This window comes from Roseofilum capinflatum BLCC-M114 (assembly GCF_030068505.1).
GTDB lineage: Bacteria > Cyanobacteriota > Cyanobacteriia > Cyanobacteriales > Desertifilaceae > Roseofilum > Roseofilum capinflatum.
Genome location: NZ_JAQOSO010000029.1, coordinates 1 through 46376, shown reverse-complemented (window position 1 = coordinate 46376; position 46376 = coordinate 1). Strand labels below are relative to the sequence as shown.

Annotated in this window: 46 protein-coding genes and 2 tRNA genes; 21 read left to right on the top strand and 27 right to left on the bottom strand. The window is 48.0% G+C overall.

All coding sequences use genetic code 11. The features are described from left to right. Positions 1–101: 101 nt before the first annotated feature. The 11 genes from PMG25_RS06725 to PMG25_RS06675 form a co-directional block, all read right to left on the bottom strand. Complete coding sequence (locus PMG25_RS06725) at positions 102–1112, bottom strand: coiled-coil domain-containing protein (protein WP_283766133.1); 1011 nt, start codon at positions 1110–1112, stop codon at positions 102–104. A gap of 184 nt (positions 1113–1296) precedes the next feature. Continuing rightward, positions 1297–1548, bottom strand: a complete 252-nt coding sequence (locus tag PMG25_RS06720) for a DUF433 domain-containing protein (protein ID WP_283766132.1) — start codon at positions 1546–1548, stop codon at positions 1297–1299. A gap of 24 nt (positions 1549–1572) precedes the next feature. Next, positions 1573–1809: a hypothetical protein gene (locus tag PMG25_RS06715; RefSeq protein WP_283766131.1), complete on the bottom strand. Its 237-nt coding sequence runs from the start codon at positions 1807–1809 to the stop codon at positions 1573–1575. Between the two features lie 102 nt (positions 1810–1911). Further along, entirely contained in the window at positions 1912–2256 is a 345-nt protein-coding gene (locus tag PMG25_RS06710) for a hypothetical protein (protein WP_283766130.1), read from the bottom strand. Positions 2257–2889: 633 nt separating this feature from the next. After that, positions 2890–4320, bottom strand: a complete 1431-nt coding sequence (locus tag PMG25_RS06705) for a vWA domain-containing protein (protein WP_347178761.1) — start codon at positions 4318–4320, stop codon at positions 2890–2892. Positions 4321–4709: 389 nt separating this feature from the next. After that, positions 4710–4781: transfer RNA gene (locus PMG25_RS06700), tRNA-Leu, on the bottom strand. A 220-nt stretch (positions 4782–5001) separates the two neighbouring features. Continuing rightward, positions 5002–5073: transfer RNA gene (locus PMG25_RS06695), tRNA-Asn, on the bottom strand. A gap of 191 nt (positions 5074–5264) precedes the next feature. Then, complete coding sequence (locus tag PMG25_RS06690; RefSeq protein ID WP_283766128.1) at positions 5265–5501, bottom strand: hypothetical protein; 237 nt, start codon at positions 5499–5501, stop codon at positions 5265–5267. A gap of 235 nt (positions 5502–5736) precedes the next feature. Beyond that, the gene (locus PMG25_RS06685; protein WP_283754352.1) at positions 5737–5937 is read right to left on the bottom strand and encodes a hypothetical protein; all 201 of its coding nucleotides are present in this window, start codon (positions 5935–5937) and stop codon (positions 5737–5739) included. Positions 5938–5972: 35 nt separating this feature from the next. After that, positions 5973–6128 (bottom strand): hypothetical protein, encoded by a 156-nt coding sequence (locus PMG25_RS06680; protein WP_283766127.1) that lies wholly within the window; start codon positions 6126–6128, stop codon positions 5973–5975. 353 nt (positions 6129–6481) lie between these two features. Next, on the bottom strand, positions 6482–12988 hold the full coding sequence (locus tag PMG25_RS06675; RefSeq protein ID WP_283766126.1) for an Ig-like domain-containing protein: 6507 nt from the start codon (positions 12986–12988) through the stop codon (positions 6482–6484). Between the two features lie 131 nt (positions 12989–13119). Between PMG25_RS06675 and PMG25_RS06670 the strand changes: the two genes are divergently transcribed. Next, entirely contained in the window at positions 13120–15855 is a 2736-nt protein-coding gene (locus PMG25_RS06670; protein ID WP_283766125.1) for a CBS domain-containing protein, read from the top strand. Here PMG25_RS06670 and PMG25_RS06665 read toward each other — a convergent pair. The 5 genes from PMG25_RS06665 to PMG25_RS06645 form a co-directional block, all read right to left on the bottom strand. After that, on the bottom strand, positions 15832–17259 hold the full coding sequence (locus PMG25_RS06665) for a sensor histidine kinase (protein WP_283766124.1): 1428 nt from the start codon (positions 17257–17259) through the stop codon (positions 15832–15834). The two genes, PMG25_RS06670 and PMG25_RS06665, sit on opposite strands and share 24 nt — an antisense overlap. A 112-nt stretch (positions 17260–17371) precedes the next feature. Beyond that, positions 17372–17566: a hypothetical protein gene (locus PMG25_RS06660; RefSeq protein WP_283766123.1), complete on the bottom strand. Its 195-nt coding sequence runs from the start codon at positions 17564–17566 to the stop codon at positions 17372–17374. Positions 17567–17671: 105 nt separating this feature from the next. Beyond that, positions 17672–18379, bottom strand: coding sequence for a ribonuclease III (gene rnc, locus PMG25_RS06655; RefSeq protein WP_283766122.1), 708 nt, complete (start codon positions 18377–18379; stop codon positions 17672–17674). Positions 18380–18470: 91 nt separating this feature from the next. Beyond that, positions 18471–18755, bottom strand: coding sequence for a hypothetical protein (locus tag PMG25_RS06650; protein WP_283766121.1), 285 nt, complete (start codon positions 18753–18755; stop codon positions 18471–18473). A gap of 98 nt (positions 18756–18853) precedes the next feature. Continuing rightward, entirely contained in the window at positions 18854–20056 is a 1203-nt protein-coding gene (locus PMG25_RS06645; protein ID WP_283766120.1) for an HhoA/HhoB/HtrA family serine endopeptidase, read from the bottom strand. A 202-nt stretch (positions 20057–20258) separates the two neighbouring features. Here PMG25_RS06645 and gpmI point away from each other — a divergent pair, with 202 nt between their 5' ends. The 3 genes from gpmI to PMG25_RS06630 are packed head-to-tail and all read left to right on the top strand — an operon-like array spanning position 20259 to position 23096. Beyond that, positions 20259–21857, top strand: coding sequence for a 2,3-bisphosphoglycerate-independent phosphoglycerate mutase (gpmI, locus tag PMG25_RS06640; RefSeq protein ID WP_283766119.1), 1599 nt, complete (start codon positions 20259–20261; stop codon positions 21855–21857). A 47-nt stretch (positions 21858–21904) separates the two neighbouring features. Next, entirely contained in the window at positions 21905–22144 is a 240-nt protein-coding gene (secG, locus tag PMG25_RS06635) for a preprotein translocase subunit SecG (RefSeq protein ID WP_283766118.1), read from the top strand. Between the two features lie 4 nt (positions 22145–22148). Continuing rightward, the gene (locus tag PMG25_RS06630) at positions 22149–23096 is read left to right on the top strand and encodes a hypothetical protein (protein ID WP_283766117.1); all 948 of its coding nucleotides are present in this window, start codon (positions 22149–22151) and stop codon (positions 23094–23096) included. Here the strand turns inward: PMG25_RS06630 and PMG25_RS06625 are convergent. Further along, on the bottom strand, positions 23093–23527 hold the full coding sequence (locus PMG25_RS06625) for an NINE protein (RefSeq protein WP_347178758.1): 435 nt from the start codon (positions 23525–23527) through the stop codon (positions 23093–23095). The two genes, PMG25_RS06630 and PMG25_RS06625, sit on opposite strands and share 4 nt — an antisense overlap. A gap of 190 nt (positions 23528–23717) precedes the next feature. On the opposite strand from PMG25_RS06625, the gene PMG25_RS06620 reads away from it, so the two are divergent. Next, positions 23718–24041, top strand: coding sequence for a DUF1825 family protein (locus PMG25_RS06620; protein WP_283762184.1), 324 nt, complete (start codon positions 23718–23720; stop codon positions 24039–24041). 14 nt (positions 24042–24055) lie between these two features. Here the strand turns inward: PMG25_RS06620 and PMG25_RS06615 are convergent, their stop codons facing one another. After that, a complete protein-coding gene (locus tag PMG25_RS06615) occupies positions 24056–25984 on the bottom strand; it encodes a transglycosylase domain-containing protein (protein ID WP_283766115.1) in 1929 nt (642 codons plus the stop codon). A 172-nt stretch (positions 25985–26156) separates the two neighbouring features. Here PMG25_RS06615 and tyrS point away from each other — a divergent pair, with 172 nt between their 5' ends. The 3 genes from tyrS to PMG25_RS06600 are packed head-to-tail and all read left to right on the top strand — an operon-like array spanning position 26157 to position 28592. Further along, the gene (tyrS, locus tag PMG25_RS06610) at positions 26157–27359 is read left to right on the top strand and encodes a tyrosine--tRNA ligase (RefSeq protein WP_283766114.1); all 1203 of its coding nucleotides are present in this window, start codon (positions 26157–26159) and stop codon (positions 27357–27359) included. Positions 27360–27372: 13 nt separating this feature from the next. Continuing rightward, positions 27373–28086: an orotidine-5'-phosphate decarboxylase gene (pyrF, locus tag PMG25_RS06605; protein ID WP_283766113.1), complete on the top strand. Its 714-nt coding sequence runs from the start codon at positions 27373–27375 to the stop codon at positions 28084–28086. Positions 28087–28091: 5 nt separating this feature from the next. Continuing rightward, positions 28092–28592, top strand: a complete 501-nt coding sequence (locus PMG25_RS06600) for a hypothetical protein (protein ID WP_283766112.1) — start codon at positions 28092–28094, stop codon at positions 28590–28592. A 135-nt stretch (positions 28593–28727) separates the two neighbouring features. On the opposite strand, the gene PMG25_RS06595 is transcribed toward PMG25_RS06600, so the two are convergent. From PMG25_RS06595 to PMG25_RS06585, 3 genes are all read right to left on the bottom strand, one after another. Next, the gene (locus PMG25_RS06595) at positions 28728–29108 is read right to left on the bottom strand and encodes a hypothetical protein (RefSeq protein WP_283766111.1); all 381 of its coding nucleotides are present in this window, start codon (positions 29106–29108) and stop codon (positions 28728–28730) included. Between the two features lie 53 nt (positions 29109–29161). Further along, complete coding sequence (locus tag PMG25_RS06590) at positions 29162–29587, bottom strand: thiol-disulfide oxidoreductase DCC family protein (protein WP_283766110.1); 426 nt, start codon at positions 29585–29587, stop codon at positions 29162–29164. Between the two features lie 110 nt (positions 29588–29697). Then, positions 29698–30414 carry a Crp/Fnr family transcriptional regulator gene (locus PMG25_RS06585; protein WP_283766109.1) on the bottom strand — a complete coding sequence of 239 codons (717 nt, stop codon included), beginning with the start codon at positions 30412–30414 and terminating at the stop codon, positions 29698–29700. A gap of 192 nt (positions 30415–30606) precedes the next feature. Here PMG25_RS06585 and PMG25_RS06580 point away from each other — a divergent pair, with 192 nt between their 5' ends. Beyond that, complete coding sequence (locus PMG25_RS06580; protein WP_347178757.1) at positions 30607–31323, top strand: NnrU family protein; 717 nt, start codon at positions 30607–30609, stop codon at positions 31321–31323. 161 nt (positions 31324–31484) lie between these two features. Continuing rightward, positions 31485–31856, top strand: coding sequence for a thioredoxin family protein (locus tag PMG25_RS06575; protein WP_283766107.1), 372 nt, complete (start codon positions 31485–31487; stop codon positions 31854–31856). Between the two features lie 106 nt (positions 31857–31962). On the opposite strand, the gene PMG25_RS06570 is transcribed toward PMG25_RS06575, so the two are convergent. Continuing rightward, complete coding sequence (locus PMG25_RS06570; protein WP_283766106.1) at positions 31963–32373, bottom strand: hypothetical protein; 411 nt, start codon at positions 32371–32373, stop codon at positions 31963–31965. A 253-nt stretch (positions 32374–32626) separates the two neighbouring features. Here PMG25_RS06570 and PMG25_RS06565 point away from each other — a divergent pair, with 253 nt between their 5' ends. The 6 genes from PMG25_RS06565 to proC all read left to right on the top strand — a co-directional run bounded on the left by PMG25_RS06565 (position 32627) and on the right by proC (position 36645). Further along, positions 32627–33517, top strand: coding sequence for an energy-coupling factor transporter transmembrane component T family protein (locus PMG25_RS06565; RefSeq protein ID WP_283766105.1), 891 nt, complete (start codon positions 32627–32629; stop codon positions 33515–33517). A gap of 334 nt (positions 33518–33851) precedes the next feature. Next, a complete protein-coding gene (gene pipX, locus PMG25_RS06560) occupies positions 33852–34121 on the top strand; it encodes a transcriptional coactivator PipX (protein ID WP_283766104.1) in 270 nt (89 codons plus the stop codon). Then, entirely contained in the window at positions 34118–34798 is a 681-nt protein-coding gene (locus PMG25_RS06555) for a YggS family pyridoxal phosphate-dependent enzyme (protein ID WP_283766103.1), read from the top strand. The genes pipX and PMG25_RS06555 overlap by 4 nt, the downstream gene beginning before the upstream one ends. 134 nt (positions 34799–34932) lie before the next feature. Next, entirely contained in the window at positions 34933–35103 is a 171-nt protein-coding gene (locus tag PMG25_RS06550; RefSeq protein ID WP_283766102.1) for a hypothetical protein, read from the top strand. Positions 35104–35119: 16 nt separating this feature from the next. Further along, positions 35120–35710, top strand: coding sequence for a cell division protein SepF (locus PMG25_RS06545; protein ID WP_283766101.1), 591 nt, complete (start codon positions 35120–35122; stop codon positions 35708–35710). A 134-nt stretch (positions 35711–35844) separates the two neighbouring features. After that, positions 35845–36645, top strand: coding sequence for a pyrroline-5-carboxylate reductase (proC, locus tag PMG25_RS06540; protein WP_347178760.1), 801 nt, complete (start codon positions 35845–35847; stop codon positions 36643–36645). A 77-nt stretch (positions 36646–36722) separates the two neighbouring features. On the opposite strand, the gene PMG25_RS06535 is transcribed toward proC, so the two are convergent. Continuing rightward, positions 36723–37472 carry an ABC transporter permease gene (locus tag PMG25_RS06535; RefSeq protein WP_347178759.1) on the bottom strand — a complete coding sequence of 250 codons (750 nt, stop codon included), beginning with the start codon at positions 37470–37472 and terminating at the stop codon, positions 36723–36725. Between the two features lie 207 nt (positions 37473–37679). Here PMG25_RS06535 and PMG25_RS06530 point away from each other — a divergent pair, with 207 nt between their 5' ends. The 4 genes from PMG25_RS06530 (at position 37680) to xdhA (ending at position 41232) form a co-directional block, all read left to right on the top strand. Beyond that, complete coding sequence (locus PMG25_RS06530; protein ID WP_283766098.1) at positions 37680–38327, top strand: class I SAM-dependent methyltransferase; 648 nt, start codon at positions 37680–37682, stop codon at positions 38325–38327. Positions 38328–38445: 118 nt separating this feature from the next. Beyond that, positions 38446–39630, top strand: a complete 1185-nt coding sequence (locus tag PMG25_RS06525) for an AAA family ATPase (RefSeq protein WP_283766097.1) — start codon at positions 38446–38448, stop codon at positions 39628–39630. Then, on the top strand, positions 39630–39845 hold the full coding sequence (locus PMG25_RS06520; protein ID WP_283766096.1) for a hypothetical protein: 216 nt from the start codon (positions 39630–39632) through the stop codon (positions 39843–39845). Before PMG25_RS06525 ends, PMG25_RS06520 begins: the two co-directional genes overlap by 1 nt. Then, positions 39820–41232, top strand: coding sequence for a xanthine dehydrogenase small subunit (gene xdhA / locus PMG25_RS06515; protein ID WP_283766095.1), 1413 nt, complete (start codon positions 39820–39822; stop codon positions 41230–41232). The genes PMG25_RS06520 and xdhA overlap by 26 nt, the downstream gene beginning before the upstream one ends. A gap of 198 nt (positions 41233–41430) precedes the next feature. On the opposite strand, the gene PMG25_RS06510 is transcribed toward xdhA, so the two are convergent. Then, on the bottom strand, positions 41431–42159 hold the full coding sequence (locus PMG25_RS06510) for a class I SAM-dependent DNA methyltransferase (protein ID WP_283766094.1): 729 nt from the start codon (positions 42157–42159) through the stop codon (positions 41431–41433). Between the two features lie 84 nt (positions 42160–42243). On the opposite strand from PMG25_RS06510, the gene xdhB reads away from it, so the two are divergent. Beyond that, a complete protein-coding gene (xdhB, locus tag PMG25_RS06505; protein WP_283766093.1) occupies positions 42244–44559 on the top strand; it encodes a xanthine dehydrogenase molybdopterin binding subunit in 2316 nt (771 codons plus the stop codon). On the opposite strand, the gene PMG25_RS06500 is transcribed toward xdhB, so the two are convergent. The 3 genes from PMG25_RS06500 to PMG25_RS06490 form a co-directional block, all read right to left on the bottom strand. Then, positions 44523–44852, bottom strand: coding sequence for a XisI protein (locus PMG25_RS06500; RefSeq protein ID WP_283766092.1), 330 nt, complete (start codon positions 44850–44852; stop codon positions 44523–44525). The two genes, xdhB and PMG25_RS06500, sit on opposite strands and share 37 nt — an antisense overlap. Further along, a complete protein-coding gene (locus tag PMG25_RS06495; RefSeq protein WP_283766091.1) occupies positions 44840–45256 on the bottom strand; it encodes a XisH family protein in 417 nt (138 codons plus the stop codon). Before PMG25_RS06495 ends, PMG25_RS06500 begins: the two co-directional genes overlap by 13 nt. Before the next feature lie 119 nt (positions 45257–45375). Further along, positions 45376–46212, bottom strand: a complete 837-nt coding sequence (locus tag PMG25_RS06490; RefSeq protein WP_283766090.1) for a DsbA family protein — start codon at positions 46210–46212, stop codon at positions 45376–45378. Positions 46213–46376 lie beyond the last annotated feature (164 nt).

Below are 46376 nucleotides of genomic sequence, written 5' to 3'. Positions count from 1 at the left end.
GATGAGGGCGTTTTCCCCTCTCCCTAAATCCCTCTCCCACGGGAGAGGGACTTTTGCTCCCCTTCTCCCACGGGAGAAGGGGGTAGGGGGATGAGGGCGCATCACAATAACTCTTGATTGCGCTGTAAGGCTCGTTTTAAGTAATCTAAAGCTTCCTCTAATTTCTTGATTTTCTCCTCGTTATCCTGCTTGTTGTACATTAATTCATCCCGTTCATCTTCTAAGGCGCGAATACCTTGCCGTTGCTCTTTGATGATTTCTTGGGCTAATCGGATATCTTTTTGCACAAAAATTAGCTCTTTCATCACCACTTCTAGCTTGGCGGCTTGGTTAATGGCAGTGGTGGGAGATTGGGCTAATAATGACCCCATTCCTACCCCTGTACCTGCGCCCAAAATGGCTCCACCCCCAGCGATAACGGCAGCACCGCCTGCCATTCCTAAGCCTCCTGCGGCGATCGCCCCTCCACCCAAAAACGCCAATACCGAGGTTACTGCCGCCGCTCCTGACAAACCAGGGGCGACGATCGGGGCAAGAATACCCGCAATAATGGGCGTTCCCAATGCAGCAACCGCCGCTAAAGCCACCGCGCCTATTGCCCCGGTGATCCAGGGATTAAACCCTCCCTTAATTCCGCTCACCGCGTCTTTGTAGTGAGATTGAAACCGTTTAATACATTCGGAATCGAGCTTGAGCAGTCGAGCAAAAGATTTGAGTTTTTCTTCAATTAGGTTTTGATCCGCAAACTTTAACCCCTTAAACTGATTATCTCTAGCATCTCCAAAGATAGGATAATAGGGGGTAAATAGAGTTGATTCTAATAAAATTAAATAGAAGGAAAATTTATGCTCAACTTCTTGAGCTTGTTCTCTGGCTTTGACCTTCAATTCGTCAAAATTAGTGATTAATCCCAAGGTAATATCCATAGATGGATTCACCTGTTTATGATTTTGCAAGATCAGATTCATCGAATCTCGCCATTTTTCCAACCAAGTAATTTTTAACCGCTTTTTGTCTTTGTTCTCCTCTAGTTTAATGTCCGTGAGTACCAAATTGTACTCTAGGCTATACATCAGTTGGGTTTGGGGTAGGGTTAATCCAAATTCTTCCATAATTGTAACTCGGACTGTAGTGTATTCCTCAGTTACTACTGTATCATAGTGATTTAACGAACAAGCCTTAAATGTTACAAAAGATCACAATACTTTGTTTTTGCGATCGCCTAGATATCTTCACTGTAGGCACTTAGAAACAAACGAACCACTTGCATTGACATCGAGCAAAAAATTCATGATTTTATGATGCAATCGATCGCTCAATTATTTCTTCACTATCGATGAGACGATAGGCATAGAACAGAGCGGCATAAATATCAGCGATTTCCAGGTCAGGATAATCCTCTAAAATCTCTGGCATTGATGCTCCTTTGGCCAACAATTCTAAAATCATGGCAACGGAAATTCTCATCCCTCGAATAATTGGCTTGCCAGCAAAGATCTGGCGATCGAACGTAATTCTTGACAATAATGAATCATTCAGATCGGACATTAACTTTTACCTACTTATTTATGCTTACTCAGCAGTAATTTTTGCATTAAGCAACGTGAAAATTCGGTCGAGTTCCAAAATTCCAGTCAGTTCTACTGCTTCATCGGGTGATAACTGTGACTCTCGCTGTTTTTCGTTCAGGCTCTCCAGTCGCTCTTGCAGATCTTCACTAAATTTGAATAAGAATAACCCTCGAACTGGCTTAATTTGAATACCAGCATCAATAAAAGAGGAGGGTTGGATCATCAATTGTGCATTCATGGTTTACCTCAGAGTCTATGTTATGCTGTGTTAGTGGCGATCGCCAAAAGCAACACCTAATTTTCTAGAAGTTTACGTTCTGTAATGCTGTGGGAATATAACTCATGTGCTTGTAGTGAGATGGGATAAATGACCCGCTTTGAGCATTACAATCAGATGTTCGATACGTTCGTATTCGTCTAATTCTGCTTGTTCTTCTGGAGTGAGGGTTTCAGCTTTACTGCGCTGGAGAAGGATTTGCAGGCGATCGCACATTTCTGGAGTCGGCCGGAAAGTGGCAATTTCTTCAGGAGTCGGACGATTGGCAAGGAAGTCGAGGATGTAGTGATAGACGTGGTTAGGGAGTGGGGCTTGTAAGCATTGTTGTAGTACAGTGGGAAGGCGATCGCCTAAAGCATTAAGATGGGGAATGAGTTCGTCGGGAACTTCTAAGGTGATGGTTGCCATAAGCTCTCAAAACAATCGGTCTGGGTTTTATTGTAATATTAAGTCCGAATAATCAGTTACACTATGTGATTGCGTTTCGGCTGTCGCCGACATGAAAGCGAAGCTTGCGCGTTTCCGCTTCGCGGACATGAAAAGCGAAGCTTGCGTGTTAGCGAAGCTTGCGTGAAACGCGAAACGCGAAGCGCGAATGGAACGCAGTGGAATGAAGCAATCTCGACAATCTCCATAATTGTAGCGATTGCTTCCCTAATAGCATGTATAATATGATCATTAGTGTGTAGACCTAGTGTAGGTTCGCGTATGGATTTACTCCAACTTCTCGACTATTTACCTCCTTTAAATAAAACAGTATCACCCAATCGGGCTTTGGTGATTGGTCTTTTGACCGGTTGCATAGGTTTACCCATCTATTTCGGATCGCGGATAGATTTTTTCATCCTAATTTTAGTTCAGATTTTGATCGTAGCTTTAGCAGGGACATTTACACTGCTTGGAGCCATAGCTATTTGCATCTCCTATCAAGCTCTTTATGGATATTTGAGAGCAGTACACTCAAATAGGCGACGGAATTAAATGTTACAAAAAATTATAACGACACAGAAAAACCTCCCCAGTGAATAGGGAGGTTTTTAGTTAGTCTTGCCTTACGGGTAGAGGAGTTTCAAGGATTTCCATCAACAGCTCTAACCGAGAGGGACGGGACAACAGAGGCACTAAGTTGGGCAGAGAGTAGTAGTCCCCCTTAAACGTAAAGGTTTCTACGGGCATCTTATTTTTCTTTAACTGCCCTTCTACCCAGTTATAGCTAGAGTTCACCCGCACAATGATTACATTGGGCAGAACCTGCATGGCTTGACGATAGTAGTCTAAAGCATCCACAAAGTAGGGAGAGCTGTTTTCGCCTTCGTCAGTCACCAGGATGATTTGTTCTACCCGTTGACGGTTGCGCCGCATGGCTTCTACGCCACAGCCGATACTGGTTCCACCCCCAGCGTTAATGTGCTTAAAGGCTTTTTCCCAGTCTGTGAGTTCCTTGCCTTGGGCTTTGACTTCATAGGGCATGGTATCAAAAGCCCAGACAAACAAATCCGCCGTGGTAATGCCGGAAATCAAGGCAGCAAGCTGCTTACCGACTTCGATCGCCGAATGCATAGAACCAGATTTATCCACCAGCAAAGCCGTCGGTTTAACAATGTTGCCCCGCTTTTTCACTTGGGTGTTGGCGATCGCCTCTAGCTTGGCGATCGTTTCCGTATCCAGTTCCGTCGCATTCGATGCCACTTGCGCCTTCAGTGCCGAAACCCGATTTGCCTTTTGAGCCGCTTCGAGCTTCTCATCAATCAGCACCTTTACCTCCGGGTGATCCATGGCTCCCCGTTGTTTCAGAGAGTTCAGGTTATTAATCACCTCTTGAGGGGACATGGCATGAATCAGTGCCACCAACACCGTCGGCGTAACTTGTTTAACCGCACCAATCGCAATAGTATAGGGAATACCGTGCTTCACAATCAGTTGCGCTTGCTCTGCGGGAGTTGCCGCCTTTGCTACTTGCTTGAGCGCAAACGCCAAACTATCCTCTGGCGGATTATCCTTAAACAACACCGCATTCGCCCGTTCATTCGGCTTAATGTGCAATGTAGCATACAGATGTTTCATCGCCTTGCGACCCCGCAAAGCCGCCCGGTCAAATTGTTTCGGGTTGCCTTCCCGCTTCCGCAGATAGCGAGTCACTGCCGTCCGCGCACACCGAGGCACTTTATTTTGAAATTGCTTCATAAAGTCCACCACCCGCGCCACTTGGTAAGGGGGGAACTGTTGCAACATCACAAACCCAGCGCTACGGTGTTCGGGAAGTTGGCTGGTGAGCAAAGAACCCACAAACACTTCCTTATGGTCGCGCACATCCCCATTGTGCTGATACCATACGGCCAAGTGACCGTAAAAAAGCGGGTCAAGTTGTACCAAAAGGTCATGGAGTTCAGCCACTTCTTGCAATTTCCGGTGGGGAGTGGTGAGCAAGGAGTTAAGCATCTCCAAACGCAGATCTTGTTCTGCATTTTTCATGTTTACCATGGTTCATCTCCTAGGGATATAAGACAAACTTTTATAGAAAATTCGTATAAAGCCCTCTTCCCCCAACCCCTTCTCCCACAGGAGAAGGGGAGAGAAGTCCCTCTCCCGTGGGAGAGGGATTTAGGGAGAGGGCAAGATTACCGCGCAAGTGGCGATCGCCGTTTGTGCCTGCTAATATCGGCTCAGGCTCGCAGCGTACAACTCCAAGTACGCACCGATTCAGTTGGTGGAGAAGTATGTAGGCGATCGGGGTTAGGGCGCGGTTTTAATGAACAATTAACAATTAACAATTAACAACGATTTACCTATTACCTATTACCTATTCCCTAGCGCAAAGCGCTATAAAAAAAGGTCATTTCGCGCAAGTTCAACAAGCTGTTTGGTCATACACGGGATTTGAACCCGCATGTGCTTGAGCCTAAATCAAGTGCCTTTTCCATTTGGCTAGTATGTAAGCTTGATGAGTTAGGGCGCGAAATGACTGTAATTACAGAACCCAGAAAGATTAATTCAATCGGTCAGAAACGCTAGATTGAAAGATTGATCGATGAGAGAAGTATTGGGTAGGGTGGGCAGTGCCCACCCTACGGCTTAAAGGTTGTATTTTGTAACTCTGTCAAAGGGGAAGGAATAAAGGTCACACCGCGCAAGTTAAAAAAGCATTGTGTTTGCACACATATACAGGATTTGAACCTGTTACCAGTCGATTAACAGTCGAATGCTCTACCAATGAGCTAATATGTAAGCTTTTTCAGTTAGGGCGCGGTGTGAATTTATTCCTTAAGGCTGTACCGTACAAGTCAATTCAGCAAGATTTGTTGCTCTACCATTGAGCCACATCCGCCAAGATGAAGGGCGGATGGTAGGAATCGAACCTACACTGTCTGTTTAAGAGACATTATGTATGCTGAACCCGTTAGGGTACGGTACAAAAGTTAAGGGGTGCTTAGTGCGTCCAGTTGGGGCGCGGCTTGTTCGGGGGTTTTTCTTTCTTGAACCAAGACGGTGACAAGAATCGCCATTACCATCAAAATCAGTAATCCTAATGGGGGTTGATTCGATTTCATTTTGTTCAAAAAACGCTCTTGGCCGCACTTGAGGCAAATGTAATGGTCTAGGTCTTGGGTATTGCGAACCCAAGGACAAATTTCGCTACAGTTTGGTGCTTTCATGGTTCACCTCTGTGGTTATTTTTGGGAGTAGATTGTCCTCAAGTGGAGTGCGAGCATCTTGCTCGCTACCTTTCTCTCTTGCTCGCCACCTTTCTCTCTTGCTCGCTACCTTTCTCTCTTGCTCGCTACCTTTCTCTCTTGCTCGCTACTTTTCTGTACCGAGCGAGACGTTTGTCCTGCGGACAGGCTACGCACTCCGCAGAGCAGTAGGAGAGGGATTTAGGGAGAGGGAAATTTACCCATAAACCGCTTCAGGACGGATAATAATGTCACCACTAGGGCGGCGATCGATAACATAATCATTTAAGCGATAAACTCCAACATCAAGATGACGGGCAATTCGATCTTTGAGGACGGTATCATTCATGCTGGCGTTAATTTCTAGTTGGGTTTCAGTTATATCGTAGGAGCGTCCTTCAAATCGAATATGTACCATCTTGACACCTCCTTTGGGGGATTAAATTTGGAAAATTACAACAGAAAGCGACGTTCTAAAAAATAAATGGATGTAAGTTGAGTTTGGGTTGGCAAGCGTTTGGTTACCTTGCTTTCTCGATCCTGAGCATTTGACTCATTGGGTGGATCGGTCTTGACTGTTTTCAACAGTCGCTGATATAATAGAACCACTGTTTTTGACTCCTAAACAGTCATTAACAAACCCTTAAAGAAACGTTCTGATTATTCAGTTTTCTAGGTTCAACTGTAAGGGTGAAGGTGAGACTCGTCTGACTTCCTTGCCCTCTACATTTACTATACTACAAACGTAATACACAATTGTCAAGGGTTATGGCAGAAAATTTTTGTCTGTCATATTTCATTTGGCTGAAAGCATGATGCACAAAGGCTTTCAGGAGTCATACAGCGCCTTGCTTGGTTTATGAGGGACGCGACCTGTCTATTTACCGATAGGACAGGCCTTATAAATCAAGACTTTTAAGAGAACCTATTACCCATTCAGAATACCTTCGCCCCATCTCTTCCTAAACAATACTCACAAAACGGCTCTCTTCCAGAGTCGTAGAAGTTACTCCTTCCAGAATAGCTAAAACCTGGTTATTGGCTGAAATCACCGTATTTTGGCTGTTTTGCGATAGGGTAAGCTGAGTATAAGTTAAGCCACCGGATAAGCCAATGCGATCGCCCACTCCAAAATCCATGATCCGATCCGTTCCTTCTCCCATCCCCAGCACAAAGATATCATTACCCCGATCTCCAAATAATACATCCTCTCCGACTCCACCCATCAGGATGTCATTGCCTTGACCGCCCCAGATGCTGTCATTACCGGCATTTCCCCAGAGTTTATCTTCTCCTTGATTTCCGAATATCCAATCGTCACCTAAGTTACCAGCAATGCAATCATTACCGCGATCGCCACATAACGTATCATTTCCCTCACCCCCGCGCACCCCATCATCATCTTGTCCAGCATGGACGAAATCATCCCCTAAACCGCCATCGAGAAAATCTCGTCCCTGATTGCCAAAGAGCCAATCATCACCATTATTACCTTCTACGATATCATTGTCGCGATCGCCAAACACCACATCATTTCCTTCACCCCCGCGCACCCCATCATTACCCTGTCCCCCATGAATCCAATCATTCCCCAAACCGCCATCAACCCAATCCGTACCTTGATTGGCACTTAACCAATCATTGCCACTTTCGCCATCAATATTATCATCACCTTGCAGAGCAATAACCCAATCATCACCCCCTCGCGCCAAGAACGTTTCCCCCTGAGTATTTCCGAATAAAATATCGGCAAAACTCGTTCCTTCTCTCGTCATTTCCGTCAGATTCAGCGCCGGAAAAACAGGAGGAGAATTGAGCAATGGACAACTTAAAGACACTGGAGCATTAGCAGGAGGAGAGGGAGGAACTACCGGAGAAGGCGGAGTTATTGGAGACGGAGAAGGAACCGGAGACGGAGTTACAGCAACATCATTATCTGTAATAGTTCCCACCCCCTGTGCATCGCTAATCGTCGCATTATTGGCGCTCGATAAGTCAACGGTAAACGTTTCATTGGTTTCATCTAAACTATCATCCGTGATAGTAACCGTAATTTCTTGACTCGTTTCTCCGGCTGCAAACGTTAACGTACCATTGATACTCGTGTAGTCACTTCCGGCTGTAGCCGTGCCATCTGCCGTGGCATAATCTACCGTAATCTCCTGAGCGCTCGCTGCATCCAGAGAAACCGTAAACGCTAAAGTTCCTGCATCTTCATTGACCGTAACATCATTAATAGATAAGTTAGGTTCAGCATCATTATCAGCAATATTTAACGTTGTCGTACTTTGAGCGCCAATCGTGGCATTATTCTGAGCAGTAACCTCAAACGATATCGTCTCATCGGGTTCATCAACCGTATCATCAATAATCGGAAGCGCAACCGTTTTGCTATCTTCTCCCTCATTAAACACAACCGTCAAAGGAAAACCACTATCCGTATAATCGGCATTTCCCGTTGCCTCTCCCCCCGTCACGCTCACTTGAACCTCAGAAATCCCAAGGGTTGTATTCCGGGTAAGCGTAATCAGATTCGTTGTTCCATCCCCTTCATTGGCAGCATAACTCGCTTCAGAAAACTGGATTTCTGGAGTCGCAACAACCAACTCATTACTACTGCTATCATTACCCCCATTACCCGCACTATCCGTCGCTGAAACCGCAACCTCATACGTGCCAGCACTCAGAGCCGGACTAATCGTATTATCAGCCAGCGTCCAAGTTCCATCCCCATTATTCGTTCCCGTGTAAGAATTTCCATTAACCGTAACCTGAATCGAAGCACTATTATCATCCACCGTTCCCGTCAAAGCCGGAGTCGTATCCAACGTAGACAGAGAATTCACCGTAACTGTCGGTGCAGTCGTATCTACAGTAATGCCGAGAGCAGCAGAAGCCGCACCAGTATTGCCAGCAGCATCACTAACCGTAGCCGTAATATCATGATTGCCTGCGCTTAACGTACTGGCGGTGATACTCCAATTCCCAGAACCATCAGCAGTGGCAGTGCCAATCGTGCCATCAACACTACTCGCAAGCGTTACCGTACTATTCGCCTCAGCCGTTCCCGTAAACGTGGGAGTGGTGTTGCTGGTGATGTTATCGCTGTTGGAGGTTCCCGTATCCGAAGCAGCCGTCATATCCGCAGTTAAAGGTGCAGCCGGTGCTATAGTATCAACCGTTATGGCAAAGGCGCTGGAGGCTGAACCCACATTTCCCGCGCTATCTGTGGCCACCGCCGTCAGGTTATAATTCCCGTCAGCTAGAGTCGTTCCCGTATGGTCAAAACTCCAGCTTCCAGAACCATTAGCAGGAGTTGTGCCAATGGAGCTGCCATCAATAAACACCTCTATCGTGCTATTAGCTTCCCCTGTTCCCGCGAACACTAACGTACTATCGCTCGTCACTCCGTCACTGCTGCTCGTCCCCGTATCTGTGGTGATGCTGCTGGTAGTTGGCGTACTTGGAGCCGTATTATCCACCGTATAGACTTCATCCGTCCCTGGTTCTGCCGTCGGTAGCGCATTTGCGGACAAATCAGTAATATTTTGTCCCGCATCAACATCTAATCCTACGGTTCCATTCAGACCGGCTAAATCCCCTCCCGACACCGTGATATCGTAAACAGAGGCACTCACGGCATTTACTCCGGTGATGGTCGCCGTTGTTCCCGTTACCGAAAAGTCACTCGCGTCTACATTCTGCACATCTTCATTAAATGTGGCTCGGAAAACCAGAGTATCGGCATTGGTGGGGGTAATACTCGGAGTTTGGCGAGTGATGCTGGTTAGCGTTGGTGCTATCGGGTCATTATTAAACGTAACTGTATTATCGGTGCTAGTGCTGGCCGTGTTGGCATTTCCGGCGATGTCGGTGGCGACTCCTGCGGCAAGACTGGCAAGAACCGTTCCTGATGCACTCATGCCGCTAACAGCAATATTATAAGTTGTGCCGCTACCGGTGACGGCATCGGTGGTTGCTCCCGCCGTGCCGCCGATGGTGACATCTCCAGTGGCAAAACCCGTTACAGTTTCGCTGAAAGTAGCCGTATAGTTGATGGGTGAAGTGTTAGTTGGGTCAACTTGAGCCGCCGCTTGGTTAACCGTAACTGTGGGTGCGGTAGTATCCAAGGTAACGCCGAGAGCAGCAGAAGCACTACTGGCATTTCCAGCAGCATCAGTAGCGGTAGCGGTAATATTGTGACTTCCTTCTGTTAACGTGCTGGCGGTGATGCTCCAGTTTCCTGCACCATCGGCGGTTACTGTGCCGACTGTGCCATCAACGCTGCTGATGAGGGTAATGGTGCTGTTAGCTTCGGCTGTGCCGGTGAAGGTGGGGGTGGTGTTGCTGGTGATGTTGTCGGTGTTGGAGCTGCCGGTGTCGGTAGCTGCTGTCATGTCTGGAGTTGAGGGTGCTGCTGGTGCGGTGGTGTCGATGGTGATGCCGAGAGCAGTGGAGGCGGCGCTGGTATTTCCGGCTGTATCTGTGGCAGTGGCGGTAATATTGTGATTTCCTGCACTTAAGGTGCTGGCGGTGATGCTCCAGTTGCCGGAACCATCAGCAGTAACTGTGCCGACTGTGCCATCCACGCTGCTGGTGAGGGTGACGGTGCTGTTGGCTTCGGCTGTGCCGGTGAAGGTGGGAGTGGTGTCGCTGGTGATGTTGTCGGTGTTTGAGCTTCCCGTATCGGTAGCTGCCGTCATGTCGGGAGTCGAGGGTGCAGCCGGTGCGGTGGTGTCGATGACTAGGGCTTTGTTATCGGCAAGGGACTGTCCTGCGGGAATGGTGAGGGTAACGTTGTTTAGGGTGGCATCTTGTAGGGTTGCGCCACCGGCTAGGGTTAGTCCGGTTGAGTTTAAGTCTGTGCTGTTTTCTCCTGCGCCAACGGTGTAGGTGGCTGATGCACTGTTGGCGTTGGTAAAGGGAGTAATAGTGACTGTGCCGCCAGTATCTAAATTTAAGGTAAGGTTGCCACTAGCAAGGGTGACGTTTTCCGAGAAGTTGACGGTGACGTTGACAGTGCCTCCGACTCCAAATGTACCATCGCTGGTGGTAGAAGTGATGGAGGTAATGGTGGGGAGTGCGTCGAAGGTTTGCACTCCGGCAGCAGTGGGGGTTCCGGTTTTGCTGGCGGAGGTGAAGGTGATGTCGCTGAGGTTGGGGGCGGCAATATTGATGGTATTGCCCGCAGTGGCTCCGGTGGCGATGTCGGCGACTAGGAATAATGTGCCAGTGTTGCCGTTGTTGATGGTTTGGGAAAGTCCAGTAAAAGCGAGGGTGTTGCCGGAGGTGACAACGGCTTGGGTTCCCAGGGAGGTATCGCCAGCATCGAAGACTGTATCGGTGGAGTAGAAGAGTTCAAAGCTGTTAGGGACGATATCGGCAGCAGCGTAAGTGCCTGCGGTGGTGAAGGTTGCGCCGGTTAATTGGGCGTTGGCGGTGGTTACGGCTAGGTCGAGTTGATAGAGGGGATGGTTGGTTGTGCCTTGCGCGACGCTGGCGGCGGCAATGGTTCCGGAGGAGAGGGTGACGGCAGAGAGCATGCCACCAGGGGAGCCGATATCACTGCCACTGTTTCCACCAGCATTAGCACTGAGATAGCCGGTTCCGAGGGGAGTGGAGCCGCCAGTGGTGCTGGTTGCCCAGTTGGAGCCGACCGTATTATCGGCGGTTAGGTTGGTGAGATAAATAGACGCGCCTACGGGGTCGGGAAAGCCTGCGCTAACGCTATATTCAACGGTTTCAATGGCGTTGGCATGAGTGGTATCGTCGCCAGTATAGCGGGTAAAGCTATCCCATAAACTGACTTTATCGCCAGTGTTGTTCAGTTGTAGTTTATTCCAACCCGTAACTCCAATTAAGTTGATACCGGTTCCCCAGGCGGCTTCAAAGTCGGAGGTGTCTAGGTCGTCGTCGTTGAAGAGAATGGCGCTACTGCCAGCCGCAATGGAACCACTGGCGATGTTGGCGGCAGTATGAGCTGTGCCAACATTATCGTCGAGGACGTAGCCGGATAAATCAACGGTGCTGCTGCCGGAGTTGTAGACTTCTACCCATTCCCAGTCATCTTCGGCACTGTTGGGGTCGTACATGATTTCGGAGATGACTAGAGGGGAGGCAATGGTTTGGATTCCTCCAGCCGTGGGTGTACCGGTTTTATTCCCGGTTGTAAAGGTGATGTCGCTGAGGGTGGTTGCTCCAATCGTGATGGTATTGCCCGCAGTGGCTCCGGTGGCGATGTCGGCCACTAGAAATAATGTGCCGGTGTTGCCACTATTGATGGTTTGGGAGAGTCCGGTGAAGGCGAGGGTGTTGCCGGAGGTGACAACGGCTTGGGTTCCGAGGGAGGTGTCGCCCGCGTCGAAGGTGGTGTCGGTGGAGTAGAAGAGTTCAAAGCTGTTAGCTGTTATATCGGTTGGAGCATAAGTGCCGCCAGTGGTGAAGGTTGCGCCGGTTAATTGGGCGTTGGCGGTGGTTACGGCTAGGTCTAACTGATAGAGGGGATGGTTAGTTGTGCCTGGGAGTACGTTGGCGGGGGAAAAGGTGGGTGAGGATAGGGCAATATTAGGAGTTTGTGCGAGTTGATAGGCCAAGACTTGACTACCATTGCCGAGAAATAACTGAGACCCCCTGGCACTAGCTCCCAAGAATGGCCCCCCTAATGCGCCACCACCATTATCTAGGAGTTGATTCGGACCAGCAGCGATGGTGTAGGTTTCCGTGGGAGTTGCTGAGGTGACGGTGGTTGGGCTATCCATGTCCCAAACATGGAGTTCATTGGTGGTTAGGGCGATTAAGGTGGTGCGACCATCGTATTCGTGGGCGATCGCCTGATAAACTAAGTCTGTACCCGGTACAGTAATATCTGTTCCACCAGAGCTAACGGCTATTGCGTTCCCTGTATCCGCATCAAAGGCCCAAATTTTATCCCCCGTACCACTCGCTCCCCCATCACTGGCGTAAATATAGTTATTTCCACTGCCATGGTCGAAATAGCTAATGCCGCGAAAGCGCCCTCCAGTCCCCACATCTTGCGCCCATTGTTGCGTTAGGGTGAAGTTAGTGGGATTATTGGTTACCGACCATTGAACAATTTGGTCGCGAGTAACATCATTATTGCCATAGATATATGTGCCATCGGTAGTAATGGATTCGGTTTTCGGTACTGTGGCTTGATACCCAGTGAGATTGCTAGACCAGTCATTATCAATCCGCCGAATACCTTGAGTATCATCTCCAGTGAAGAAAATATAGCTGCCGAATTCTAGGGCGCTTTTGGCTCCATCTGCACCATTATTAAAGTTATTGACGACTGTGCCAGTGGATGCCTGATACTCCACCGGCCCGCCATCAATGGTTCCTGCTAGGGGATTTCCTGCGGTGGAAAAGTTGTTGTTGAGATAGTGGTTATTATTGCCAATAGGACTATTGGTCATCCATTGAGCGGTGGTATTGTCGATTAAACTCATCGTTAGTTAAGTGTGAGACGGCTAATGGCAGGATGACACCTTGGGAAGACTAGGATAAGGCTCCACATCAGTTGAGTGGTTTTCCAGACTAGAATGGGGAATGGTAAATAGGAGTGCAGATCATATCATTTATGGATTTAATTTTGTGCCATACCACGGCAGATTTTGATGCATTAGGGGCAGCAGTGGGGTTAACGCGCTTAAAACCTGGCGCTCAGGTGGTGCTGACTGGGGGATGTCATCCGACGGTGCGGGAGTTTTTGGCCTTTTATCGGGATGAGTATGCCTTAATTGAGCGCCGGTCAGTGAATGCAGAGCAAGTCCGCAGTTTAATCGTAGTCGATACCCAACAGCGCGATCGCCTCGGCTTGGCTGCAAGTTGGTTTGATATTCCCCATCTCGAACAAGTGGAACTCTACGACCATCACCTGGACATCGAGACAGACCTTCCCCTAACCCACTCCATGATTGAACCCGTTGGTGCAACCACCACCCTAATTGTTGAACAGTTGCAACAACTCAAGACTCTAGAACTCACCGCCGCAGAAGCAACCGTCATGGCTTTAGGAATTCATGTGGACACCGGTTCCCTGACCTATGATTCGAGTACCCCCAGAGATGCTCTCGCCCTAGCCTGGTTAATGACCCAAGGAGCCAGTTTATCGGTGATTGGGGAGTATGTGGAACCGGGATTATCCCCCCAACTCCAGGACTTACTCACCCTCGCCCTAGAAGAATTGCACACCACAACCTGTGAAGGATATCAATTATCCTGGGTTCTCCTCCCCACCCCTGATTTTATACCCGGATTATCCAGTGTCGCGACCCGATTAATCGGATTAATCCATAGTGATGCTTTATTATTTGGTACGTGGTATGAAATCGGACAAGACAAGCGGTTAACGGTCATTGGTCGTTCTCGTCAGCGTTGCCGCTCTTCCTCCCATCCTCCCCTCAATCTGCATACTCTGTTTTCCCCCCTAGGAGGAGGAGGTCATGCCCAAGCTGCCTCCCTAACGCTGCGAGGAACAGACATCAAAGACACCTTTGCCCATCTGGTTGAAAACTTGCAAAGCCAAGTGCCCAATGCACCTACGGCACGGGAGTTGATGTCTTCCCCGGTGCGGACAATTTTGCCGGAAACGACGATCGCCCAAGCCCAGCGTATTCTGTTACGCTATGGCCACTCTGGGTTATCCGTCGTGGATGCCTACGGGGAGTTAGTGGGGATTATTTCCCGGCGCGATCTCGATATTGCCCTCCATCATGGCTTTTCCCACGCTCCCGTCAAGGGGTACATGACTCCCCACCTGAAGACCATCACCCCAAAGACTCAATTGCCAGAAATTGAGTCATTAATGGTTACTTATGATATTGGTCGCTTGCCCGTATTAGAGGACGGAAACTTAGTGGGTATTGTCACCCGTAGCGATGTGTTGCGCCAATTTCACCTTCAGGAAACTGGGCAGCGAGTGGGGTCAAACATCCAACTGAATCGCTTGAAGTCCTGTTATTTGCCGGAAACTATGAAGCAAATGGTACAGGAGAGCCTAACCCCACCTTTGTATGAGGTTTTGCGACAAGCGGCGATCGCCGCCGAACAAAGAGGATGGCACTTATACTTAGTGGGTGGAGGAGTGCGAGATCTCTTACTGGCAGATGCAGATACCGTCATCAATCTCCAGGATGTGGATTTAGTCGTTGATGGTTATCATCGCGCCGCCCAACCGGGGGCTGGAGTCGAGTTAGCGAAAGTCTTACAGCAAAAATATCCGGGCGCTAGATTGCAAATTCACGGGCAATTCCAAACGGCAGCCCTACTCTGGCACAAACACCCAGAATTAGGAAATCTTTGGATCGATATTGCCACGGCACGAACGGAATTTTATCCCTATCCCGCCGCCAACCCAGAAGTCGAAGCCAGCTCGATTCGACAAGATTTATACCGCCGAGACTTTACAATTAATGCCTTAGCCTTGCGCCTTACGCCTCCCCGAATGGGTGAAGTCTTAGATTTTTTTGGTGGTATTTTAGACCTAGAAGCAAAGTTAATCCGGGTGTTACATGCCAATAGCTTTATCGAAGATCCCACCCGCATTTATCGGGCTGTGCGGTTTGCTGTGCGGTTAGGGTTTCGCCTAGAAGGACAAACCGAAGGCTATATTCGTTATGCGATCGCCAGTGGGGTGTACGATTTGTCTGTAGCCGAAAATAACCGAGCGCCCGCCCTACAAACCCGACTGAAAAACGAGCTGAACTATATTTTAGAAGCCAACTATTGGCAAAGAGCCATTCAAATGCTCGGAAATCTAGACGCACTTAAATGTATTCATTCCAGTTTAGAACTGACTCCAAAATTGTGGAAACAACTCAAACTCGTTGACCGATGTTTACGCCGGTTTAACCCCCCTGGACTTTGCCCCCCTTGGCAACTGTTGCTAGAAGTGATGATTGCCTATCTTGCTCCTGAATACCGCTATCGAGTGGCTTCCGGGTTTCAATTGCCTGCCGAAAGTATCGAGCGATTAAAAGACTTAGAAGCCGCCAAAACCGATGTTTTTTTCCGCCTGCCTACCTGTGAAGCCCCCAGTAGCATTGTTAAAACCCTTCAACCTTATCGCTTTTCTACTTTAATTTTAGTGATAGTACAAAGTCCGCGATCGTTGCGGAAAAAGATTTGGTTATACCTGTGGAAACTGGCACAAGTAAAACCGATTTTGAACGGCAATGACTTAAAAGAATTGGGCTATAAACCCGGTCGTCAATTCAAGGTAATGTTAGATCAACTCCTGGAGATGACATTAGATGGAAAACTGCCAGATCGTGCCAGCGCTCAAGCGTTTTTACAGGATAATTTTATTCGGTAAACTAATGGTAAAAATACTGCCTTCTCCCAATTGAGAAACTACGTTAACCCGCCCTCCCATTCCTTCAATTAGGGTTTTGACAATGGATAAGCCTAAGCCGGTTCCGCCGGTGGAGCGGGCGCGAGCGTCGTCAACCCGATAAAATCGATCGAAAATTCTGGCTTGATGGGCGAGGGGGATGCCTTCACCGCGATCGCCCACTTGTAGGCAGACTTGATGGCTCTGTTGTTCCAGTTTCACGGTAATTACGGTGTCGGGGTCGGAATATTTGACAGCGTTATCAATGAGGTTGAGTAGGACTTGCTTTAAGCGGTTGCGATCGCCGTTAATCTCTATAGACTCATGCCCTAAATCGAGTTCAATGGTGCGACTGCTGTATTGTTGCCCCATATCCACAACTTCTAGAACTAAGTCAGTCAGGGAGAGGGTTTCAAGTTCAAAATGAATCTGTCCATTATCAGCGCGGGCAAGTTCGAGTAAGTCTTGCAACAGTTGAATCGTGCGATCGGCTTCTGTGGCTGCGGTTTCCAGGGCTTCCCGTTGCGCTTCGGTGAGGTTCTTACCCCGTCTGAGGGTACTTTGAAGATAACCATGGACAATGGTTAACGGGGTTCGCAACTCATGGGAAACATTGCTAACAAATTGCCGTTGATGCTCCCAAGATTCAGACAGTCGCGAGAGCATCAGATCTAAGGTTTTAGAGAGTTCTTGCAGTTCGGATGGGGCAGGATCTAAGCTGAGGGAAACGCCTCCTAAGTCTTGTGCAGAAATTTTTACTGCATATTCACTAATTTTACGCACCGGAGCGAGCGATCGCCGAATATAAATTCCCATCATAACCGCGATCAGCAGCAAGGCTAACACGCTCACCCCAATCAAGTTTCTCAGCATTTCCAGCAACATCTGTTGCTCTGAGGTAATATCTTGAGCCACATATAATTTACCAATAGTTTCCTGATTGACCCTTAACGGGCCAGCGCAGAGAACGAAATAGCGTCCTTTGTAGGGATAAACTTCCGGTTGAATGGGAGCATGGCTAATATTGAGGAGATCGGCATTTTGGGGATGGAGCGATCGCTCCAGGTTGGGCGATCGGGCCATAATTTCACCGTCTGGAGATTGAATCCACAAAAAAATCGTCTCCGCACTCACATCCTCAATCACCATTTCTAACGCTTCACCCTGGCTGAACCGTTGACTATAAACTGCGATATCTTTAGGCAAGCGTTCAGCAATATATTGGATATTTTGTTTATGGGTTAAGACCAATTGTTGCTGCATTTTTAAGCCCGTGGCAATGGCAACCGCTCCTAATCCAATTCCGGAAACGATCGCCAAGCCAAACGTGAGGCGGAACTGTAGCGAATTAAACTTAAATCTCTGCCCTAAATGTTTGATCGACATGCTCTCTATACTCTATCCGTGACTTGCCATCACTCACAGATTAAGTCGCAATCCTGAGAAAAGCCTGATAAGGCTCTGAAGGAATCACATTAAAGATTACACAACTTATCACTTATAGGGTTTCTTCTAGTGTTTTCTGGGCTAATTTAGAGCCATAAACCATTAAGATCGAGGTGGCGATCGCCCCGATCGCATAAATTGCCCCTTGAGCAATCTGCGCTCCCCTCCCTAAGATGATAATCATGAAGGTAACGCTAGATACCAGTAGGATTAAGGCGATCGCTCGTTTCCATAGACCTCGCTTCATCTGATTTACCCCTCTGCCTCAACACTGAGCTAAAGGATAGAATACTTCATTCGGGTAAGCCTAACCTGAAAATCGGCTGAGGAGAAGATGAAAATTCTCCTTGATTTAAGGGTCTACATGCTGCAAAGCATCTTCAGCCGCTTTTTTCTCCGCTTCCTTTTTGCGACGGCCTTTACCTTCCCCGTACTTTTTGCCTTTTACCCAAACTTCAACGCAAAATACTTTTTCATGGTCTTCACCCCATTCCTTAACTAATTTATAGTCGGGTGTTTGTTGATATTCTTTCAGTGCCCATTGCTGAAATTTTCCTTTACTATCGATTAAACTGGGAGGGTGCTGATCGTCGGATGAGTCCATTAAATCATCAGCAATTTTGGTAAACAGACGAGTGACAAACTGGCGGACTTTAACGATCCCTGCATCTAAATAATAAGCTCCGATAATGGCTTCTAGGGTGTCACTCAGTAAGGCGGGATTGTTTTGAGCATTGTTTTGGATTGCCCCTTTCCCTAAACGCATCACTTGACCCACACCTAATTCTTCGGCTAATCGGGCCAGTTGCTGTTCATCGACTAATTTAGAGCGCAACCGAGTCATTTGCGCTTCTGTAATATTTCCCGCACTCCCATAACGTTTATATATGAGTTCGCTGACCAAAAAACCTAAAACTGCATCCCCCAAAAACTCTAATCCTTCGTTATCCTCTAGGGTATCGGAATGTTCGTTGGTATAAGAGCGATGGGTTAAAGCATGAAGCCAAAGGGCTTCGTCTTTTAAGGTTGGCAATTCTATTGGTTTGGCGGAACGAGGCATAAATCATAATCTCAAATTCTATATTATATCATGATTTTACTCTTTAGTCAATTACCTAGAATTTCTGGGTCAGGCAGAGGACGATGGGTTGCTATTGCACAACCCAACAGGTTAAGGAGTCAGTTAAATGATCCCATTCAGCGTCAGAAATCAAGCCGCGATCGCGAAAGTCAGCTAAGATCTGGCCCAGGCTTGTCCATGCATTTGTTCGATCGATGCGATCGTAGGCTTCCTGAAGAGCAGACAAGGGATCGGAGTGAATGCCGACTAAACAGCCAATGCCGGAATAATCGCCATCTGGAGTCATCACATCGACTTGCCAATATTGATCGTATAAAAAGACTTGAATACTCCAACCGTTATAATTTTCAATCATTACCCTTTCCTTCCAGTAAAGTGCCATCAATTCTTGACATTAATACTCTACTTTAATGGTCTGTTCTCATCCGGATTTCTCCTGTTTATGGGGTTATTTTAGGGTTGGGACTGGGGTAAGGTTCCAGGGCGAATGGAAACTTCTATTTTCTGACCGGCTCGACTCACTTCTAAAGTTAATAACTCACCGACGGTAGACTTTTCTACTAGATCTTGGACTTCCGTGGCTTTCTTAACGACCCTTCCATCGACACTGAGAATAATATCGCCCGGTTGCAGTTGGGAATTTTCTGCCGGAGAATTCCTAACAATTCCGGTAATAATCACGCCTTCACTGAGGCGATCGGCGATCGGGAATTGTTGCTGTTGTAATAAGGCTTTAGTGGTAGGGGTTAAATCGACCATTTGAATGCCTAAAAACGGATGTTCTGCCATTCCTGTGGTAAACAATTGATCGGCAACCCGTAGGGCGGTTTCAATGGGAATGGCAAAGCCTAATCCTTGGGCATCGGCACGAATGGCGGTATTAATGCCAATCACTTGTCCTTGTTCATTCAATAAGGGGCCTCCAGAATTGCCCGGATTAATGGCGGCATCGGTTTGAATAAAACGGACTCGCTTATCGGGGATGCCCACCTGGGCGCTCGATCGCCCCGTGGCGCTAATAATCCCCGCCGTCACCGTATTATCTAAGCCTAACGGATTACCAATGGCGATCGCCCATTGTCCCGGTACTAAGGCCTCAGCCTCCCCCATTTCTACCACAGGCAAACCCTGAGCCTCAATTTTCACCACAGCAATATCCGTCACGCGATCGCGACCCAACACCACCCCCTCAAACGTGCGCCCATCCCGCAGCGTAATATCCACCACATCCGCCCCTTCAACCACATGGGCATTGGTAATCAACTGTCCTTGGGCACTCAAAATTAACCCCGATCCCGTACCCCGCTCCAATCGTTCCGGTTCAGCCGGCAGATCTTCACCAAAAAATCGATCTAACAACGGATTCCGAAACGGGGCAGACTCCTGAGACTTCACCCGCCGAGTTGCATCAATTCGCACCACGGCTGGGCCGACTTTTTCCACAGCCCTAGCAATAAAATTGCCCTGGATCGGCTCTGTGGACTCAGGTATGACTGAAGGTTCAGGTAACGGGGGCAAAACCACAGGAACCGCAGAAAGACCAGGACGACTCAAAACCTCCTGGTCTTCCAGGTATCGGCTCCCTAGCCAACCCGCACTGCCTCCCAGAACAAAAACACTCAGATAAATAATCGCCCGTTTAACCAATAAGCTCATAGCCTCTTATCCACCCAGAACAATTCTGATGACTGTGAAGAATCGAAACTCATCTCCTCCACAATCAATACCTTAAAGTAAGTCCCTCAATTTTACCGTCCCATTTTCAATTAACTTTCACCGGTCACCCAATTTAAACAGCAGCTTTTTGCTCTCTAGTGGTATGATCGAGCCAGAAATTCAGCAAAAGGGTGAATAGGTTATGACAAAAGCACCGATATCTCCTGTGGTGCTAGTCATTTTAGATGGCTGGGGTTACCGTGAAGCCACCGACGGAAACGCCATTGCCGTCGCGAAAACACCCATAATGGATAGCCTACAGGCAGCTTACCCAAATACCTTAATTCAAACGTCTGGGAAAGCGGTCGGGTTACCCCAAGGACAAATGGGTAACTCAGAAGTGGGTCATATGAACATTGGCGCAGGCCGGATTGTTAAGCAAGAATTGCTTCGCATTACCGATGCAGTTGAAGATGGTTCTTTACAAGAGAACCCCGCTTTACAAGCTATCTGCGAGCAAGTTAAATCCCGCTCTGGCAAACTCCACCTGATTGGACTTTGCTCAGATGGAGGCGTTCATTCCCACATCGACCATCTATTGGGGTTACTAAAACTAGCCAAAGCACAGGAGATTGAACAAGTCTGTATTCACGCGATCGCCGATGGTCGTGACACCTATCCCACGGATGGGGTAAAAAACTTAGAAAAACTGCAAGCAGAAATCAATAGCTTAGAAATTGGCAAAATTGTCACTCTCATGGGTCGCTATTATGCGATGGATCGGGATCATCGCTGGGATCGGGTGCAAAAAGCCTATCAGGTTCTTACGGATAATACGATTACGGCTGAAGGGGATGCCATCTCACTCTTGAAGGCTTCCTACGAACAGGAAGTCACGGATGAGTTTGTGATTCCCGTCCGTTGCGCCGAGGGTGCGGTAGAAGCTGGAGATGGGGTGATCTTTTTTAATTTCCGTCCCGATCGCGCTCGTCAGCTTACCCAAGCCTTTGTCGATCCCAATTTTGATGGGTTTGAGCGATCGCCCATCGATCCCCTGTCCTTTGTCACGTTTACCCAATATGACTCCCATCTGCCGGTGTCTGTAGCCTTTGAACCCCAAGACCTGAACCATATTTTGGCAGAGGTTTTGGCCGAGCAAGGACTGCGACAGTTCCGCACCGCAGAAACGGAAAAATATGCCCATGTGACCTATTTCTTTAATGGGGGACTCGAAGATCCCGTAGAGGGAGAAGACCGGGAGTTAATTCCCTCTCCCCAGGTTCCCACCTACGACCAACAGCCGAGCATGTCGGCTGAAGCAGTCACGGAAACGGCGATCGCTGCCATCGAAGAACAGGTTTATTCTATGGTGGTGATTAATTATGCTAATCCGGATATGGTCGGCCATACAGGGGTCATGGACGCAGCCATTCAAGCCATTGAAACCGTGGATGAATGCCTAGGTCGCCTGATCGAGGCGATCGGTAAAGTGGGCGGAACCGCCATTATTATTGCTGACCATGGCAATGCCGAACTCATGTACGATGAGAAAGGGAATCCTTGGACAGCCCACACAACCAATCCCGTGCCCTTTATCCTGGTTGAAGGCGAAAAGCGTAAAATTCCCGGCCATGGCACGAATGTTGCTTTGAGAACCGATGGCTGTTTAGCCGATATTGCGCCCACTATTCTGGAAATTCTGCAAATTCCTCAACCCAAGGAAATGACCGGAAAATCCATTTTCCAGAACTCTTCCTATGAAGTTCAACCCAATCGATCGCCGGTTTCCCTCTCTCGGTAAACCCGCACCTCTAACGTCATGATTGTTGATTTGAGTTCTATAACCCTATGACTGTTGTTAGTATCCTCCAAATTGTTTGGGCCATTTCAGCCTTTAGTCTGGTGGTCTTAATTCTCCTCCATAGTCCCAAAGGAGATGGTATTGGCGGTATCGGCGGCCAAGCCCAATTGTTTACCAGTGCTAAAAGTGCCGAAACAACCTTGAATCGGACAACCTGGGCCTTAGTTGTTCTCTTTCTTGGCTTAACCGTGGTGTTAAGCGCTGGATGGTTAGAACCCGTCGGTTAAGTCCATGGCTGCTTGGCTCTGGAGGACTAGACGCTTAAAACCTCCCCATCAAGGTTTATGCTTGAGAGCTGCTCTGGGTGCGAAAAGGTTCCGCATACTTCGACTGCGCTCGGTAGCCACTGCTTATGCGATCGCCACAATTGTGTTGGCGGTCTTTTCTTGTGCAGTTATGGCAACGCTTCCCCCTGGCCTCCAATTTCCTCAAGCACAAGTTCATCCTCTTCCCCCTAGCCTAGACCAATGGCACGATCCCGCAGACTCCGGAGACTATTTTGAAGCCATTAAACTCCTCAAGGTGGGGTATTTAATTTGGTCTGAGCTTCCAGTGCAGGTATACCTCGATCTCGATACCCCCGATCCCCGTTGGGTAGCAGCCGTTACTCAGGCGATTGAGGAATGGCAAGACTATTTTCCCCTCGAAATTAGCGATCGCCCCGATGAAGCCCACATTACCATTCACCGACAGCGCCCTCCCCTCAAACTGGGCCCCGATGGCCAGCTTGGACGAGTGCGATCGGCTACCACTGAATATCAACTCTATCTTGGCTCCCGTGGCGATCGGCCAGAGGAAGAATATCTACTTCATCGCTGTGAAATTTTCCTAACCCCAGACCAAACCCCAGACTATACCCTGGCCACCGCTCGTCATGAACTCGGCCACGCGATCGGCATTTGGGGTCACTCTCCCGAACCCACCGATGCGCTCTATTTTTCCCAAGTACGCCATCCTCCCCCCATCTCCCCCCGCGACCTCAATACCCTCAAACAGATCTATCAACAACCCACCCGCCTCGGTTGGCCAATAGGGTCAGAACACTCTAGAATCTGGAAAACTTTGCCAACTTTACCCACCCTTTCCCCACTTCCGGGTCTTCCTCAACTGCCCAAACTGCCTCAACTTCCCAAGCTGCCTGAACTGCCTAAACTCCCCAAATTGCCCGATCTTTTTTAAGAAATTTTATCTAAAAGATAGCGACGTTTTTGTTCAAACTCATACTCAGTAATTAATCCCTCTTGCCGCAAAGCCTCCAACTGGCGTAAGGCTTCTGCCACAGACTCCACCTGGTCAGCGATCGGGCCCGTTTCTCCAGACTTCTGAGGAGGCCAGAACCTTGACCAATCCACCTGGGGAATCTTCAGCCCTGGAATCACCGGAACTGGGCCCGGATAATTCTGATTAAACTCCTCATCATCTTGTACCAAATACCACACTCCCTCAATGGCACTAGCCACATGGGGAATCGGAGTCCAAGACAACAACAAATAGACCACCCCCCATAAAGGTTGGCCTAAATAAAACTTATGCAATCCGGCGATCGGAATCAACACCCCAGAAAACGCCAGAATCATCCCCAATTTGCGACTCTTTTCCTTATTCACCACCCCATTTCACCCTAACGCCCATCCTCATCTGCTCATACTATGATAATAACTCCATATCCCATCTCCCTATCCCCCATTCCCCCAAATACGGAAAACCGAATTTTACTCTCATCTCCGACTCCATTAGAATAAAACCAGTGCATCATCCAATGCGCTTAACTTACCGTCAGTCAACCTATCCAAAAAAGCCATGGGATTCTTTGATTCAGAAATCGTTCAACAAGAAGCCAAACAACTCTTTGAGGATTATCAATCCCTCATTCAGCTTGGCAGTGACTATGGCAAATTCGATCGAGAAGGGAAAAAGCTGTTCATCGAACAGATGGAAGCCCTCATGGATCGATATAAAGTATTTATGAAACGCTTTGAACTCTCCGAAGACTTCATGGCCCAAATGACCGTTGAACAGCTCAAAACCCAATTGGGCCAATTTGGAGTCACCCCCCAACAAATGTTCGATCAGATGAATTTCACCCTAGAGCGGATGAAATCTGAACTCGAAAAGCAATCCTAAATTCAAAACCTACCCTATGGCTGCGGGCGGGGAAACTCACTCGGAGAACGGAAGTTCTCCACCGGTTCGTTTGCCAAAGCCTTGTGCATAAAATCTCGCCAAATCGGAGCCACAAAACTACCTCCAGTTACCCCCCTAGCTAGAGGTCTATAATCATCATTTCCCACCCAAACCGCTACAGACAATTGGGGCACATAACCCACAAACCAAATATCACGCTCCGAAGTCGTCGTTCCCGTTTTACCGGCTGCTGGGCGACCCAATCTCGCAGAAGTCGCCGTTCCTCGGCTAATCACCCCTTGCAAGCTACTGTTGAGAGAAGCCACCGCCCAAGGATCGAGAATTAGCTTCGGTTTAGGAGTATTATCCAATAAAACATTGCCATGGCTATCAATCACTTGGGCAATAAACGTTGGTTGTGAATGCCAACCATTATTCGCAAACGTCGCAAACGCTCCCGCCATTTCCAGAGGCGTTAAATCAACCGATCCCAAAGGCAACGAAATTACCGGGTCCATAGGACTTTTAATCCCTAAATTGCGAACCACTTCCACCACCTTATTCAGACCCACTTCTTGGCCAATTTTAACCGCAGGCACATTTAAAGACACTTCCAGAGCTTTACGCAAACTCACCGGCCCCGAAAAACTTCCCCCATAGTTTTGGGGAGAATAATAGCCACTACCATCTCGATATCTTACCGGCGAATCATTAATCACTGAATCTGGGGTAAACCTGCCACTAGCAAACGCCGCATAGTAAACAAACGGTTTAAACGAAGAACCCGGTTGTCGTTGAGCTTGTACCGCTCGGTTATATTGACTGGTTTCATAATCAAATCCTCCCACCATCGCCTTCACAAAGTGGGTGCGGGGATCAACCGCCACCAGCGCCAATTGTCCATTATCGTAATCGTAATAGACCCCTTGGTTATACAGGCGAGTATGCCAATCCTTAACCGTTTGCTCCGCCAGTCGTTGTAGCCTCAGATCAATCGTGGTTTGAATCCTTAAACCCCCCTTAACCACCATATCCCGACCAAAGCGCTCTGAGAGTTCTTGAATCACCGCCTCCGTCAGATAGGGCACTTTACTTTGACCAAACGAAGTCACCCGGCCCACCAATAACGGCTGTTCCTTCGCTTCCTTCTCTTCTTCAGCCGTAATCCAATTCAATTCTCGCATCCGACCCAAAACGATCGCCTGCTGACGTTTGGCTAACTTATAATCCACAAAAGGACTCAAACTCTCTGGCGCTTGAATCAAACCCGCCATCATTGCCCCCTCTGCCAATGTTAGATCCGCAGCAGACTTAGCAAAATAACTCTGGGCCGCCGTCTCCACCCCATAGGTATTATGGCCCCAGTACACCTGATTCAAATACAGCTCTAAAATCTCATCTTTAGTCAGAATTTGCTCCAAGCGCATGGCCAAAACCGCTTCAGCAACCTTCCGACTCAATTGCCGCTCTGGAGACAGAAACAGGTTTTTCACCAACTGCATCGTAATCGTGGAAGCACCCTCTCGAATCCCTCCCTTCTCAATATTGGCCAACAGCGCCCGACCCACACTACTCGGATTAATCCCATTATGTTGATAAAAGTGGGAATCCTCGATCGCCAGCACTGCCATTTTCAACTCAGGCGAAATCCGCTCTAGGGGGACAACTTCCCGGTTCGCCTCATCGTGGATACGGGTAAGCAGCTCGCCATTAATATCATAGATATAACTGGTTTCCGTCGGCATATAGCTTCTGAGGCTGCGGACATCCGGCAAATTCCGAAAACTTAAGGCCAAACCCACCAGTCCTCCAGCAAAGATAGAACTGGTGAGCATCATCACTCCCAGAATCGTACCCCCCGCTACTTTGCCCACACCTTGGACAAATTGAAGGGCAGGGGTTATAGATTTCGATGGCTTACGACTGATAGTATTAGACGACACGGTGATTTAACTTCCTCAGCTCGAACAAATGGATAGGGATAAGAACCAGACCTTGAATCTTAGGGATGGATGAACGGGGACTGACCCATAGTTTAACCTTTACCTGCGATAAGTGTTAACAGTTATTACAGAGATTAGCAAAATATTGATGTATTATAGACCTTCTGATCCCATGACAAGTCTTAACTCAACCTGGAATTGGCTTCATCGCGGTGTTAGTGAAATTTTCCCCGATCGCCCCGATAGCGACGATCCTGATGAAAACCTACAACGGCGCATTGAGCTGTCCGGACAACCCTTAAGGGTGAAATTGGGCATCGACCCCACCGGAACCGATTTACATTTGGGCCACAGTATTGCCGTGCGGAAACTCCGCGCCTTTCAAGATGCTGGCCATACGGCAGTCCTGATTATTGGGGATTTTACCGCTCAAATTGGCGACCCCACCGGCAAATCGGAAGTACGTCGTCAACTCACAGCCGAACAGGTGCAGGAAAACGCCCAAACCTATTTGGATCAACTGCGCCCTATTCTCGATTTTGATACTCCAGGGCGCTTAGAAATTCGCTATAACTCGGAATGGTTAGCCCAGTTGGATCTCAAAGAAATTTTGGGCTTGTTGGCTACAATGACCGTGGGTCAAATGTTGGCCAAAGAAGGATTTGCCGATCGCTACAGCCAAGAAAATCCCATTTATCTCCATGAGTTTCTGTATCCCCTGATGCAAGGCTATGATTCTGTGGCAGTCAAGGCTGATGTGGAGTTGGGAGGCACTGACCAAAAGTTTAATATTGCCGTGGGTCGAGATTTACAGCGCCATTTTGGACTGACTCCCCAGTTTGGGTTACTCGTGCCGATTTTGTTGGGGACGGATGGAGCGCAGAAGATGTCGAAGTCCTTGGGCAATTATGTGGGGCTGTGGGAAAATGCGGTGACGATGTACTCTAAGTTGGAGAAAACTCCGGATGCAATTATTCAGGATTATGTGGAGTTGCTGACTAATCTGACTTGGGAGGAGTTACCGGAAAATCCCAGAGAGCGACAAAAGAGTTTAGCTCTGGATGTGGTGACCCAGTATAAGGGCAAAGATGCCGCATTGGAGGCGCAAAAGGCAGCTTTGAGTCAAGGGGAAGCGGGGAGTATTCCGGAGTTTAGTTTGCAGGATGTGCAATTTCCGGCCAAGTTCTTTTACATTGTCAGCGCGGCTGGACTCTCGAAAGGGTCTTCGGAGGCTCGGCGCTTGATTCAAGGGGGCGGGGTAAAATTAGCGGGGGAAAAGGTGAGCGACCCCAATTTAGTGTTTGAACGGGCTGATGACATGGTTGGGCAGGTCTTGCAGGTAGGTAAGAATAAGTTTGCCCGTTTGGTGAAGTAAGGGGGGAGAAATCATGATTGCCGCAGACCGGATTATTGTACCGTTGGATGTTTCGAGTGGGGAGGAGGCGATCGCCCTTTTGGATCGATTGCCCGATGTGCAGTTCTGGAAAGTGGGCCTAGAATTATTTGTCAGCACCGGCCCCAGCATCCTCGACGAACTCAAACAACGGCAAAAGCGCATTTTTCTCGACCTCAAATTCCATGATATCCCCAACACTATGGCCGGAGCTTGTCGAGCCGCCGGACGCTATGGGGTGGACTTGCTGACTGTTCATGGAGTAGCCGGTCGAACGGCCTTGCAGCGTGCCCTAGAAGCCTCTAGAGCAGGGGCAGACTCGGCGGGATTATCCCCCCCGAATTTGTTGGCGATTACCCTGCTCACGAGCCTTAATTCGCGGGATTTAGCCTTCGATCTCAAAGTGCCCGTGGAACTGCCCGAATATGCCCTACAGATGGCTCTACTCGCCCAGGAATCGGGCATTCAGGGGGCGGTCTGTTCTCCCCAGGAAGCCGCCCAACTGCGGCGCGTCTGTGGGGATGAATTTCTGTTGGTCTGTCCGGGAGTGCGCCCGACTTGGGCGGAGGGGGGAGACCAGCGCCGGGTGATGACTCCCCAAGAGGCGCTTCAAGCGGGGGCCAGTTATTTAGTCATTGGCCGACCGATTACAGCGGCCGCCGATCCCCAAGGGGCCTGGAAGCGGATTAATGACGAGTTGGCAGGTTAAATCTGATGGTGTTCCTCTGGGAATTAGCCCTCGGACAACCTGGGGTTACTTATGAGGGTTCAGAAGTCCGGGTTGTTTCCATTCAGAGCTGCGGGGAGGATTTTGAGCAGTTGATTGAGGAGATGGTGCGAGATTTTCCCGGTTATGCCAATCGATCGCTTCAGCGTCACCGCGATCGCTTCACACCCTATCCTATACCCTCAGTGATTACAGTGGGAAAACCCGACTTTGACCCTCTCCCCCTTCCCTTTGGGGAAGAAATTCCGGAAAATTCCCGCCAAGTCTTTCTCACCTCCTTAGAGCGCGTCTATCAAGGACTAACCATTGTCGATCGCGAGGTTTATTATTGGCTATTTTTGACTGAAACTGACCAGGGATGGGAATTAGTCTTGCTGTTGTCTGCCATGACGGAGGGGGAGCGGTTGGTTCGTTTACCAGAGCATCGAGAAGCGGCCATTTCTGAAGCGGTTCGGCTTTGGTTGCGAGACGATCGGTTTAATCGTTGAATGAATCGTTGAATGAATCGTTGAAAGGTGCGATCGCAGGTTAGAGACACCACAGAGAAACGAAGGACACACAAAAGGCACAAAGAACAGCGCCCTCTGTTTCTCTGTGGTAAACATTATCCAATACCTGGATGTTTAAGCTGGAGCTTCTACAGTCAAAACTTGACAGCCTTTTAACCCTAAATCAGGTTGTTGGCGATAGGCTTCTAATGGCTCCATAACGGTAACGGTAAAATTCGTTCCGACTTGATAGAGATAATCCACCTCTGGATCGTAGTTTAAGCCTACGCGCAAGTTAGAAAAATCATCTTCACACAATTCAAAACCAAAGCGAACAATAATTTGGGCGACGAGACATTCAGGAGTATGAACTGTTTCCCCCATGGTGTCGCGCTCTTGTGTAAAGGTATCTAAAAATCGTTGCAATTTGGGTAAAACTTTCTTAGGATTGCCATTGCGACTGGCGTAGACAATTACCGGGTTACCTTCAACGATGAAGTGACAGGAGACAGCCATAGATTTACAGTGATCTAGTGTTTAAGTCCGATCCGATCATATGCCGGCCTGGGTCATTTTGCTTGACCCAATTCTGAATCGGTACTTGAACATCCCCGATCGCCACTGCACAGATAGAGGGTTTCTCGCTGTCCAAACCACTGATACCGATGGTCGCGGATTTGTTCATAGAGGCGATCGCCTACCGCCTTAACCCCTGGTATCCCCCGATAAACCCCGATCAGCGCCTCACCTCCAGGAAGTAAGCGACTGATTTCTTCGGCTGCTTCGCTCCCTTGCCATCGATTTTGGGGATGTTCCCTATCGATTAAAATCATCCCTAACTCACAGTCTTGGGCCGTAATTCCCCATTTTACCAAAGCTTCTAGGTCTTGCATGGGGCTATAGCTAAACCGTTGCCCTTGGTCAAACCAGGCCAGGCCCTGAACCAAAGAGGAGCATAAATTACAGTTTCCATCGTAAATAATTTGATATTGCATTATTTAATCCCTATCGAAAACAATTTCCTAACCCGGAGGTGGCGAGTTGTAAGAGAGTTGAAAAGGGGTTAGGAAATTCTAGATCGAGTCAGAGCATTTGACCTGCTCTTCTAACTGTCTGGGTTAGAAGGGGGGAGACAAATCAAATTATCATCTAAGGTAATAATCAGCCCTTTCGAGCGCAACTTACCCATTAAGCGAGTTACCGTTACCCTCGTTGAACCAATGGCGCTACCAATTTGGGCATGAGTCAACGTCCAGGGCAAATAATATCCCTGTTCGCACACTTCGCCATACTCTTCGATCAATAGGGTCAAAAAGCCCAACAGCCGATCGATCGTGCGCCGTTGGCCCATGGTTCCCAACCACAAGAGTTTACGCTGATTTTGATAACGGAAGGCTTCCATCACTTCACGGCGGAAATGGGGCCAGTTATCTAAATCATGCCAATACATCCACAAAACCGTGGTTTTATCCACATGGGCATAACTGGAAATGGTAAACGGAGATTGGGAGACAATTTCAAAGGGTTGACCTGCTCCCACAAATCCTAAAAAGGATTCATCGGGACTGAGATTATCGGGATCGTTGTTAGCGCTTAAGCGAGCGACTAAACTAGGAGTTTTAGTCGAAGCACTAATTTGGGCACTGACGAGTCGAACGGAACCGCGCTGTACCAGATAGAGCAAGCCCGGACGGACAGGAATTTTATCATCCTTGTTAAAGGTGCGGGTGCGATAGTGGTCTTGGGCCCAGTCGATAATTCGCTGCCAGGTCAAAAACGGACGAGAGGTTGAAGATTCGGATTCTGGAGACACTGAAAACATAGGTTAGAAATTGTGAAAGAATAACAAAGACAACCAGTGAATTGTTGCTAGATTCCAGGATACCCTTTTTCTAGTAAAAATGGTCACTGATAGCCGAAGGCTATTGTTTCTGTTATTAGCCCTCTAGTGTATCATGACAGTAGCAAAAACTACTCTTTCATGATCAAAACCTTATCGATGTAATAAAAATGTATGGTGATTATTGATAATTCGTCATTGAGTCACTGGGTGATGGTAGCATTGCTGATTGGCTTTGCGATCGCCCACAGTGGGCTGGCAAGCCTGAGACCTTGGGGAGAAAAGAAGATCGGCGCAAGACTCTACCGAGTAGGTTTTGCCTTAGTGAGCATCCCCTTTGCCGTCGTGTTGGTTATTTACTTTTTTAATCATCGCTATGACGGAATTCAATTGTGGCAAGTGCAGGGAGTTCCGGGAGTGCGATCGCTGGTTTGGGTGTTGTCAGCTATTTCGTTCCTGTTTTTATATCCAGCTACCTTTAACTTATTAGAAATCGCGGCGATCGCCAAACCAGAAGTTCATCTCTACGAAACCGGAATTATCCGCATCACCCGACATCCGCAAATGGTGGGTCAAGTGATCTGGTGTATTGCCCATACCCTCTGGCTCGGCACAAGCTTTACCCTCCTCACCTCCATCGGCCTCATTCTTCATCATCTCTTTGCCGTCTGGAATGGCGATCGCCGCATGTACAACCGTTATGGCGACGCTTTCCTCAAGGCCAAAGAGCGCACCTCGGTGATGCCATTTGTGGCGATCGTTCAAGGTCGCCAAACCCTAGAACTCCAAGAATTTCTCCGTCCCGCTTACCTCGGCGTACTTCTCTTTATTGGCCTCCTCTGGTGGGCCCATCCTTGGCTCATGCAAGCCACCCTCAAGGTTCCCATTTGAGAGGGAGTGGAACGAATTTCCCCATTCCCTATTCCCCATTCCCTATTCCCCATTCCCCATTCCCTATTCCCCCAAACTAGGTTGCTCAATCCAGCCCAAATGGGTGTAGCATGATCCCAAGAGCAAGTATAAGAAATACAGATACCAAGAACGGCATAATTATGGTGGTACAAATCAGTGAACGCGCCTTTAATCACGAAGTCCTTGATGCTCAAACCCCGGTATTAGTCAATTTTTGGGCCCCCTGGTGTGGAATTTGTCGGCTTCTAAATCCAGTTTTAAGCCGCTTCCAAACCGAATGGGGACAAACCCTTAAAGTGGTTTCCATTAATGCCGATCAAAGCCTCAAACTTGCCAACGCCTACCGACTGCGAACCTTACCCACAGTCATTCTGTTTAATCAAGGGCGAGTGCAAAATCGGATTGAAGGCTTCCATAGTGCAGAAGACTTATACCGACAACTGGAAGTCAGTTGTCAAAGTTTATCTGGGACAAAAACAGCAGATGCGATCGATCTCGAAACCAGTCGCTAACTGGATACAGAGACATTGGGACTTAATTAATTCTCTCTTCTGAATGCCTAAAAGATATGCCCAACCGAAAGGCGTATCTTTTTTATCAAAAATTACTTCCCTCTTGCTATTCCTTATTCCTTTGACCGGCAATAACCCAGTGCCAAAGGGGGTGACTTTCCCCCTGTTGGCGAATGCGACAGACCTTACGCTCTAACCCTTTCTGGTAAGGGTGTGGAAAGCCGACGAGAATATTCCGACTTTGCCAGACTAAAACGGCAGTGGTTAAACCCATACTGCTGGAAAAGCCGATCGCCGCTAGAGGATGAAAGTATAAGCTATAGTACAGTCCAGACCAGGTAAAATGGTCAAATAGGAGGGATAGGGGCGATCGCATGACCCACAAACTAGGAAACCCCAAAACCAACCACCATAAGACCACTACAAACCACCGTCCCCCAACCAACAGCCGATGATAGCGCAGGACTTGCGCCTGAAACTGGGGATCGAGTTCAATTTGGGTATCTGGGGAAGTCAAGTCAATTAAAATGGGTAATGGATAATTGGCATAGGGGCGAGTCTACCCATCTTTTTGTCTTTCTACTCCTATCGTTGTGAACCCGCCTTTACAAACCGGTAAGAAGACCAAAAACTGGGTATAACCCGACCCTTGTCTCTACATTTTATATCAAATCTAGAAAACGAGGCTAAGTGATAGATCTCCCAAACTCCCTTAATAAGCAGGTGCGAGAAAGGCTATATTCAAAATCGATTCCTAACTGTATGCCAAAATGGATTTACTGCGATCGCTCCCGATAGGTCTCTATCTCGAAAACCCCACCACCTGGTTACATCAACTCGATCCCAGAGTCAAACTGATCTGGTTAATCAGTTTTCTGGCGATCCCCGTCCTGGCAAGTACCCCCTTTCGTCTGATCCTGGTGGGTTGCCTGATTGCTATTACCCTCACCACATCTATCCCCTTGCGGGTGCTAAAGCAACAACTGGGATGGTTGTTGATGCTCGGAAGTCTGATCGTCGTTATTACTATTGTGGCTCCTGATGGGTTAACGGTGGTTCATCAACCCCGGTTACCGGTTGTGGAGGATACTTTAGCGCAACCGACATCCTATCGCTATACCCTACTCACGCTTAATCTGGGGTTTAGCCAGTTAACGATTACTCGCTTATCTTTAGATCTGGGCTTACGTTTAGGAAGTTTGATTTTTACCGTTATTTATAGTACCGGACTTTTTCTGCTCACGACTGCGCCCGAAGAGGTGACGGCGGCGCTAGAAACGTGGATGTCTCCTCTGAAACGGTGGGGTGTGCCAGTGACAGAAATAACTTTAACTCTGACGCTTTCCCTGCGGTTTATTGCTTTAGTTCTGGAAGAGGTGCAAAATTTAATTCGCTCGATTAATACTCGCGCCATTAACTGGAAGAAGTTGGGCTTAAAACGCTCATCCCAAGTCTGGTTACTGGTGGTGGAGCGACTGCTGGAAAATTTGCTACTCAGAGCTGCTCAAATTGCCAGCGCTATGGAGGTTAGAGGCTTTACCCAACCGAATCAGCATAAAGTGGAATGGTATCAGTTTCAATGGCGGCGATCGGATGGAGCGGCTCTGATCGCTTTAGTCAGCTTATGGTGTGTTCGTCTGGTCTGGGGACAAATGAGTTAGGGAATGGGGAATGGGGTAAAATCCGCTCTTGCCTCCTCCTCCCTTAAGTGACCATCTTTTGGTAGAGTAAGGTAGACTTGCACAAAATAATAGACTATGGAATTTGAACACCCATCAAAGTCCATAGGCGTTGAGTCACCCATGGAATCTTAGGCGGTTCGCAAGGGTAGGGTTGATTTTAGGTGAAACGAATTGAGGCAGTCATTATTTGGGTCAAGTCAGTCTGCTTCATTTCATATCCTGTTCCCAGGATGCCAAAAAATGCCTCTCCTTTTGTTCAATGCGAACAGTTTAAGCCGTTATCCCCATTTTTTTCACCCCAGTGTTAATGTGAATGTCTGGCGAAACTTATCTGAGTCATCCTACATTTGGTTTATTGTTTAGGGTTTGCGTGATCGAGGATCGCAAAGAACTCTTTACTACGTTATATGCCCAACGGTTATTTTTTGTCGTTATTACTAGCCCCCAGGGACTTCAATTTGAGTCGGTAACACGAGGAGAAGCTCGGATACTGTTAGAAAATCGTCTGCGATCGCTGCGGCGCGAAGGTAAGCTCTCCTTGTATGATGAGTTAATGGCGGTTCATAAACGAACGTTCCAATGACTGATGTACAGAACTCTATGGCGGATCGGATTGCACAAATTCGCTCAACGCTTCCGGATCGGGTGCGTCTGATCGCGGTGAGCAAAACGGTGAGCAGCGATCGCATTCGGGAAGCTTATGCTGCCGGAATCCGGGATTTTGGCGAAAATCGCATTCAAGAGAGTCTCCAGAAACAGGAAGAACTGAAGGACTTAACGGATATTACCTGGCACTTCATCGGCCATCTACAGGGTAACAAGGCGAAAAAGGCGATCGCAAATTTTCAATGGATTCATTCGGTGGACTCCCTAAAACTCGCCCAACAGCTCAATGAATTAGCCCAAAGCTTAGAGAGAAAGCCGAAAATTTGTCTGCAAGTGAAAATCGCCCCCGATCCACAAAAATTTGGCTGGAGTGTCCCGGAACTGCTCCATGACTTACGGGTTCTCGATGGCTGCGATCGCTTGGAGATCCAAGGCTTGATGTGTATTCCTCCCTTGGGATTAAATCCAGAGCAGATTTATGAAATTTTCCGACAAACCGCAGAATTAGCTGATAAAATTAAACAGCAAGATTGGTCAAATCTTCAAATGCACCACCTCTCCATGGGCATGTCAGCCGATTATCCCCTGGCAGTCCAAGCAGGAGCAACCCTGATCCGTTTGGGAACGACCCTCTTTGGGCAACGACATCCCTAGAAAATCTCAATATCTACACAGTAGTAATTCAGCCTCATTCAACCCATTGTCAGCATTCTCTCATCTTCATGGACAGCTCTGTAACCTCTGAATATCGGATCTTTGCTCAGACTCTGGATGCAAAGGAGTGTAGAGTGGGGAAAATTCTAGGGAGCGCTCCAGAAGCGATCGCCGACTGTGGAAAAGTCACCGAATTCTGTGGAAAGAAGCGGACTAGAGCCATCAATTTACAATTGATGCAAGAAAAAGGAAGCTTTCTTGCTAGACTGCATGGTGGGTCATTGAAGATCTTAGTACCAGGCTAAGGAGGTTTGATAAACCATGAATGTATTTTCCAAACTTAGAGACTTTGTAGGTCTGAATGAGCCTGTATATGATTACGGGTATGATGATGAGTTAGATGCTCAAGAGTATCAGAACATCTATAAAGAAGACAATCCCCAACCCGAAGTCGAGGAAGTACCTCAACCGAGAAGACGGTTGCGGGAACGCCCAGAAATGGGCATCGATCCATCAACACCAGGAGCAGCACCGATGAACAATGTGATTGGGATGCCTGGAGCAGCCAATTCTATGTCCGAAGTGGTGGTTATGGAACCCCGCTCATTTGAAGAAATGCCCCAGGCGATCCAAGCTTTGCGGGAGCGAAAATCAGTGGTCTTGAATTTGACGATGATGGACCCCGATCAGGCCCAGCGTGCCGTGGATTTCGTGGCGGGCGGAACCTATGCGATCGATGGTCACCAGGAACGAATTGGTGAGAGCATTTTCTTGTTCACACCAAGCTGTGTGAGTGTGAAAACTCAGATTGGTGGAAGCCAAAATAATCCCCAGTCTCAAGTCCGTCCGGTTCGTCCGACCGGATCTTCCCCTGCTCCAAGTTGGACGGATAACCCTGCTCAAATGGCCTAGGATTAAGAGTCCAAGGCTGTCCTTATGAGGTAGGTTGGGGGCAAGCATTCGTGCAGTAAACCTAAACCTACTCTTTTTCTTTTTTAAAAGGAAATGGGCAACAGGCGATTGCTATTGTGGTTAACAATATAAGAATTATGGTGCAACTGGGTATAATTGGCGGCGGGGTAATGGCAGAGGCGATTTTATCCCGGATTCTGGCAGAAAAAATTTATATCGGCAGTCAGGTGCTGGTGAGCGAACCGAGGTTAGAGCGCCGTCAGGAGTTGGTGGATCGCTATGGTGTCCAGGTGACGGGGAATAACTGGGACGTAACTGAAGCAACGGAGATGGTACTGTTGGCGATTAAACCTCAAGTGTTTGACAAAATTGCTACGGAGTTAGCTGGGGTGAAGTTGCCGTTGCTGGTTTCGATTTTGGCTGGAGTTCCCATTAGCAAGCTGGAAGCAGGGTTTCCGGATCAAGGTATCATTCGGGTCATGCCCAATGCTCCGGCCATCGTAGGCGCGGGAATGAGCGCGATCGCCTCCGGTTCCCATACGACTCCCGCTCAATTAGCCCAGGCCAAAACCCTGTTATCGGCTGTGGGAGAGGTGGTAGAAGTGCCCGAAAGCATGATGGATGCGGTAACTGGGGTTTCTGGTTCCGGGCCGGCGTTTGTGGCTTTGACCATTGAGGCCTTATCTGATGGTGGGGTAGCGGCAGGACTGCCGAGGGCGATCGCCACCCAACTAGCTGTACAAACGGTTTTGGGAACAGCCCAGATGATCCAAGAAACCGGTCTACATCCGGGAGAACTCAAGGATCGAGTCACCAGTCCGGGAGGAACCACGATCGCCGGAGTACGGCAATTAGAATTAGGCGGCCTGCGATCGGCTTTAATGGAGGCAGTTTTAGCCGCCTACGAGCGCTCCCAAGACTTGGGACGGGGATAAATAAAACCCCTATGATTACCAATCCTTAATCGATCTACTTGGGGTCTTTTCCTGCCCACCCTACGATGGTTCATTGATTAGTCTTGTTGGCTGGTGAACTCACGAGCGCCGACTAGGGAGAGGGCGATCGCCATAATGATCAGCGCTGGGATAGAATACCAGGGAAACTGAGCCATATCATAGGCAGCCGATCGCAAGCCTAAAGTAGTATAGGTCAGGGGCAGAAAGTAGACAATCCCTTTCAGAACGGTTGGCAACGTAGAGGGATCGAAAAATGTACCGCCTAAAAAGGACATGGGAATAATCAGAAAGTTGTTGTAAAGTCCCACGGTTTCCAAGGATTTGACCTGTAAGCCGACTAATACCCCTAAGCCAGCAAAAACGGCGCAATTGAGGATAATCAGCAGTAAAAATAACGGATTCAAGAAACTCCACGCCTTACCTGTAAACAGCACAGCCACTAAAATCACTGATCCGGAAGTCATTAAACCGCGCACGACTCCCGCCAGCATTTTCCCCAAATATAACGCCAAGGGGTGAACCGGCATCAGCAACATTTCCTCAAAGTTTTTCGTATACAGCCGTTCGCCACAAATGGAAAACACCGTTCCGGCAAAACTAATGGTCATCGAAGAGAGGGCCACCATTCCCGGTAGAATAAACTCCAGATAAGTATCGCCCACTGGGGGAGTCATGGCTCGGTCGAGGGTGGAACCGAGTCCGAGACCAAAAGCTAGGATATAGATGAGGGGAGAGACTAAGCCAGAAGCTGCTACCGGTGCAAGTCTGACGCGCAAATCTAGCCATTCTCCCCATAAAATGGTCATGCTATCGGCCCAAAGGGTAGACAGTTCGGAGAAGGGGAGAGAAGGACGAGACAAGGAATTAAGAGAAGCCACGGCTAGTTAGGGAGCGATCGCAACAGAGTTAATAAATCTTAATATATCACTCTATGTTGGTAATTGGTCTGGTAATATCAACGCCGGAAAAACAACCTCACTGGAAACCCCTATGATTTAAATTCCCTTAAACCTATGGACAATCGTCAGCGAATTCAAAACATGGCCGATCGCGCCATCGAGAACAAGACCCCCTATGGTTGGTTTGAACCCCTGTATCAACAAGCGAACCAGCAAGAAGACCAGATCCCCTGGGCGAAATTAAAGCCCCATCCTCTGCTGTCAAGTTGGCTACAAAAAGATTCCAGAGTCGGAACGGGTAAAACCGCTCTAGTCGTCGGTTGTGGCTTAGGGGATGATGCCGAAGCGTTAGCGGCTCAGGGATTTACTGTCACTGCTTTTGATGTTTCCGAAACGGCGATCGCCTGGTGCAAGCAGCGATTTCCCCAATCTCAGGTCACCTATCAGGTAGCCGATGTATTCGCACCCCCGGAAAATTGGCATCAGGCTTTTGATGTGGTCTTTGAATGCTATACGATTCAAGCCTTACCGGTGGCGATCAGATCGCAAACCATGGAGGCGATCGCCAGCTTCGTCACTCCAGACGGTACACTGCTGCTCATCACCCGACTTCGAGCCACCGAAACTGAACCCGATGGCCCCCCTTGGCCCCTCTCTTGGTCAGAATTAGCCCACTTTCAGGCGATCGGCTTCCAGGAAGTCCAACGAGAAACCCTAGAGCAGCAACCCAACACTCTGCTGGCGATCGAATATCATCGCTGATACAGCAGTTTGCTCTGTTATGGAATACAGGGTTGAACGCTCAAAACCTTTTGCAACAAGACTTTTGCCTCTTGCCTTTTGCCTAGCGCGAAGCGCTGTATCATTGAACCCCATTCCCATGAAAATCGTTTCCCTCAAAATCAAAAACTATCGCGTCTTTCAAAATATAGAATTTAACAACATACCGCCCTTTTGCGTCATTATTGGCGCAAACGGCACAGGTAAATCAACCCTCTTCGACATCTTTGGATTTCTCCGAGATGCCCTCAAAAACAATATCCGGCAAGCTCTTCAAATCCGAGGCGGTTACCGAGAAGTCGTCACCAGGGGTCACGAACAACAAGACATCACCCTAGAACTTCAATTTCGGATTAAAATTGTAGAGACCGAGCGACTGGTTACCTATATTCTCGTCTTTGGAGAAGAGCAAAAACGTCCCGTCATCAAACGAGAAATTTTACGGTATAAACGGGGAGAACATGGAAAACCCTTTCATTTTCTAGACTTTCAACAAGGCCAAGGCTATGCCATCACCAACGAAGAAGACTTTAGTCAACCTGACGAACAACTGCAAAGGGAACAACAACAACTAGAATCCAATGATATTTTAGCCATCAAAGGACTCGGACAATTTCAACGCTTTAAAGCCGCCAGTGCCTTCCGTTCCTTGATTGAAAATTGGCATGTTTCTGACTTTCATATTAGTGAAGCTAGAGGCAGCAAAGATGCCCTGTATGCAGAACACCTTTCTCCCACAGGCGATAACATGGCCAGTGTTGCCCAATATATCCATCAAAATTATCCCGATATTTTTGAGACCATACTGACTAAAATGAAAGAGAGAGTACCCGGTATTTCTCAAGTAGAAGCCAAGGAAACTGAAGATGGGCGCTTAATTCTCAAATTTCAAGATCAAGCCTTCAAAGATCCCTTCATTGATCGCTATGTTTCCGACGGTACAATGAAAATGTTTGCCTATCTGATTCTCCTCTTCGATCCCAAACCTCACCCCTTACTCTGTGTTGAAGAACCTGAAAATCAGCTTTATCCTACCTTATTAAAACAACTAGCTGAAGAATTTGCCAGCTATGCTCATCGAGGGGGACAAGTCTTTATTTCCACCCATTCCCCAGACTTCTTAAATGCCGTTCCCTTAGACAGTATCTTTTGGCTTAGTAAAGTAGAAGGCATGACGAAAATACATAAAGCACAGGATCATGAAATGCTCAGAAATTTAGTCGCAGCCGGAGACTTACCAGGTTACTTATGGAATCAAGGCTGGTTTGAAGGAGCTGCCCCCTAATGAGTTATGACCTAATTTTTTTACTCGAAGAACCTTCGATGAAAGATGTTTTAGAATTAATTTTACCGCAAATATTTGAGCCGAGCAAAACCTATAAATGTATTCCTCACCAAGGTAAGCAAGATTTAGCTAAATCTATTCCGATTAAAATTAAAGCATTATTCCCTAGCGCAAAGCGCTCAATTACTCATGCCTCAACCCTACCTCATTGTTAACAACAAAACCCTCTTTCTCAAAGACACCTCTCCCAATTCCACCCTATTGGAATATCTGCGCCAAAATGGATTTGTGGGCACTAAAGAAGGGTGTGGCGATGGGGACTGTGGCGCTTGTACTGTTGCCATCCTTGCCCAAAATCAAGAGGGAAAACCCCAATATGAAGCCATTAATAGTTGCATTGTGCCCCTCGGTGCAGTCATTGGGCGCGAAATTATTACCGTAGAAGGTATTGCTGGGGATACTCTGCATCCCGTGCAACAAGCGATGGTGGAAACGGGCGGCTCCCAATGCGGCTATTGCACCCCAGGCTTTATCATGAGTATGTTTTGTGCCTATTATCAGGGAACGGTCGATGATGTCTGTATTGAGGGTAATCTTTGTCGCTGTACCGGCTATCTGCCCATCCGTCGCGCTGCTCAACAAGTGACGGGAGCCAGTGATATTGAGGATCAATTTACCGAAAAACTAGAGAGTGCCTCTAGGATAATGATAGGGTGCGAATATGGGGAAGAGGGCGATCGCTTCCATCGTCCCACCAGCCTACCGCAACTCCTGCACCTCCTCCAACAACATCCCAACGCCACCCTCATCGCTGGAGCAACCGACATCGGACTCCACCTCAGTCACCACAGCCAACACTTTCCCCTGCTCATCTCCCTCGAAGCCATCCCCCAACTGCAAACCCTGCACATCACCCCTGAAAGCGTCGAAATCGGCGCAGCTCTTCCCCTGAGCCATGTTCAAACCCAACTTCAAGGCATCTTTCCCAGTCTCGACACCATGCTCTCCTGGTTCGCCGCCCGCCAAATCCGCAACCGTGCTACCATCGGCGGTAACCTCCAAACCGCCTCACCCATCGGAGACCTCTCCCCCGTCCTCCTCTCCCTCGATGCCACCCTCACCCTTGCCAGTGCCCAAGGAGAAAGAATCCTTCCCCTCTGCCACTTTTTCCAAAATTATCGCCAAACCGCCCTTCAACCGGCAGAAATCATCCGCTCCATCTCCATTCCCAGAACCCTACCCCCCAAATCTGTTCGCCGTCTCAGTCAGTCCTATAAAATCGGCAAACGGGGAACCGATGATATCAGCATTGTTGCCGCCGCTTTTACCATCGACTTAGACCAAAATCACCACATTATTCAAGCCAGACTCGCCTATGGAGGAGTCGCCCCCATCCCCATCCGTGCCACCGCAGTCGAGGAAATGCTCATCGGCAAACCCTGGAATTTAGACACGATTCTAGAAATGAAACCCATCTTACACCAAACCTTTACCCCCCTAACCGACCTCCGCGCCAGCGCCGAATATCGTCAACTCCTCGTTGCCAATTTATTCGAGAAGTTTTTCCATCAGATGATATCAAGTCCGTTGGATCAGTTATAGTATGTCATTGCGAATGGAGCGGAGCGGAATGAAGCAATCTCAACACTCTCCGAAGCTTGGCGATTGCTTCCCTCCGGTCGCAATGACAAGTCTTTAAAAGGATTTGATATTACAAATTCTACAAGTAGACCCTGCCCACCTTAATGCTATAGCTTGGCTGTTGTTGGGTTTCGTCTCTCACCCCAACCTACACTTTTACTATCGCTTTTTATAAACTGCAAAGCGATCGCTCTTTCCAGTGCTGACCTGTTGGAACTCAAACCCCGCCTTATCAAACATGCGCTGATAAGCATCTTGTTTTAAATAGGTAATCTGATGCCGATCTTGGGCTAGAATTTCTTCATCTTTCTTAAAGTAATAGGTTTTGTGAATGATACGATAATCTACCGTATCTTCTACTTCCTCAACTGCCTGAGCATAGACAATTCCTGACGATAGGAGTTTGTCAAACGTTTCATGGGGTTGTTGCACATTGAGCAAGAACAATCCTCCTTCCTCCAAGTGGCGAGCCACATTAATCAGTCCGGGAAGATTGGCCTCAAACTTGGGAATCAGGCTTCCCACTTCCCAGGGATTATCCCCCAAATCATAGCTCACCCATACCCCTCCATTGGATATAGCCACCTCGAATGTTGCATCTAAATCCATGGTTACCACATCCGCTTCAACCAATTTAGCGCGATCGCCCAATCGTTTTTTTGCAATTTCCAGCATTGATGCAGTAAAGTCAACGCCCGTAAACTGACAAGTGGGATCGACCTTAAGATACTCTTCTACCAACAGTCCTGTCCCTACACCCAACTCGATAATATTGCGACCCTGACCAACAATTGAGTAAACTTCTTCCGCCAGACTTTTAAAGTTATAATACCCAGAAGTGATCCACTGATCGTAATATTCAGTAATCTTTGTATACTGATTATCCATTGTTTTTGGCCATACCATTTTATCATCAGTCTCGGTCAGACTATCATAATTTATTCATTCATATCTAATTTACAGCGATCGGTTATGAAAGTTAACAAACACAAAACCCACGAAAGCGCCCCCCATCACGTTACTGGAAACGCCACCTATACCGACGATCTGCGCCCACCCAGAGATCTACTGCACTTATTTCCCGTTCTCTCCTCCCATGCCAGAGCCAAAATTAATCAGATTGACTATTCCCTTGCCCAACAAGTCCCCGGAGTTATCACTGTAATCACCCCTGAAGATATTCCCGGCATCAACAACACCGGCATTATCAGCTTAGACGAAATTCTCCTACCCAGCGATGAAATTCACTATCACGGCCAACCCATTGTTTGGATAGTCGCAGAAACAGAAAGCGCTGCACGAGAAGGAGCTAAAAAAGTTAACATCGATTATACTCCTCTTAACTCAATTTTAACGATACAACAGGCGATTGAGCGTGACAGTTTTCAAGGAGAACCCCAAAGAATTCGGCGCGGTAATCCTAATTTAGCTCTCGAAAAAGCAGAACATACCCTAGAAGGAGAACTCGAAATTGGCGGACAAGATCACTTTTATTTAGAAACCCAAGTCAGTTGGGTAACGCCCGACACTGAAGGCAATTATCACGTTTATTCCTCTACCCAACATCCCACGGAAACTCAAATTATGGTGGCACGAGTTTTGGGGATTCCTCGCTCTCAAGTGGTGGTCACTTGTTTACGCATGGGAGGCGCATTTGGGGGTAAAGAAAGTCAAGCTAATCCTGTTGCTGCTGTTGCTGCGATTGCTGCTCAAAAAACCGGCCAATCCGTGCGCCTTCGCCTGAAGCGCCATGAGGATATGATCATGACTGGAAAACGTCATAGTTTTTTGGGTAAATATCGAGTTGGATTTAATTCAGAAGGCAAAATTTCCGCCCTAGATATCGATTTATATTCCCATGGGGGATGGAGCTTAGATTTATCGCCTCCGATTATGGGACGCGCTCTGTTTCATATTGATAATTGCTACTATATTCCCGATCTAGAAGTGCGGGGACAAATCGCGAAAACACACACGGTTTCTAATACGGCGTTTCGGGGATTTGGCGGCCCGCAAGCGATGGTGATGATTGAGGAAATTATAGACCGAATGGCTCGCTTCCTGCAAGTGAGTCCCCTGGAGATTCGCGAGAAAAACTTCTACCAGGGAACGGGAGAAACAAACACGACTCACTATGGACAAGAGTTGTTTGACAATCGCCTGCAACAGATTTGGAGTCAATTGAAACAAGAGGCAAATGTTGCCCAAAGAATGGCAGAAGTGCGGGAGTTTAATCAAAATCATGAGCATGAGAAGCGGGGACTAGCCATAACTCCGGTTAAGTTCGGGATTTCGTTTACGAAAAGTGAATATAATCAAGCCGGGGCACTGATTTTAATCTACCTTGATGGCAGTATTCAACTGAACCATGGGGGCACAGAAATGGGGCAAGGATTGCACAGTAAGATGCTGCAAGTGGCGGCAAAATCTTTGGGGGTAAAGATTGACCGATTTCGAGTGATGCCGACGAGTACGGATAAAGTGCCGAATACGTCGGCAACGGCGGCTTCTAGTGGTTCTGATTTAAATGGACAGGCGATTAAAAATGCTTGCGAAACGCTTAAGGAACGATTAGCTCCGGTGGCGGCGAAGTTGCTCAATCTTTATGCTGCTGAAGATTTGGTGTTTGCCGAAGATTGGATTTATTCTCGTACAGATCCTAACCTAAAAGTGAGCTTTGATGATGTGATTGCCCAAGCTTATTTGGAGCGGATTAGTTTGTCGGCAACGGGCTATTATCGCACGCCAAATATTTCTTGGAATCCGCAAACGGGAAGGGGTCGCCCGTTCCATTATTATGCCTATGGTGCAGCCGTGAGCGAGGTGCAGGTGGATGGCTTTACGGGTATGTTTAAACTGCGGCAAGTTGATATTGTTCATGATGTGGGAAACTCTTTGCATCCAAGGGTAGATCGCGGACAAATTGAGGGCGGTTTTGTGCAAGGGATGGGATGGTTGACAATGGAGGAGTTGGTGTGGGATAATGGAGGTAGACTCTGTACTTATTCTCCGAGTACCTATAAAATTCCTACGGTTGCCGATATTCCTGAAGCCTTCCACATCAGCTTACTGGAAAAAGCGGAGCAACCGGGGGTGATTTACGGCTCGAAAGCAGTGGGAGAGCCGCCGTTTATGTTAGCGATTTCGGTACGGGAAGCGATACGGGAAGCTGTGGCGGCTTTTGGTAGTTGCCAGCAGGTTCGGTTAGCTTCTCCAGCGACTCCAGAGGCAATTTTAAGGGCGATCGCCGTTCAAGATTGTGCGAAGTCTGTAAATTCACGCTTGTAGGGTGCGTGGAAGCCTAAAACAATATCTGCATGGGGAACCCCTGCTTCGAGTAACTCATTAGCAATACCGATTTCCGTCCCATCTCTTTGCACCCAGATTTTATCCCCTTTGATATCCACATGAATAATCACACCATAGACTCGGTGATTTTCTTGCCAACCGATATGCACCACTTGATAGTGATGGCGTTGCACATCAAAGAGAAGTTGAATTTCTGTGCTATTACTCCCATGGTTGGGTTGATGTCTGCTAAGAATTTCTTGAATTAAATCCGAGTAATTTATTCTTTCCATAAGACCACCTCTTGACGGTAATAATCAAAGATTAATAGCTTAACAGCATAGAATTGAAGAGATTCTTGTACAAATTGACGAGAAAAGAACTCTTCATAAGTATCCTGAGAAATTGCCAGATACAAAGGTCTGTCGGGTTCAGTTTTGCTCAAAGCCAGTTTATAATTGAGAATCTGACCTAGGGCTAAATGAAATTCAGTAACTTCTGAGGTTCCTAAAAAGGATTTGATTTCAACAGCAATTTTTTGTCCTCCTTTTTCTGCTGCCAATAATCGTTCTGCTCCTAAATCAATATAAAATTCAATGTCATCCACCTTGAGATGCAAAGGATCGTGAGTAATTATCCATCCATCTTTTTGCAAAGCGATAGATACTGAAGCATGGAACTTATCTTTAGCTGGCACAACAAGAACGAAAACAAGATGTTTATCGGAGTATTATAACACGAGAGTTTTTTCCAAAGAGATGAGGCGATCGCTCTCAAACATTTGATGGCCTCTTGATAATCCCGGTTTCTTGCGACTCACCCAGAGACGTTCTGTAAAATCTCCTCCATTTCTTCTAAGCCGATCGCACCCGAAAAACTCTCTCCCTTACCCTGCGGTTCTCCTGGGGCGAACATGACGAAAAATGGAGTCCCAGAAAGCCCTAGTTGAGTGGCGAGTTCTTGGTCTGCTTCAATGGCTGAGGGGGCGATCGCCAGATCTTGCTGAAATTGCTCTAAATCTAACTCTAGATCTTGGGCTAATTGCTCATAAAAACTCTCACTTAACCGATCCTGTTGGGCAAACAGCGCATCATGATATGCCCAGAATTGTCCCTGTTGTTGGGCAGCCCAAGCAGCATAAGCCGCTTGTTCCGCTTGGGGATGGAGTTGAGAGAGGGGAAAATGTTTATACACCAATTGCACTTGGGGATGCTTGTCTATGAATTGGGCAACAGTATCATGGGCACGGGCGCAAAAGGGACATTGGAAGTCCGAAAATTCAATCAGAAAGACTTGGGGGTTGTCTGCGCCAGTGGTGGGAGAGTTGCCGATGATGGTTTCCGGTTCCCGGTTGAGGGTGTCGAGAAAAGCGAGGCGCTTTTGTTGCAGGGACTGTTGTTGCTGCTGTTGATAGGTTTGTACGGACTCGATAATGACTTCCGGGTGGTTGCGGATGATCTCTAGCACTTGTTGTTCGAGTTTAGCGTTCGCCGCTTGTGCGGGAAAGGTTGCACCGCAGAGGATGAGGAAGGAGAGGATGAGGGCGATCGCGCTTTTGAGGAGGCGATAATGCTCTGTATCGCTGGTGCGATCGCCAATTTTGCAGCAGTTAACCATGATTTCTGTTTGTTTGATGGACGGTAGAGCAGTCATCCGATCTTTTGCCTAATTTTACCGGCCTGGGCAAAACTGTAATGATTTTTAATATAGCGCTGGGGTTTGCCCTCTCCCTTTCATGTCCGCTTGCGGAAAATCCCTCTCCCACGGGAGAGGGACTTTCCCCCTTCTCCTGCGGGAGAAGGGGCTAGGGGATGAGG

Coding starts and splice junctions, on each gene's coding strand:
- PMG25_RS06705 (WP_347178761.1), bottom strand. CDS start 4,320: ATGAAAAATGCAGAACAAGATCTGCGTTTGGAGATGCTTAACTCCTTG.
- PMG25_RS06595 (WP_283766111.1), bottom strand. CDS start 29,108: ATGGCTGTCTCCTGTCACTTCATCGTTGAAGGTAACCCGGTAATTGTC.
- PMG25_RS06490 (WP_283766090.1), bottom strand. CDS start 46,212: ATGACTGCTCTACCGTCCATCAAACAAACAGAAATCATGGTTAACTGC.
- PMG25_RS06650 (WP_283766121.1), bottom strand. CDS start 18,755: ATGATTGAAAATTATAACGGTTGGAGTATTCAAGTCTTTTTATACGAT.
- xdhA (WP_283766095.1), top strand. CDS start 39,820: ATGCCTCAACCCTACCTCATTGTTAACAACAAAACCCTCTTTCTCAAA.
- gpmI (WP_283766119.1), top strand. CDS start 20,259: ATGACAAAAGCACCGATATCTCCTGTGGTGCTAGTCATTTTAGATGGC.
- PMG25_RS06585 (WP_283766109.1), bottom strand. CDS start 30,414: ATGTTTTCAGTGTCTCCAGAATCCGAATCTTCAACCTCTCGTCCGTTT.
- PMG25_RS06575 (WP_283766107.1), top strand. CDS start 31,485: ATGGTGGTACAAATCAGTGAACGCGCCTTTAATCACGAAGTCCTTGAT.
- rnc (WP_283766122.1), bottom strand. CDS start 18,379: ATGCCTCGTTCCGCCAAACCAATAGAATTGCCAACCTTAAAAGACGAA.
- PMG25_RS06675 (WP_283766126.1), bottom strand. CDS start 12,988: ATGAGTTTAATCGACAATACCACCGCTCAATGGATGACCAATAGTCCT.
- PMG25_RS06535 (WP_347178759.1), bottom strand. CDS start 37,472: ATGACCATTTTATGGGGAGAATGGCTAGATTTGCGCGTCAGACTTGCA.
- PMG25_RS06545 (WP_283766101.1), top strand. CDS start 35,120: ATGAATGTATTTTCCAAACTTAGAGACTTTGTAGGTCTGAATGAGCCT.
- PMG25_RS06630 (WP_283766117.1), top strand. CDS start 22,149: ATGGCTGCTTGGCTCTGGAGGACTAGACGCTTAAAACCTCCCCATCAA.
- PMG25_RS06520 (WP_283766096.1), top strand. CDS start 39,630: ATGAGTTATGACCTAATTTTTTTACTCGAAGAACCTTCGATGAAAGAT.
- PMG25_RS06600 (WP_283766112.1), top strand. CDS start 28,092: ATGGTGTTCCTCTGGGAATTAGCCCTCGGACAACCTGGGGTTACTTAT.
- PMG25_RS06665 (WP_283766124.1), bottom strand. CDS start 17,259: ATGTCGATCAAACATTTAGGGCAGAGATTTAAGTTTAATTCGCTACAG.
- PMG25_RS06660 (WP_283766123.1), bottom strand. CDS start 17,566: ATGAAGCGAGGTCTATGGAAACGAGCGATCGCCTTAATCCTACTGGTA.
- secG (WP_283766118.1), top strand. CDS start 21,905: ATGACTGTTGTTAGTATCCTCCAAATTGTTTGGGCCATTTCAGCCTTT.
- PMG25_RS06645 (WP_283766120.1), bottom strand. CDS start 20,056: ATGAGCTTATTGGTTAAACGGGCGATTATTTATCTGAGTGTTTTTGTT.
- PMG25_RS06720 (WP_283766132.1), bottom strand. CDS start 1,548: ATGTCCGATCTGAATGATTCATTATTGTCAAGAATTACGTTCGATCGC.
- pipX (WP_283766104.1), top strand. CDS start 33,852: ATGTCTGGCGAAACTTATCTGAGTCATCCTACATTTGGTTTATTGTTT.
- PMG25_RS06725 (WP_283766133.1), bottom strand. CDS start 1,112: ATGGAAGAATTTGGATTAACCCTACCCCAAACCCAACTGATGTATAGC.
- pyrF (WP_283766113.1), top strand. CDS start 27,373: ATGATTGCCGCAGACCGGATTATTGTACCGTTGGATGTTTCGAGTGGG.
- tyrS (WP_283766114.1), top strand. CDS start 26,157: ATGACAAGTCTTAACTCAACCTGGAATTGGCTTCATCGCGGTGTTAGT.
- PMG25_RS06565 (WP_283766105.1), top strand. CDS start 32,627: ATGGATTTACTGCGATCGCTCCCGATAGGTCTCTATCTCGAAAACCCC.
- PMG25_RS06530 (WP_283766098.1), top strand. CDS start 37,680: ATGGACAATCGTCAGCGAATTCAAAACATGGCCGATCGCGCCATCGAG.
- PMG25_RS06690 (WP_283766128.1), bottom strand. CDS start 5,501: ATGAAAGCACCAAACTGTAGCGAAATTTGTCCTTGGGTTCGCAATACC.
- PMG25_RS06555 (WP_283766103.1), top strand. CDS start 34,118: ATGACTGATGTACAGAACTCTATGGCGGATCGGATTGCACAAATTCGC.
- PMG25_RS06500 (WP_283766092.1), bottom strand. CDS start 44,852: ATGGAAAGAATAAATTACTCGGATTTAATTCAAGAAATTCTTAGCAGA.
- PMG25_RS06715 (WP_283766131.1), bottom strand. CDS start 1,809: ATGAATGCACAATTGATGATCCAACCCTCCTCTTTTATTGATGCTGGT.
- PMG25_RS06685 (WP_283754352.1), bottom strand. CDS start 5,937: ATGGTACATATTCGATTTGAAGGACGCTCCTACGATATAACTGAAACC.
- PMG25_RS06670 (WP_283766125.1), top strand. CDS start 13,120: ATGGATTTAATTTTGTGCCATACCACGGCAGATTTTGATGCATTAGGG.
- PMG25_RS06510 (WP_283766094.1), bottom strand. CDS start 42,159: ATGGATAATCAGTATACAAAGATTACTGAATATTACGATCAGTGGATC.
- PMG25_RS06620 (WP_283762184.1), top strand. CDS start 23,718: ATGGGATTCTTTGATTCAGAAATCGTTCAACAAGAAGCCAAACAACTC.
- xdhB (WP_283766093.1), top strand. CDS start 42,244: ATGAAAGTTAACAAACACAAAACCCACGAAAGCGCCCCCCATCACGTT.
- PMG25_RS06710 (WP_283766130.1), bottom strand. CDS start 2,256: ATGGCAACCATCACCTTAGAAGTTCCCGACGAACTCATTCCCCATCTT.
- PMG25_RS06580 (WP_347178757.1), top strand. CDS start 30,607: ATGGTGATTATTGATAATTCGTCATTGAGTCACTGGGTGATGGTAGCA.
- PMG25_RS06525 (WP_283766097.1), top strand. CDS start 38,446: ATGAAAATCGTTTCCCTCAAAATCAAAAACTATCGCGTCTTTCAAAAT.
- PMG25_RS06590 (WP_283766110.1), bottom strand. CDS start 29,587: ATGCAATATCAAATTATTTACGATGGAAACTGTAATTTATGCTCCTCT.